Source organism: Enterobacter cloacae complex sp. ESBL7, from assembly GCF_041679625.1.
Taxonomy (GTDB): domain Bacteria; phylum Pseudomonadota; class Gammaproteobacteria; order Enterobacterales; family Enterobacteriaceae; genus Enterobacter; species Enterobacter asburiae_B.
In genome coordinates, this window is record NZ_JBGORN010000003.1 from 1 (window position 1) to 57671 (window position 57671).

Below are 57671 nucleotides of genomic sequence, written 5' to 3' on the forward strand. Positions count from 1 at the left end.
CATCCGACTTGACAGACCGCCTGCGTGCGCTTTACGCCCAGTAATTCCGATTAACGCTTGCACCCTCCGTATTACCGCGGCTGCTGGCACGGAGTTAGCCGGTGCTTCTTCTGCGGGTAACGTCAATCGACAAGGTTATTAACCTTATCGCCTTCCTCCCCGCTGAAAGTACTTTACAACCCGAAGGCCTTCTTCATACACGCGGCATGGCTGCATCAGGCTTGCGCCCATTGTGCAATATTCCCCACTGCTGCCTCCCGTAGGAGTCTGGACCGTGTCTCAGTTCCAGTGTGGCTGGTCATCCTCTCAGACCAGCTAGGGATCGTCGCCTAGGTGAGCCGTTACCCCACCTACTAGCTAATCCCATCTGGGCACATCTGATGGCAAGAGGCCCGAAGGTCCCCCTCTTTGGTCTTGCGACGTTATGCGGTATTAGCTACCGTTTCCAGTAGTTATCCCCCTCCATCAGGCAGTTTCCCAGACATTACTCACCCGTCCGCCGCTCGCCGGCAAAGTAGCAAGCTACTTTCCGCTGCCGCTCGACTTGCATGTGTTAGGCCTGCCGCCAGCGTTCAATCTGAGCCATGATCAAACTCTTCAATTTAAGTTTGATGCTCGTGAATTAAACTTCGTAATGAATTACGTATGTTCACTCAGAGACTTGGTATTCATTTATTGTCCGAAGACATTAAGAATCCATGTCACTTTGAGTGCCCACACAGATTGTCTGATAAATTGTTAAAGAGCAGTGCAACGCGGCTTTCGCTCACCGTTGCGAGGTGGCGTATATTACGCTTTCCTCTTTCAGAGTCAACCCGTTATTTCAGAATTTTTCTCTTCAACCGAACCTGCTGTTGTGTGAAGTGATTCACATCCGCCGTGTCGATGGAGGCGCATTATAGGGGGCCGCCGAGGAATGACAAGCGGAAAAATGCATTTTTATTTCAACCGCTCATCTTTTCGCCAAAAAGGCTATTTTTGGTGCTTTTTAATCTCTTTTGGCAGATCGGCCAGACTATTAATCACCCAATCCGCTGCATTTTCTGCTTCTGGCGTCACTGGCTTACCGGTGCGAACTAATATTTTGGTTCCAACACCCGCCGCTGCTGCTGCCTGCATATCTTCCAGTTTATCGCCCACCATATAAGAAGCAGACATATCAATGTGCAGGAACTCCTGTGCAGAGATGAACATCCCGGGATGCGGCTTACGGCAGTCACAAGTCTGGCGATACGCTTCTACCGTTCCCTGTGGGTGGTGCGGACAATAGTAGATGCCGTCGAGATCCACACCGCGGTCGGCCAACGACCAGTCCATCCATTCCGTCAGGGTCTCGAACTGCGCCTCGGTGAATTTACCGCGTGCAATACCGGACTGGTTCGTCACAACCACCAGCGCATAACCCATCTCTTTCAGCTGGCGCATGGCATCTATTACGCCCTCGATAAACTCGAACTCATCAATCTCATGAACATAACCGTGATCCACATTAATAGTGCCGTCACGATCGAGAAAAATTGCGGGTACTGATTTTGCCACCGGTTTGCTCCTGAAAAAGGCATGTTCGACTAGTATCTCATGAATCGCAGCGCAATAAAGTGCTCATCGTACAGAGTTGGATTGATTTAGACGTCTGGATGCCTTAACATCCGTTTTGTTTACGGTCATCACCCGTATCTGGCAGAAGAAAATGCCACGGCTAACTTACATACGATAAAAATAATCTAATGATTAAACTTTCCAATATCACCAAAGTGTTCCAGCAGGGGAACCGAACCATTCAGGCGCTGAACAACGTCAGCCTGCATGTTCCTGCTGGTCAAATTTATGGCGTCATTGGCGCATCGGGTGCAGGTAAAAGCACGCTGATTCGTTGTGTTAACCTGCTTGAGCGCCCAACCCAGGGCAGCGTAGAAGTTGGCGGCCAGGAACTTACCGCCCTCTCAGAGAAAGAACTCACCAAAGCGCGTCGTCAGATTGGCATGATCTTCCAGCACTTTAACCTGCTGGCTTCCCGCACCGTGTTCGGCAACGTTGCCCTGCCGCTTGAGCTTGATAACACGCCAAAAGAAGAAGTGAAGCGTCGCGTCACCGAACTGCTCGACCTCGTGGGTCTGGGCGACAAGCATGATAGCTACCCGGCAAATCTGTCCGGTGGGCAAAAGCAGCGTGTGGCCATTGCCCGCGCGCTGGCAAGTAATCCTAAGGTACTGCTGTGCGATGAAGCCACCAGCGCACTGGATCCGGCAACCACGCGTTCGATTCTGGAACTGCTGAAAGACATTAACCGTCGCCTGGGGCTGACGATCCTCCTTATTACGCATGAGATGGACGTGGTGAAACGCATCTGCGACTGCGTGGCGGTCATCAGCAACGGTGAACTGATCGAGCAGGACACGGTAAGTGAAGTGTTCTCGCATCCGAAGACGCCGCTGGCACAGCAGTTCATCCAGTCCACGCTGCATCTGGATATTCCGGAAGATTATCTGGAGCGTTTGAAAACCGAACCCGCAGCAGACAGCGTCCCGATGCTGCGCATGGAGTTCACCGGTCAGTCCGTTGACGCTCCCCTGCTTTCCGAAACCGCGCGTCGCTTTAACGTAAACAACAACATCATCAGCGCGCAGATGGATTACGCCGGTGGCGTGAAGTTCGGCATCATGCTGACAGAAATGCACGGCACACAAGAAGAAACCCAGGCCGCGATTGCCTGGCTGCAAGAACACCACGTAAAAGTAGAGGTACTGGGTTATGTCTGAGCCGATGATGTGGCTGCTGGTTCGCGGCGTTTGGGAAACGCTGGCAATGACCTTTGTCTCTGGCTTCTTTGGTTTTGTGATTGGCCTGCCGGTCGGCGTACTGCTGTATGTGACGCGTCCGGGTCAAATCATTGAGAACGCGAAACTGTACCGTACGCTCTCTGCGCTGGTGAACATCTTCCGTTCTATTCCCTTCATTATTCTGCTGGTGTGGATGATTCCGTTTACCCGCGTGATCGTCGGAACGTCTATCGGTCTGCAGGCGGCCATTGTTCCGCTGACCGTGGGGGCTGCGCCGTTTATCGCCCGTATGGTGGAAAACGCCCTGCTGGAGATCCCAACCGGTTTGATCGAAGCCTCACGCGCGATGGGCGCAACGCCGATGCAGATCGTCCGCAAAGTCCTGCTCCCGGAAGCACTGCCAGGCCTGGTGAACGCGGCAACCATCACGCTCATCACGCTGGTCGGTTATTCCGCAATGGGTGGCGCAGTTGGCGCTGGCGGTTTAGGCCAGATTGGTTACCAGTACGGCTATATTGGATATAACGCTACCGTGATGAATACCGTTCTGGTATTGCTGGTTGTTCTGGTTTATTTAATCCAGTTCTCCGGCGATCGCATCGTCCGGACCGTTACTCACAAATAACGTTACACACAACACAAACTCTACGAGTTAAGGATAAAACATGGCGTTTAAATTAAAGACCTTTGCAGCAGTAGGCGCGCTGATCGGCTCTCTGGCACTGGTGGGTTGCGGTCAGGACGAAAAAGATCCAAACCACATTAAAGTGGGCGTTATCGTGGGTGCAGAACAACAGGTTGCTGAAGTTGCTCAGAAAGTGGCGAAAGAGAAATATGGCCTGGACGTTGAGCTCGTGACCTTCAACGATTACGTTCTGCCGAACGAAGCGCTGAGCAAAGGCGATATCGACGCTAACGCCTTCCAGCATAAGCCATACCTGGATCAGCAGATCAAAGATCGTGGCTATAAACTGGTGGGTGTTGGTAACACCTTCGTTTATCCAATTGCCGGTTACTCTAAGAAAATTAAATCGCTGGACGAGCTGCAGCCGGGTTCTCAGGTTGCCGTGCCTAACGACCCAACCAACCTTGGCCGTTCCCTGCTGCTGCTGCAGAAAGTGGGCCTGATCAAACTGAAAGACGGTGTTGGCCTGCTGCCAACCGTTCTGGATGTCACCGAGAACCCGAAAAATCTGAAAATTGTTGAACTGGAAGCACCGCAGCTGCCACGTTCTTTGGACGATGCGCAGATTGCCCTGGCCGTGATCAACACCACTTATGCCAGCCAGATTGGCCTGACGCCGGCTAAAGACGGTATCTTCGTTGAAGATAAAGACTCCCCGTACGTTAACCTGATCGTGACTCGCGAAGACAACAAGGACGCGGAAAACGTGAAGAAATTCGTTCAGGCTTATCAGTCTGATGAAGTTTACCAGGAAGCCAACAAAGTGTTTAACGGCGGCGCTGTTAAAGGCTGGTAATCTCACCTCAGTGTAATATCATCAGGACGGGCTTATGCCCGTCTTGTCATTTGTGCAGTCAACTGATTCAATATCTGACGTTTTGATTATCCATTGAGGAACTATTATGCGTGCTTTACCGATCTGTCTTTTAGCACTCATGCTGAGCGGCTGTTCTATGCTAAGCAGATCTCCCGTTGAACCTGTTCAAAGCACGGCAACCCCGCCAAAAACCGAGCCTGCAAAACCGAAAGTGGTTCGCCCTGCGCCGGTTCGCATTATCACGAAAGCAGACGAACTCGTCGGTAAACCGTTCCGTGAACTGGGCGAAGTGAGCGGCGAATCCTGTCAGGCAACCAATCAGGACTCACCACCGAATGTTCCGACAGCGCGTAAACGTATGCAGATTAATGCCGCAAAAATGAAAGCCAACGCGGTTCTGCTGCACAGCTGCGAAGTCACCAGCGGCACGCCGGGCTGCTACCGTCAGGCGGTTTGCATCGGTTCAGCGCTGAACATCACGGCGAAATGAGTGCATTTCAGTTCGAGCAGATAGGCGTTATCCACTCTCCTTATAAAGAGAAGTTCGCCGTCCCCCGCCAGCCCGGTCTGGTCACCAGCGGAAGCGGTGAGCTTCACCTGATTGCGCCTTACAATCAGGCCGATGCGGTACGCGGGCTCGAGGCTTTCAGCCATTTATGGGTGGTGTTCGTGTTTCACCAGACGATGGAAGGCGGCTGGCGTCCGACCGTGCGCCCTCCTCGTCTCGGCGGAAATGCGAGAATGGGCGTGTTTGCGACTCGCTCGACCTTCCGCCCAAACCCGGTTGGGATGTCGCTGGTTGAACTGAAAGGCATACGCTGCCAGAAAGATCGGGTGATACTGGAGTTAGGTAGTCTGGACCTGGTAGACGGCACGCCGGTAATCGACATCAAACCCTATTTGCCCTTCGCCGAAGCGCTCCCGGACGCGCGTGCAAGTTATGCTCAGGACGCGCCGCAGGCGGACATGCCTGTTTATTTTACGCCTGAGATAACCGCGCAGCTCGGTCAGCTGGAGAAACGCTATCCTCGCTTACGGGATTTCATCACTGAAGTTCTGGCACAGGACCCGCGCCCGGCCTACCGTAAAGAAGAGGAAGAAGGAAAAACGTACGCCGTCTGGCTGCTCGATTTCAACGTTCGCTGGCGCGTCACCGGGGCAGGTTTTGAAGTGTTTGCCCTTGAACCCAGGTAATTTTGTTCTCCTCTCTTTTGGCATCTTTGCCACACTGGTAAACTAAACCACTTTTTTTGTGTCAGGCTGGTGTTTCAGCCTGTTCCAATCGTCGAAATGGAACCGTAACAACATGCGTACTAGCCAATATCTGCTCTCCACTCTGAAGGAGACGCCTGCCGACGCCGAAGTGATCAGCCATCAGCTGATGCTGCGCGCCGGGATGATCCGCAAGCTGGCCTCCGGGTTATATACCTGGCTGCCGACCGGCGTGCGCGTCCTGAAAAAAGTCGAAAACATCGTGCGTGAAGAGATGAACAACGCCGGTGCTATCGAGGTGTCCATGCCTGTGGTTCAGCCCGCTGACCTGTGGCAGGAGAGCGGCCGTTGGGAACAGTATGGTCCTGAACTGCTGCGCTTTGTCGATCGCGGCGAGCGTCCGTTCGTTCTCGGCCCAACGCATGAAGAAGTCATTACCGACCTGATTCGTAATGAGCTGAGCTCTTACAAACAGCTGCCGCTGAACTTCTTCCAGATCCAGACCAAGTTCCGTGACGAAGTTCGCCCACGTTTCGGCGTAATGCGCTCTCGCGAATTCCTGATGAAAGATGCTTACTCTTTCCATACCTCTCAGGAATCACTCCAAGAGACCTACGACGCAATGTACGCGGCGTACAGCAAAATCTTCTCCCGCATGGGTCTGGATTTCCGTGCTGTGCAGGCTGATACCGGCTCCATCGGCGGTAGCGCATCCCATGAGTTCCAGGTCCTGGCGCAGAGCGGTGAAGACGATGTGATCTTCTCTGACTCTTCAGACTACGCGGCGAACATCGAATTTGCAGAAGCGCTGGCGCCAAAAGAACCACGCGGCGCGGCAACGCAAGAGATGACGCTGGTTGATACGCCAAACGCGAAAACCATTGCCGAGCTGGTTGAGCAGTTCAATCTGCCTGTCGAAAAAACCGTGAAAACGCTGCTGGTGAAATCCACCGAAGGTAGCGCTTACCCGCTGGTTGCCCTGCTGGTGCGTGGCGATCACGAGCTGAACGAAGTGAAAGCCGAGAAGCTGCCGCAGGTAGCCAGCCCGCTGACCTTCGCAACGGAAGCGGAAATCCGCGCCGTGGTGAATGCGGGTCCAGGTTCACTGGGTCCAGTCAATCTGCCGGTGCCGGTTGTTATTGACCGCACGGTTGCGGCAATGAGCGACTTCTCCGCAGGTGCGAACATCGACGGTAAACATTACTTCGGCATCAACTGGGATCGCGACGTGGCGACGCCGGAAGTGGCTGACATCCGTAACGTGGTTGCAGGCGATCCAAGCCCGGACGGCCAGGGTACCCTGATGATTAAGCGCGGCATCGAAGTGGGTCATATCTTCCAGCTGGGTGATAAATACTCTCGCGCGCTGAACGCGGCCGTTCAGGGTGAAGATGGCCGTAACCAGATCCTGACCATGGGTTGCTACGGTATCGGGGTGACGCGCGTGGTGGCTGCGGCGATTGAGCAGAACTACGACGAACGCGGCATCGTCTGGCCGGACAATATTGCGCCGTTCCAGGTGGCCATTCTGCCAATGAACATGCACAAGTCTTACCGCGTGCAGGAGCTAGCCGAGAAGCTGTATGCCGAGCTGCGCGCTCAGGGTATCGAAGTGCTGATGGATGACCGTAAAGAGCGTCCAGGCGTGATGTTTGCCGATATGGAACTGATCGGTATCCCGCACACCGTCGTCATCGGCGACCGTAACCTCGACAGCGATGAGATTGAATACAAATACCGTCGCAGCGGCGAGAAACAGATGATCAAGACCGGCGACATTCTTGATTACCTGGTGAAAGCCATCAAAGGCTAAACAAAAAACCCCGCTCAGGCGGGGTTTTTTAATGGCTCAGCGTCGGCTTATTTACTGTTACAGTCTTTACCCGCAACAAACTTCGCGTCTTTATCTGCCACCAGCGTTTTCACCATCTCCCCGCTATCCGGGTTTGGCTCCAGCGTAAAGTGACCGTCAACCGTCAGCAATACCGGCTTGCTGTCATTGCCGCGTGCCACAGCGTAATCACGTTCAAGCTGCGCATTGTTTGCCACGCTGACCTTCCTGCCGGTTGCGCAGTCGGTAAAGATCGCCGCATCCGCCATATAGAAGTACATCCCCCGCATCGCCATCGGCGTGGCAGGCAGAGCCGCTTTTACCGGCGCCAGCGTGTAGTTAAGCTGGGATTCAATCGGGTTGCCTTCGCGGTCGAGCATCTCCATCCCCTCACCTTTGGCGCGGAAAAAGGTTTTCTCACCGGAGGTATCCGTCAGGACCAGCTTCTCTGCCGTACGCGCCCAGGTGCCATAAGTGGCAAAAGAAGAAGGCTCTTTAGCGCCCTGATAGCGCTGATTCATCACCCAGGTGCCATCTTTTTGCAGGAACAGAGACGTTTCAATGCCTTCGCAGTCCGCGCAAGGCAATACTCCGCGCCAGCTTTGCTGCATCGGTTTTAATTCTTCCGTTTGCGTGGGTTGTAAAACCTGCGTTTCGGAGCGGTTGTTACACCCAAAAAGCGCAAACAGCGTACTCACTGCCAGCGCTGACCATAATGCTTTTTTCACAATGAATTCCTTATGAAAAGTGTGTTCCCTTTCGTCACTCTGTCGGGCGACGAACTTTACCGCGTAGTGCTTTCACTGTGGATTTTTGGGCCTTCGAGGACAACCGACGCTCTTTCGATGCGCGGGTTGGCCGCGTTGCCCGGCGGCTTTTTTGTACTGCCGTTAGCTCTTTGATGACCGCCACCAGCCTGGCTACCGCCGCTTCCCGGTTGAGCTCCTGGCTGCGGTACTCCTGGGCTTTGATCACAATCACGCCATCGCTGGTGATCAGGTGATGGCTGGCGGCAAGCAGGCTTTCTTTATAATACTCTGGCAGGCTTGAGGCCCGAATGTCAAAACGCAAATGGATAGCCGTCGACGCCTTGTTGACGTGCTGCCCGCCTGCTCCCTGCGCACGAATGGCGGTGATCTCCAGCTCGCTGTCAGGGATGCTGACGTTTCGGGACAAGACGATCATGACGCGGGTTGCCACGCCGTTAAATGAATTTCCAGATTATTCTGAGAATCAGAGAGCCAGATGGCGCCATCCTGAATCGTCGCCTGCAAAACCATGGTCCGGCTGGCGAACTCGCTCAACTGCGCCAGCTGCTCATCATCCAGATACCAGACCGTGAGATTTTTAAACTGTCCGCACTTGCTCTTGTTTTGCTGCCACCAGATCTCCGCCGCGCGCTGATTATACGCGAATAAGGCCACTTCAGCGGACTGGGTGCAGGCCTTCTTAACTCTGCGCTCGTCAGGCAGGCCGAGTTCGATCCACAAATCGATACCCAGATGATCGTTGCGCAGCCAGGCTTCAGGCTCGTCTTCTGCGCTTAACCCACGGGAAAACTGCAGACGCTCGTCGGCATACTTAATCCACGCCAGCAGGCGCAGCATCATGCGCTCCTGGGTTTCGGAGGGGTGGCGTGCCAGCGTAAGCGACGCGTCGAGGAACTGGTTGCGATCCAGATCGGCCACATTGACCACTGCTTTATAAATTGTCGCTTTCAGCGCCATGAGAGAACTCCATTCGAATCAGGCGAACATTGTAGCGAAAACCGCGGCAAAAGGCTGTTACAGGGTGTTAAATACACCGCTATCAAGGCCCTGATATTGCTTAAATGAGTATGGTATAGTCACCTTGCTAAACCGAGTTTATCTTCGTAGGCTTAATGATATCTCACAGTAAGTCAGTGCGCTGGCGGGAGGGGATGTGAATAATTATTGTGAGTTAATTCGCAAACGGTATGCGGAAATCGCCAGCGGAGATCTGGGGTATGTCCCGGACGCGTTGGGCTGTGTATTGAAGGTGCTTAATGAAGTGGCCTCTGATGAGAGCCTTTCAGAGTCGGTCAGGGAAAAAGCAGCGTATGCTGCGGCGAATTTACTGGTGAGCGATTATGTCGATGAATGATACTTATCAACCCATCAATTGTGATGACTATGACAACCTCGAACTCGCCTGCCAGCATCATTTATTACTGACGCTGGAGCTAAAAGATGGCGAAGTGTTGAAGGCGAAAGCCAGCGATCTGGTTTCACGAAAGAATGTGGAATACCTGATAGTGGAAGACGCCGGTGCGACGCGTGAGCTGCGTCTGGACAAAATAGCCAGCTTCAGCCACCCGCAAATCGGCACCGTCGTGGTGAGCGAATCCTGATGACACTAACGGGCAGCCTGGCTGCCCGTTACGCTTTCTGCCACTCAAAACGGACACCCTCTTCTGACCACCCCTCTTCCGTGATGAAAACCCCTGCCGCAGCGATAAGCGTTTCTCCGTAGAAGAGTAGCGGCGTGGTGTCGCGCAGCCACGGCGGCACGTTACACTCCTGCCATATTTTCTTCAGCTTCCGTCCCCCGTTGCGCCCGACGATATGCAGCATGCCGCCAGCCTTAAAGCGCACGGTGACCGGTTCATCGGGCTTCGGCAGCCGCACATGACCAGACGACAGGAGAGAGACGCGTCCTGCCTCACAGGGCAATATCAGGGGCGCGTCAGGAGAAAGCCAGTCGAGCACCACATCGGTCAGCGAGGGCATGGATTTTATCCACCAGAGCTCCCCTTTATAGCGTCTCACCTCAAAACCGTTCAGGTGGACGCACGGGGAAGCATCATCCCGCGCCAGTGCGACTTCGTCCCAGATACGGCTCAGCATTGTCCGCGACGGCATCGCGGCGCGATGAAAGGCCAGCCAGCGCCGTAGCAGCGCGGCGCGACGTACCGGGCTCATCGCTTTCATCGGTGCGATCGCCAGCGCCCCGTCTGCAGAAATAAGCCCAGCCAGCTCGTCTCTCAACAGCTCATCCAGCAACGACTCCTGTTCGGCGCACAGCATGGCGCTTCTTGCCGTCGCGTCGGCGAAATGCGGCCAGCGCTCGCTGAGCAGCGGGAGAACGCGCAGACGCAGGAAGTTACGGTCGTAGCCGTCATCCTGGTTACTCTCATCTTCGATCCAGTTCAGCTGATGTTCTCGCGCCCAGGCTTCCAGCGAGGCACGCGTCTCGCCAAGCAGCGGACGCAGTAGCGTTGTGTCGGCAAATTCAGAACGCGCCGGCATGGCAGAAAGCCCCGCCGGCCCGCTGCCCCGCTTAAGAGCCAGCAGAAAGGTTTCACACTGGTCATCAAGATGCTGAGCCGTGACCAGCGCTTCTCCAGTACGTAATGCCCCGGCAAACGCGGCATAGCGGGCTTTCCGCGCCTGCGCCTCGATGCCCAGCCCTTCCTTCGCAAGCGTCACTCGCTCAACGATGAGCGGGATCGCCCAGGCCGCACACAAGGCTTCACAGTGCACCACCCACGCCTCTGCGTGAGGACTTAATCCGTGGTGAATATGCATCGCCCGAAGCTGGACGTCAGGTTCCCGATCGCGCCAAAGCTTAAGGCGATGCAGCAACACGGTAGAATCCAGGCCACCGCTAAACCCCACCAGCAGCTGGCGGTACGGTGAAACGGCTTGTGCGATAGCGGGTGAGGTCATAGGAGATTACACATAAAAAATGCCCGAACTGAGCGGGCATTATCACACAGGACAACCATTACTGCTGATAAAGCTCCAGCGGCAGGCCGTCCGGATCGTTGAAAAAAGTAAAGCGCTTGTCGGTGAACGGATCGACGCGTATCGCTTCGCACGTCACGCCGTGCGCTTCCAGATGTTTTACCGCGCTATCCAGGTCATCGACGCTGAAGGCAAGATGACGCAGGCCGCAGGCTTCCGGGCGGGAGGGACGCGCAGGCGGAAAAGGAAAAGAGAACAGCTCAATCACATATTGCCCGTTTAACGCCAGGTCGCCCTTCCAGGAGTCGCGCTCCTCGCGGTAGGCCTCGCTCATGAGCGTAAAGCCCAGGATGTCGCAGTAGAAGGCCTTACTTTTCGCGTAATCGGTCGCAATGATCGCAATATGATGAACAGCTTTTAAACCCAGCATAGCTTCTCCTTTTTATGATGCCTGAACGTTACAACCGAAAACCCGCGCCTGGCAAGCGGTCACCCTTATTTTAGGACTCGCACCCAGTAAACGCCGCTCTCGTCGCGCTTCGCACCGTGGATATCCGTCTCAAAACCGGGATAGTGGCGCCCGACAGAGCAGAGCATCAGCAGGAAATCGAGCACGGCCCGACTCTCTTCGGTAATCATCTCTCCCGGCATCAGGAGCGGAACGCCCGGCGGGTAAGGCAGGATCATGTTAGCCGATACGCGCCCGACCAGGTTTTCCAGCTCGACGGTTTCGACCTCCCCTTTCACCTGGCGCTGCCACGCCTTGTGCGGGGTAAACTTCATCTCCGGTAAGACATCGAACGCCTGAAGCATCAGACGCGGCAGATCGTGCTGACGGATCAACCTGTGGATCCCCTGGGCCAGATCCTGAATGCGCATATTTCGATAGAAGTCGGGATCCTCCGCGTAGAGATCCGGCAGCATGTTCTTCACCCGCAGGTTGAGATCGTAGGCGCGCTTAAACTCCATCAGGCCGCGCAGCAACCCCATCGCCCGGGTTTTGTCGATCCCGATGCTGAACAGGAACAGCAGGTTATAGGGACCGGTTTTCTCCACCACCACGCCACGTTCATCAAGGAATTTCGCGACCAGCGCGGCCGGAATACCTTCATCGCTCATCTTGCCCTGCTCATCCATGCCCGGCGTCAGGATCGTCACTTTTACCGGGTCGAGGAACATATGGTCGCTATCGGCATCCCGGAAGCCATGCCAGCCTTCGCCGGGCGAGACGGGCCAGCATTCTGCTTCATCAATCTCTTCCGGCTGCCAGATATCAAAGAACCAGCCGTCGGCTTCATCTTTCAGCCGCTGAACCTCTTTGCGGAAATGCAGCGCGCGTTCCACCGAACGATTGATGAGACGCTTACCGGGATTGCCGCGCAGCATCGCCGCGGCCGTTTCAATAGAGGCCACCAGCGGGTAGCTCGGCGAGGTGGTGGTGTGCATCATAAAGGCTTCGTTGAACGTGTCTTCGTCGTACTCGCCTTTGATGTGAATAAGCGAAGCCTGGGAAAACGCCGCCAGCATTTTATGCGTCGACTGCGTTTCGAAGAACACTTTCCCCGGCACGCGTTCACCGCTCATGCCGCTTTTGCCGGCGTAAATCGGATGGAAATTAGTGTATGGCACCCATGCGGAATCGAAGTGGATCGACGGCACGTCCAGCGTCTGTTTGATCCAGTTCGTGTTGTACAGCAAACCGTCGTAGGTGGAGTTGGTGATCACCGCATGGACAGGCCAGCTTGCGCCAGGAATTACCGCGACCTTACTTTCAATGGCTTCGTGGGTGAACTCCCGGCGCGGAATGCCGCCAAGAATACCGAGCGCGTTACGCGTGGGTGACAGCCAGAGCGGTACGACGTCGCTCATCATCAGCAGGTGCGCCAGCGATTTATGGCAGTTACGGTCAATCAGCAAGGTGCTGCCAGCAGGCGCAGCGTACATCCCGACGATTTTGTTCGAGGTCGAGGTGCCGTTGGTCACCATATAGCTCTGCTCGGCGCCAAAGGTGCGGGCGATATACTCTTCGGCTTCCAGATGCGGCCCGGTGTGATCCAGCAGGGAGCCCAGTTCGGTGACTGAAATCGACACGTCCGCTTTTAGGGTGTTGCCACCGAAGAAATCATAGAACAGGCAGCCCACCGGGCTTTTTTGATAGGCCGTCCCTGCCATATGCCCTGGCGTACAGAAGGTATATTTCCCCTCTTTCACGTAGGTGAAGAGCGCACGGGTAAAGGGGGGAGTGATGTTATCGAGATATTCATTCGTGTATTGCTGAATGCGGGTCGCAATATCTTCCGCGACGCCGAGAGAATATTCAAAGAACCACAGCGCCATACGCATATCATTGGCGCTGACGTCCATGGTTGAGTGGGTATTGATAAACGCGTACAGCGGGAGGTATTCGTTCAGCTTGTTGATGTCGCTGCACAGTTCGAGATCATATTCGTCCCAGTCGAAGATCACGCCGCAGATACGCGGGTTATGCTCGATGAACTTCAGCAGATCGGCGCTGTTGTGCGGCCAGATTAGCTGATACCCGCGCGACTGCAGGGATTGCTCCAGCTCCTTAATCGGCTCATCTTTATAAAAGACGCCGTGTGGCCCCATAATGGCAATGATATTCATGGGCTTCCTCCTTAAAAAACATTAGCTAAGCATAGTCCGGCTAAACCGCAGGTATAAAAAAAGCCGCAACATTGTGCGGCTTTTCAGATAATTGTGAAGCTTACGCGTAACCGTAGGTCATCAGACGCTGGTAACGGCGGTTGAGCAGATCGTCTTTGCTCAGCACGTCCAGATCCGCCAGGTCAGCCAGCAGCTGCGCTTTCAGAGAAGCCGCCATTACTTCCGGCTTACGATGCGCACCACCCAGCGGTTCCGGGATGATGGAATCGATCAGCTTCAGCTCTTTCAGGCGTGGCGCAATGATGCCCATTGCTTCTGCAGCCAGCGGCGCTTTGTCGGCGCTTTTCCACAGAATGGACGCACAGCCTTCCGGGGAGATAACGGAATAGGTGCTGTACTGCAGCATATTCACTTTATCGCCCACGCCAATCGCCAGCGCACCGCCGGAACCACCCTCACCGATGACGGTACAGATGACCGGCACCTTCAGACGAGACATCTCGCGCAGGTTGCGCGCGATAGCTTCAGACTGACCGCGCTCTTCCGCGCCCACGCCAGGGTATGCACCTGGGGTGTCGATGAAGGTGATGATTGGCATGTTGAAACGCTCAGCCATCTCCATCAGACGCAGGGCTTTACGGTAGCCTTCTGGTGCTGGCATACCGAAGTTACGACGGATTTTCTCTTTGGTTTCACGACCTTTCTGATGACCAATGATCATCACCGGGCGTCCGTCCAGACGCGCGATACCACCAACGATAGCTTTATCGTCAGCGTATGCGCGATCGCCTGCCAGTTCGTCAAATTCGTCAAACGCCAGGCGGACATAATCCAGGGTGTACGGACGCTGTGGATGGCGAGCCAGCTGGGCCACCTGCCATGCGCCGAGATCGGCAAAGATTTTGCGCGTCAGCTCTACGCTTTTCTCGCGCAGACGATGCACTTCTTCGTCGATGTTAATATCCAGTTTTTCATCCTGACGGCTTACCGCTGTCAGAGAATCGATTTTCGCTTCCAGCTCAGCAATCGGCTGTTCGAAATCAAGGAAATTCAGACTCATAGTATTCCTGTATTAGTCAAACTCCAGTTCCACCTGCTCCGAACCAATGAGGCCACGGAGATCGTTCAGTAAACGATCGCTCGGAGAGACACGCCACGTTGCACCAAAGCGCAACCGCGCACGTGCATCCGCCCTCTGATAGTAGAGATGTACTGGAATTGTCCCCGAGCGGTGGGGTTCCAGAGACTGACGGAGTCGGTTTAAAAGCTGGTCATCAATTTGCCTGTCCGTCAGCGAGATAGCAAGCCCGCGAGCATATTTTTCCCGGGCTTCGTCAATGTCCATCACTTCGCGGGCGGTCATTTTAAGCCCCCCACTGAAGTCATCAAAGCTGACCTGTCCGCTGACGATAAGTATGCGGTCTTTTTCCAGCAATTGCTGGTATTTATCCAGCGCGTCGGTGAACAACATCACCTCCAGACGCCCGGAACGGTCATCCAACGTACAGATGCCGATACGATTGCCGCGCTTGGTGACCATAACCCTTGCGGCAATCACGAGCCCCGCAGCCGTGGTGATTTTACCACGTTCTGTCGGATGCATGTCTTTAAGCCTGTGGCCGCCGACATAGCGCTCAATTTCTTTGATGTACTGGTTGATCGGGTGCCCCGTCAGGTACAAGCCTAACGTCTCACGCTCCCCATCCAGTACCACCTGTTCTGGCCACGGCTGGCAGTTGGAATAAGATTGCTCGATCTGCTCTGGCTCTTCCGCCAGCACCCCGAACATATCCGCCTGACCAATGGCTTCCGCTTTTGCGTGCTGATCCGCCGCTTTCAGGGCGTCGCCGAGGGAATTCATCAGCGCGGCGCGGTGCGGCCCCAGCCTGTCAAACGCGCCGGACATGATCAGTTTTTCCAGCACGCGACGGTTCAGTTTTTTGGTATCGGTACGGGCGCAAAGATCGAACAGCTCGCGGAAATACCCGCCATTGTTACGCGCTTCGATGATCGCCTCGATCGGACCTTCGCCCACGCCTTTGATCGCGCCGATCCCGTAAACGATCTCTCCGTCGTCGTTGACGTGGAAGTGGTAGAGCCCTGAGTTAATATCCGGCGGCAGGATCTTAAGGCCCATGCGCCAGCACTCGTCCACCAGGCCAACCACCTTCTCGGTGTTGTCCATATCGGCCGTCATTACCGCCGCCATAAATTCAGCAGGATAGTGTGCTTTCAGCCACAGCGTTTGATATGACACCAAAGCATAGGCGGCGGAGTGGGATTTGTTAAATCCGTACCCGGCGAATTTCTCCACCAGGTCGAAGATTTTCATCGCCAGCTCGCCGTCAACGCCGTTTTTCTTCGCCCCGTCTTCAAAGATGGAACGCTGCTTGGCCATCTCTTCCGGCTTTTTCTTACCCATCGCACGACGCAGCATGTCCGCGCCGCCGAGCGTATAGCCGGAAAGCACCTGAGCAATCTGCATGACCTGTTCCTGATACAGGATAATGCCGTAGGTTGGCTCCAGCACCGGCTTCAGGCTTTCATGCTGCCACTGAACGTCCGGGTAAGAAATCTCTTCGCGACCGTGCTTACGGTCGATAAAGTTATCTACCATCCCTGACTGCAGCGGGCCCGGACGGAACAGGGCGACCAGTGCGATCATATCTTCGAAGCAGTCGGGCTGCAGGCGTTTAATCAGATCTTTCATGCCGCGGGATTCAAGCTGGAAGACGGCCGTCGTCTCCGAGCGCTGCAGCATGTCGAAACTTTTCTTGTCATCCAGCGGGATGGCGGCAATGTCTATCGGCTCAAGGCCCTGCTTTTCCCGGCGCGGGTTGATCATCTTCAGCGCCCAGTCGATGATCGTCAGCGTACGCAGGCCGAGGAAGTCAAACTTCACCAGCCCGGCGTATTCTACGTCGTTCTTATCAAACTGAGTAACCGGGTGCTCACCCGCTTCATCGCAGTAGAGCGGCGCGAAGTCGGTAATTTTGGTCGGGGCGATAACCACGCCCCCCGCATGCTTGCCGGCGTTACGCGTGACGCCTTCCAGCTTGCGCGCCATGTCGATCAGCGCTTTCACTTCTTCGTCAGCTTCGTAGATTTCCGGCAGCTGAGGTTCGGCTTCAAACGCTTTTGCCAGCGTCATGCCCGGATCGGGCGGCACCAGCTTCGAAATACGATCGACAAACCCGTACGGGTGGCCCAGCACGCGGCCGACGTCACGGATAACCGCCTTCGCCGCCATCGTACCGAACGTAATAATCTGTGATACCGCATCACGGCCGTACATATCGGCGACGTGCTCGATCACCTGGTCACGTTTCTCCATGCAGAAGTCGACGTCAAAGTCGGGCATGGAGACACGTTCCGGGTTAAGGAAACGTTCGAACAGCAGGTCGAATTCCAGCGGATCGAGGTCGGTAATTTTAAGCGCATAGGCCACAAGCGATCCCGCACCGGAGCCACGTCCCGGTCCAACCGGTACGCCGTTATCCTTCGACCACTGGATAAACTCCATTACGATCAGGAAGTAGCCCGGGAAGCCCATCTGGTTGATGACCTGGAGTTCAATATCCAGGCGCTCATCGTACGGCGGCCGCTTCTGTTTGCGAACGGCCTCATCCGGGAACAGGAATTCCAGACGCTCTTCCAGACCTTCTTTTGATTTCACGACCAGGAAATCTTCCGTGGTCATGTCACCCGTCGGGAACTGCGGCAGGAAGTATTCGCCGAGGCGGACGGTAACGTTACAGCGCCTGGCGATCTCTACGCTGTTTTCCAGCGCTTCGGGGATATCGGAGAAGAGTTCACACATCTCCTCCTCGCTGCGCATGTACTGTTGAGCGGAGTAATTACGCGGCCGTTTCGGATCGTCGAGCGTGAAGCCATCGTGGATCGCCACGCGAATTTCGTGAGCGTCAAAATCTCCCGGCTCGAGGAAGCGTACATCGTTTGTCGCGACGACGGGCAGCCCGCGTTCTTCCGCAAGTGCGACCGCCGCATGCAGATAGCTCTCTTCGTCCTGACGACCGGTGCGGATCAACTCCAGATAATAACGATCCGGGAAATACTCTTCATAGAACGAGACGCACTGATCCACCAGCGCGCTATTGCCGCGCAGCAGGCATTTACCGACATCGCCCATACGGCCGCCAGAGATCAGCAGCAGCCCTTCGTTCAGCTCAGCCAGCCAGTCCCTGTCGATCCACGGGCCCAGCGCACCATATCCGCGCTGATAGGCTTTTGAGATAAGCAGAGTGAGGTTTTGATAGCCCGTGTTGTTCATCGCCAGCACGGAGATTTGCGTCATTTCATCGCCGACGAGATCGCTCTGGACATGAAAATCTGCGCCGACGATAGGCTTCATTCCCGCACCGTGCGCCGTTCCGTAGAACTTCACCAGGCCACACAGGTTGGTAAAATCGGTGATCGCCAGCGCGGGCATGCCAAGGGAGGCCGCCTTTTTTACCAGCGGCCCGGTCTTCGCCAGCCCATCGATCATGGAGTAGTCGCTATGCACCCGCAGGTGTACGAAACGTGGTTCAGCCATCTTCAGATTCCGCGTTACTTAATTGCTTGCGTATTGATTCAGGACACCCGTCCCAGCGCGCGTTTCACCGGGCCAAAACTGCGCCGGTGATGTTCGGTTGCGCCATGTTCAGCCAGCCTTTCCAGATGGAAAGGTGTGGGATAACCCTTATGCTGGGCGAAACCATACTGAGGATAAGTGAGGTCCAGCGCGGCCATTTCGGCGTCGCGCGTCACTTTGGCAATGATAGAAGCTGCGCTAATTTCTGCGACCCGACTATCGCCTTTGACGACCGCCATTGAAGGCATGGGCAATGCCGGACAGCGGTTGCCGTCAATCAGGACATATTCCGGGGAAATTTTCAGACCTGCTACCGCACGCTGCATCGCCAGCATCGTGGCATGCAAAATATTCAGCTCGTCTATTTCATGCGGTTCAGCGCGCCCCAGGCTCCAGGCCAGCGCCTTCTCCTGAATCTCACTGAACAGCGCCAGACGGCGTTTTTCAGACAATTTTTTTGAGTCGTTCAGCCCGATAATCGGGCGAGCCGGATCGAGGATCACCGCGGCAGTCACCACAGCCCCGACCAACGGGCCACGACCCACTTCGTCCACGCCCGCCACAAGGCGAGTGTGAGGATAAACAAATTCCATCATTTTGCTAACTCCAGCACCGCATCAGCCGCTTGCTCATCAGCATTACAGCGGATCAGTTGATGCAGTTCGCGGAAGGTATCGTGCATCTGGTGGCTGGTCTTGCCGTTCGCGAGCAGCGGCAGTAGTGCATCGGCAAGCGCCTGCGGCTGGCACTCATCCTGCAGCAGCTCTTTCACCAGCTCGCGCCCGGCAAGCAGGTTTGGCAGGGAGACATAATCCGTTTTAACCAGACGTTTTGCCAGCCAGAAAGTGAACGGCTTCATGCGATAACCGACCACCATCGGGCATTTCGCCAGCATGCATTCCAGCGCCGCCGTGCCGGAGGCCAGCAGCGCGGCATCGCTCGCATACATCACTTCCCGCCCTTTCCCGTCCAGAAGACGGACGTGAAGATCCGGGGCGACTTCCGCTTTGATGCGCTCAAACTGCTCACGGCGTTTCGCATTTACCAGCGGAACAACCACTTCAAGATCCGGATAGGTCTGGCGAAGAATTTGCGCAGTTTTGAGGAAATCGGCGCTCAGCATCTCAACTTCTGCACCACGGCTGCCCGGTAGCAATGCCAGACAGTGCACATCGTGCGGGATGCCCAGCGCGTCGCGCGCCGCGTTTTTATCCGGATCCAATGGCATCGCATCCGCCATGGTATGACCGATAAAACGGCACGGAACATTAAATCTGTCGTAAAACGCTTTTTCGAAAGGCAGGAAAGCCAGCACCAGGTTGGTGGACCGTCCGATTTTGAAAACGCGTTTCTGTCGCCACGCCCAGACGGACGGACTGACGTAGTGAATTGTTTTGATACCCTGCTTTTTCAGATTCCCTTCGAGGGTAATGTTGAAATCAGGCGCATCGATACCGACAAACACATCGGGTTTGAGTTCAGTAAAACGGCGGGTGAGATCGGCGCGGATGTGCAGCAAACGGCGTAGCCGTCCCAGCACCTCAACGATGCCCATCACGGCGAGTTCTTCCATTTCATACCAGGCTTCACAGCCTTCGGCCTGCATCAGCGGGCCAGCAACGCCGACAAAGCGAGCATTGGGTACACGCGCCTTAAGCGCGCGGATGAGACCGGCACCAAGAATATCGCCGGAGGTTTCTCCGGCGACCAGGGCTATCGTAAGCGGACGACTGTCGACCATTAACGAATCAGACCCCTTGTTGAACGGTCAAAGAATTCCATGAACGCGTTCACTTCCGGGTGCTTATTCGCCAGCTCGGCAATTTCCGGCTTCGCCTCTTCCAGCGTTTTACCGCTACGGTACAGCAGTTTGTACGCGTTGCGGATGGCAGTAATCGCTTCGCGACTAAAACCACGACGCTTGAGGCCTTCGATGTTCACGCCAAACGGCGTGGCATGGTTGCCCTGCGCAATCACATACGGTGGGACGTCCTGCGCCACACCGGAGCATCCGCCAACCATCACGTGCGTACCAATGATGCAGAACTGATGGACTGCGGTCATGCCGCCAATAATTGCGAAGTCATCAACCGATACGTGTCCTGCCAGCGTTGCGTTGTTGGCAAGAATACAGCGGTCACCCACGGTACAGTCGTGCGCGATGTGCGCATTAACCATAAACAGGTTATCGCTGCCCACCTTCGTCAACCCACCACCCTGTACTGTTCCACGATGAATAGTGACGCTTTCGCGAATACGGTTACGATCGCCAATTTCCAGACGCGTCGACTCACCAGCATATTTCAGATCCTGGTTAACTTCGCCGATGGAAGCGAACTGATAGATCTCGTTATTGCAGCCAATGGTCGTGTGACCATTCACGACAACATGAGATTTCAGTACTGTACCCTCACCAATTTCGACATGGGGTCCAACAATACAAAACGGGCCAATGTGGACGTTAGCGCCAATGATGGCACCGGTTTCCACAATAGCGGTAGGATGAATAAAGGCGGATTTATCAATCACGTATCAGGACTCCCGGCTACGAGCACACATCATCGTCGCTTCGCAAACAACTTTGCCGTCAACCAGCGCTACGCCTTTGAAGCGAGTCAGGCCACGACGCGTTTTTTCAAAAGTGACTTCCATGATCATCTGATCACCAGGCACGACAGGGCGCTTAAAGCGCGCTTCATCAATACCCGCGAAGTAATACAGCTCACCTGGCTCCAGTTTGCCAACGCTTTTAAACGCCAGAATACCGGTAGCCTGAGCCATCGCTTCCAGAATCAACACACCCGGGAAGATAGGCTTACCAGGGAAGTGTCCCTGGAAAAACGGCTCGTTCACGGAAACATTTTTCACTGCGCGCAGAAAACGACCTTCTTCAAAATCCAGCACACGGTCTACCAGCAGAAACGGGTAGCGGTGCGGCAGAAGTTCTAAAATCTCTTCAATATGCAGAGTATGAGTGTCAGTAGTCAAAATACTCTTCCTGTCAAAATGTACTGATAACAATAATAACACGGCCTGCCGGTTTATTAGAAAGCCGACAGGCCGGGAAAAATAGCGTTCAACGGATGACGCTTAATCTTGTTGATCGATCTTACGCTCAAGAGACTTGAGGCGCTTGCTCATATCATCAATGTTCATCACCAGAGCTGCTGTTTTACGCCATACCTTGTTGGGTTGTAGCGGAATACCTGAGGAATAGACGCCAGGTTCAGTGATAGGACGCATTACCATGCCCATTCCCGTCACAGTCACCTTGTCGCATATTTCCATATGGCCATTAATCACGCTCGCGCCGCCAATCATGCAATAACGGCCAATTTTCAGGCTGCCTGCCATGATGACGCCACCCGCAACCGCGGTATTGTCGCCAATCACAACGTTATGCGCAATCTGGCACTGGTTATCGATGATAACACCATTGCCAATGATCGTGTCGTCAAGCGCGCCACGGTCAATGGTGGTACAGGCGCCGATCTCTACGCGATCGCCAATAATAACGCGACCAAGCTGCGGGATCTTAACCCAGTTACCACGATCGTTAGCGTAACCAAAGCCATCAGAACCAATAACGGTGCTGGACTGGACGAGGCAATTTTCGCCAATTTCAACATCATGATAAACGGACACATTGGCCCATAAACGGGTCCCGGCGCCGATTTTCGTATTTTTCCCAACGAAGCAGCCCGGGCCAATGACGACGTTATCTCCCAGCACAACGCCGGATTCGATAACTGCATTCGCGCCAACGGCGACGTTGTTACCAAGCCTGGCCGTCGCATCAATCGCTGCACTGGCCGCAATGTTCTGGGCCGGCTGCGGCGTGGTATCAAGAATTTGAGCCATGCGTGCATACGTCAGGTAGGGGTTTTTCACTACCAGCGCGCTTACAGTGGCAAATGGAAGATCGTCCTGCGTCAGTACAACAGCTGACGCCTGGCATTGAGCCAGTTGCTCACGGTACTTAGGGCTTACCATGAAGGTAATCGTGCCAGCTTTAGCAGATTGCATGGACGCAACAGCGGTGATGACGATATCGCCATCACCGTGTAATTCTGCATCCAACTGCTGAGCTAAATCAGCCAGTCGAATTGAAGGCATTACTTATTTAACCTGTTTCAGAACATCAGCAGTGATGTCTTTAACATCTTTGCTGTTATAAGCAACGGCGTTCGCATCTACAACCAGATCGATACTCTGATCGGCAGCCACTGCTTTAACAGCAGTCTGAATGCGAGTTACCAGCTTGCCGCGTTCTTCGTTAGAACGACGCTGACGATCCTGCTCGAAAGCCTGCGCTTTCTGGGAGAACGTCTGGCGCTGAGCCATTACGTCTTTTTCCAGCTTGCTGCGGTCGCTTGCTTTCATGGTAGAACCATCACGCTGCAGACGCTGCATTTTGGACTGAAGATCGTTTTCCATACCCTGCAGTTCGCTTGCACGGCCTTTGAATTCGTTTTCCAGAGTCGCAGAAACACCCGTTTTCTGTGCAACCTGCTGGAACAAATTACCCATGTTGACGATTGCAATTTTGTCTGCTGCCTGAGCAGAAGTTGCCATCGCTAAACCGAGACCTGCAGCTAATAACCACTTTTTCACAATTAACTCCTTACCATCCCATTGGCACCAGAAGGTACCGTTCTTTGCGTGGCAAGGCGACCGTGTTACCGATCGCCAGTTGTCAGCGCTACACTGCCAACGCATTCCTTTGCAGCGGATTATTACCAGGTTTTACCAATGTTAAACTGGAATTGCTCCGCTTTGTCTCCATCATATTTCTTAAACGGCTGGGCGTAGGAGAAGACCAACGGCCCCAGCGGTGACATCCATTGTAATGCGATACCGGCAGACATGCGAATATTGCTCGGATCGCTGTAGTCAGGAATGCCTTCTGCGCGCATCTGGGCAGTATTCTGCCAGTTGGTATCCCACACGGTACCGGCATCCCAGAAGAAGGACGTACGGACCGAGTTCGCGTATTTATCACTGATAAACGGCGTTGGCGTGATGAACTCCAGGCTGGCAACGGCCATGGCGTTACCGCCCACCGCGTCATTGGAGCTACAGACTTCTGACGAGGAAGACTTATCACAGTTATCTTTGTCGTTTCCGCCGTAGTAAACCGCTTTCGGACCAATGTTATTGGACTGGAAACCACGAACGGTGCTGGATCCACCCGCATAGAAGTTTTCATAGAACGGCAGTTCTTTGCTACCCAGACCATCGCCATAGCCCCAACGGGTACGACCCAGAACCACCCACTTATGATCGTCATCGATCGGGAAGTAGGACGCGGTATCCAGCGTGACCTTATAAAACTCGTTATCGGAACCCGGCACGGTAACTTTACCGTTCAGGTTGACGCGAGAACCTTCCGTAGGGAAGTAACCACGGTCGAGACGGTTATAGGTCCAGCCGTAGTTAAAGGTGAAGTCATCCGCCGCGAAGCCATTGTCATTACCATTTTTACTGGTTGACTGGCCGATAGAGTCCAGATAACGCCACATCGCCACCTGCGGTTGCATGTTGGAGAGGTCGTTATGCACGTAACCCAAGCCCGCACGCAGGGTGTTGTATTCGTTAACCGGGAAGCCAAGCGTACCGTCGACACCGTAACTCTTGTTGGTGTAAGAAGACAGGTCCGCGTCATCTGCTTTAAAGTCGTTATAGAAGATACGACCGCCCAGGCTTACACCGTCAACGGTGAAGTATGGGTTAGTCACAGAGAACTCAGAGTAGGTCTGGTAGTCGTTTTTGGTGCCGTTAATACCGACAGAGTAACCTGTACCCAGCCAGTTATCCTGCTGCACGCCTACCTGGAAGCTGACGCCGCTTTCAGTACCGTAGCCCACACCGAAGTTGAAGCTACCGGTGTTGCGCTCTTTCACTTTATATACGACATCAACCTGATCCGGGCTGCCCGGTACGCGCTGGGTATCGGTATCCACCGTTTCAAAATAGCCCAGACGGTTCAGACGCTCTTTACCCTGATCAACGAGGTCGCTTCCCAACCATGCGCCTTCCATCTGACGCATTTCGCGACGCAGAACGGAATCTTTGGAGGTGTCGTTACCGACGAAGCGGATCTTACGCACGTAGAAACGGTTGCCCGCATCAACATTCACGTGCAGCTTAACGGTTTTATCCGCGTCATTGATTTCCGGCTGAGTCTGTACGCGCGGATAGGCATAACCGTAGCGGCCGAGCAGCTTCTTAATGCTGTCTTCCATTTTGGTTACCTTGGAACCGCTATACAGATCGCCCGGCTGAATTTTGGTCAGCGATTCGATTTCAGCAGAATGCCCCGCCAGGTTACCACTCACTTCAACACCAGAAAGCTTGTACTGCTCGCCTTCAGTGATGTTAACCGTAATGTAGATACCTTTCTTGTCCGGAGTCAGACTGACCTGAGTCGAGTCGATGTTGAAACGCGCATAGCCACGATCGAGATAGTAGCTGCGCAGGGTTTCGAGGTCGCCCGCCAGTTTCTGTTTCTGGTATTTGCGATCGCCCACCACGTTCCACCATGGCACTTCATCGCGCAGCTGGAAGGTGGAGATCAGTTCGTCGGTGCTGAACGCGTGGTTGCCGACAATGTTGATCTGCTGGATCTTAGCAGAAACACCTTCCTGGAAGACCAGCTTCAGGTCAACACGGTTACGCGGCAGCGGAGTGACAACCGCTTTCACGCTGGCGCTGTATTTACCGACGCTGTAGTAGAAGTCTTCCAGACCTTTTTCAATGTCTGAAAGGGTTGTGCGGTCCAGGGACTCACCCACACGAACACCAGATGCTTCAAGGTTCTGCTTGAGCATGTCATCTTTCACCGACTTGTTACCGGAGAAAGTGATACTGGCGATCGTCGGACGTTCTTTTACCTGTACCAGCAGCGTATCACCATCGCGCAGGACGCGGACGTCCTCAAAGTTGCCGGTGGCAAACAGAGCACGGATGGTGTTACTGATATCATCATCATTAACCGTATCGCCGGGGCGTACAGGCATACTGAGGAGGGCCGCACCAACGGCGACACGCTGGAGGCCTTCGAAATGAATGTCTTTCACTACGAACCCGTCAGCACCGTATACGGTGGCGCTGCTAAACAGCAGCGACGCTATGAGCAACTTTTTCATCGCCATCGTTATTATGCGTTCTTCCTAACACTCTCTTACAACCGAGAGAAATCATTGAAAAGTGCAAGCCCCATTAACAGCACCAGCAAAATCGAGCCAATGCGATAACTAAAGTCTTGAACTCGCTCGGATACCGGTCCGCCTTTTAGCTTTTCAATCGCCAAAAACAGCAGATGACCCCCGTCTAAAACGGGAAGCGGGAACAGGTTGATTATCCCAAGGTTCACGCTAATGAGCGCGAGGAACATGAGATAGTAAATCACCCCGAATTCCGCTGACATCCCAGCCCCCTGAGCAATCGAAATTGGCCCACTGAGGTTGTTCAGTTTCACATCACCGGTTATCAATTTCCCCAACATGTTGACCGTCAGCTTCATCAGTTGCCATGTTTTATCCGTGGCTTCAAGGATGGCGCTGAACGGCCCATACTGGCGTATTGTCTTGTACTCATCTGGCAGCGGGATCACTTTTGGCACAACGCCTGCGAACCCTTCTGCCTTTTTGCCGACCGACTTCGTATCCGGGATCAGCGTCAGCGAAAGCGGACTGCCCTGCCTTTCAACTTCCAGCGCGAGAGACGTTCCCGGATTATCGCGCACCAGAGTAACAAAGGTCATCCACTCTGTTAATGGTTGACCATCGACTTTAACGATCCTGTCGCCCGCTTGCAAACCCGCTTTGCTCGCCGCCGAATTTGCCTGTACTTCGGCTAATACCGGCTCAATCTGCGCGCCGCGTGGACGAATACCCAGCGCAGCGACGGGATCCTCTTTGTCTGGCTCGAAACGCCAGTGACGTAAATCGAGTACTTTGTCCTGACGCGTATCTGAACCAAACGGCGATACGCTGATGGTGGTCTGCGCATCACCAATTTTGGCTACCAGCTGCAGTCGCACGGCATCCCAATCAGGGGTTTCGATGCCATCAATCGCTTTAAGTTCCATCCCGGATGTAATTTGCGCACTCGCCGCGATGGAATTGGGGGCAATTTCACCCACCACCGGACGTACGCCAGGGACGCCGATGATAAACACCAGCCAGTAAGCGAAAATCGCAAAGATGAAGTTGGCTACCGGTCCGGCAGCAATGATGGCGGCGCGTTGTCCAACGGTTTTATTGTTGAATGCGCTGTGTCGCAGCTCAGGAGCGACAGGCTCGACGCGTTCGTCGAGCATTTTGACGTAGCCGCCCAGCGGGATAAGGGCGATGACAAATTCCGTACCGTGGCGGTCGGTGCGCGTCCAGAGTGATTTACCAAAACCGATGGAAAATCGCTCTACGCGCACGCCACAGCGGCGAGCAACCCAGAAATGGCCAAATTCATGCACGGTAATCAGTACACCCAGTGCAACAATGAACGCCGCCAGATTCCAGAGAATGCTCAGCATAAAACCTTCCGTTAAATCGTCCCGAATACCAGTAAAAGCAAACACGCAAACACTGGAACAGCCGCTGTCAGGCTATCAATGCGATCCAGTATACCGCCATGCCCTGGAATCAGGTGTCCGCTGTCCTTAATCCCTGCTTCACGCTTAAACATACTTTCGGTTAAATCACCGAGCACGGAGGCAAGCGCAGCAAAAATTGAGCACACCAGCAGTATTGACGGTGCCACTTCAAGATTCGCCCAGACGCCGTAGCCCCAGGAGATGATCGCTGCCGTAAACAGGCCGCCGATGAATCCTTGCCAGGTTTTGCCCGGAGAAACCTTCGGTGCCAGCTTATGTTTGCCAAACAGTTTACCAAACATATAGGCCCCGGAGTCAGCCCCCCAGACCAGAATCATCACATAAAGCAGCCAGATCGCACCGCTGTAGTGGTTTTCGTCGTAGTGCCAGGCTCGCAGCGCAACCATACCCCAGAAAAAAGGAATAATTGTGAGCAAGCCAAAAATCAGTCGCAGCACTTTTGAATTACGCCACAATGCCGCGGAACCCGGATAAAAAAGAACCAGCAACAGCGCGGCAACCCACCAGGCCAGCGATATCCACAAAGAACCGGCAACCAGGGGCTGATGAATATCATGGTGATATTCAGGCAACGTAAACAGCATTATGGCCAGGATAAAGCCACAAAGTACCGCAAGCCATACTCGCTGAGTACGCGAGGTAAAGCCGCTAAACTGTCCCCATTCCCACGCGGCGAGCATACACACCACCAGCGTGACAATAGCGAATCCCACCGGGGGCAGTAAAAACAGCGCCGCAATGACAATGGGTATTAATACAAAAGCGGAAATCAGGCGATACTTCAGCAAAAGCTACCCCCATCAGGCTTTGTCGCCACCAGGCTCGGTGCCGCCGAAACGACGCTCTCGATTGGCAAAGGCATGCAGCGCACCTTCAAAGTCTTGTTCATCAAAATCGGGCCAAAGAACATCCGTAAAGTAAAGTTCGGCATAGGCAATTTGCCATATCAAAAAGTTACTTATGCGATGTTCCCCCCCTGTCCTAATTACCAAATCCACAGGTGCCTGTTCATTCATGCAGATTTGCTTGCTCAGCGCCTCTTCATCAATTTGGTCGGGTCTCAACAGCCCTTCCTGAACCTGTTCGGCCAGATGCCGAACGCCCTGGATAATATCCCAGCGTCCGCCGTAATTCGCCGCAATATTCAGCGTCAAACCGGTATTATTTTCCGTCAGCGCTTCAGCTTTGCGGATCCGTTCCTGCAAACGTGAGTTAAAACGACTGGTATCGCCAATGATACGCAGGCGGACGTTGTGGCGGTGCAGGCTTTTTACTTCGCTGTCTAGCGCCCACACAAACAATTCCATCAACGCAGTCACTTCCTGCAGAGGTCGATTCCAGTTTTCACTGCTAAAAGCATAGAGCGTTAACGCATCAATGCCGTTGTTGGCGGCAAAAGAAACGGCGCGACGAACGGATTTCGCCCCCGCTTTATGCCCAAAGGCTCGTATCTTCCCTTGTCTTTTCGCCCAGCGGCCATTGCCATCCATAATGATTGCTACATGACGGCAGCCATGAGCTGGCAAATTTTCGCTTATTGGTTGATTCGCAGACAACATAACGCGTTTTTTGTCCCTGAAAAGGATTTAACGGTACTCAGGAATACTGAAGCCTATACATAAAAAAGCCGTGTCAAACCACGGCTCACCTGACCACATTAAGTCAAATACCTGCGATCAGGTGGCGCAGACTATATCACTGAAGCCCAACGCTAACAAATAGCACGACGACTAGTGCTTGCTTTATCACCAGCTTGCGAGACGTGTCACCCGTTGGCGTGCAATATTACGCGCAGCTGCATCCACCGCCAGCACCTCTTCCACGCTTTGTGGTTCGCGCAAATCCATCATGTCCAGTACCGATAAATTTAACGACGCGATATCGGTAAAACGAATTTGCTGATTCAGAAATGCCTCAACGGTAATTTCATTGGCTGCATTAAGTGCCGTCGTCGCCGCCTGCCCCTGGTCAAAGGCATTCATCGCAAGCTTCAGACAAGGATAGCGGTCGTAGTCTGGTTCACTGAACGTCAGGGAACTTAGCTTGCAGAAATCAAGCGGCTTCACGCCGGATTTCACTCGATTTGGCCACGCCATTGAATGGGCAATCGGCGTACGCATATCCGGCTCGCCCAGCTGTGCCAGCACGCTACCATCCTGATAACGCACCATCGAGTGAATCACCGATTGCGGGTGAATCAGTACTTCCATCTGTTTCGCTGACGCATTAAACAGCCAGCGTGCTTCAATGTATTCCAGACCTTTGTTCATCATGGTGGCAGAATCAACGGAGATTTTACGCCCCATCGACCAGTTCGGATGACGGCACGCCTGATCCGGTGTCATCGCACGCAGTTCAGACAGTGGCGTTTCACGGAATGGGCCACCAGACCCGGTAAGCAGAATAGACACTACGCCATTCTGCTCCAGGTCAGCGTACCCCAGGTTCTGTTGAAAAGGTTGCGGTAAACTCTGAAAAATCGCGTTGTGTTCGCTGTCGACCGGCAGAAGACGCGCGCCGCGCTGCTTCACCGCATCCATAAACAGGCGTCCACAGGTGACCAGCGACTCTTTATTGGCCAGCAAAACATCCTTACCGGCATCAATCGCAGCAAGCGTGGGCAGCAGCCCTGCCGCGCCGACAATGGCCGCCATCACCTGATCCACCTCATCCAGCGCCGCCATCTCGCAGGCCGCCTGCTGTCCACTCAGCACTTCGGTTCGGCTGCCCTTTTCACGCAGCTGTGCTTTCAGCAGACGCGCGCTCTCTTCGTCATCCATCACCGCATAGCGGGGCGCAAACTCCAGACACTGTTCGACCATTCGCTGCACATTCTTACCGGCCACCAGCGCTGTCACGGTGTAAAGTTCAGGATTATGGCGAACGACGTCGAGAGTGCTGCAACCGATAGAGCCGGTTGAGCCGAGGAGTGTTAAATGCTTCATGAGATGCCCGAAAAAAGTTAGACCAGATAAAAGCAAAACGCCGCCAGCAAGACCCGAAGTCCTTCTGAACGGCGTTTATCAGTGTACGACAGAAATCAGAACTGCATCAGTTCCGCTTCTTTTTCTGCCAGCGCCGCATCAATTTTCTTGATGGCCGCGTCGGTCATTTTCTGAATGTCGTCCTGAGAACGACGATCGTCATCTTCGCTGATCTCTTTTTCTTTCAGCAGTGCTTTCACTTTATCGTTCGCGTCGCGACGGACGTTACGCACGGATACACGACCCTGCTCAGCTTCGCCACGAACCACTTTGATAAGATCTTTACGACGTTCTTCCGTCAGCGGAGGCAGTGGAACGCGGATGTCTGCGCCCGCAGAGCTTGGGTTCAGTCCAAGGTCAGAGGCCATAATCGCTTTCTCAACGGCCGGGCTCATAGAGCGGTCGAAGACGTTGATTTTCAGCGTACGGGTATCTTCAACCGTCACGCTCGCCAGCTGGCGCAGAGGGGTTGGCGTACCGTAATATTCTACGATGATGCCATCCAGCAGGCTTGGGGAAGCACGGCCAGTACGGATTTTGCTGATTTGGTTTTTGAACGCTTCTACGCATTTGTCCATGCGTACTTCAGCATCTTTTCTGATGTCGTTAATCACGTTACGAATCCTTGAAAACTTGTCTCAGGCAGACTATCCGCCAGCACAGCGCTACAGGTGTGCTAAGTATAGTCGCGTTTAATTCATGACAACGCCAAAGGCGCGCCCGGGTAAGATACCACTACAAAATAAAGCGGAATCTTACCTGTATTTATCGTCAACGGAAATTATTCCGTGATCAAAGTGCCTTCTTTTTCGCCCATGACCACGCGACGCAGTGCGCCAGGCTTGTTCATGTTGAAGACACGGATCGGCAGTTTGTGGTCGCGAGCCAGCGTGAAGGCGGCAAGATCCATCACTTTCAGCTCTTTATCCAGCACTTCGCTGTAGCTCAGCTGATCGTACATGGTGGCAGAAGGATCTTTTGCCGGGTCGGCAGTAAACACGCCGTCTACTTTGGTCGCTTTCAGTACCACATCGGCTTCGATCTCGATACCGCGCAGGCAGGCAGCGGAATCGGTTGTAAAGAACGGGTTACCCGTACCGGCGGAGAGGATCACCACGCGGTTATTGCGCAGCAGGCTGATGGCTTCTGCCCAGCTGTAATTATCGCAAACGCCATTCAGCGGAATCGCGGACATCAGGCGGGCATTCACATAGGCGCGGTGCAGGGCATCACGCATCGCCAGGCCATTCATGACGGTTGCCAGCATACCCATGTGGTCGCCCACAACGCGGTTCATCCCCGCTTTCGCCAGACCAGCACCACGGAAAAGGTTGCCACCGCCAATGACCACGCCAACCTGGATACCCAGTTCGACCAGTTCTTTGATTTCCTGTGCCATGCGATCAAGGATGCTTGCGTCAATACCGAAGCCTTCTGATCCCTGCAGCGCTTCGCCACTCAGCTTAAGCAGAATGCGTTTGTACACGGGTTTTGCATTGGTAGCCATGTTTCTTTCCTGAGACTGTCAACGATTAAGATGGGGGTTAATTCTGGCGACATGATATGCCGCAAATCAGCACAGCGATACTGGAGCCTGTCTGATTTCCTGTGACGGGTGACAAAAAGAAGCCGCCCTCAGGCGGCTCCTTTTCAATCATTAAGACTGCTTGGACATTGCAGCAACTTCTGCTGCGAAGTCAGTCTCAACTTTCTCGATGCCTTCGCCCACTTCGAAGCGGATGAAGCCAGTTACGTCAGCGTTGTGCTCTTTCAGCAGCTGCGCAACAGACTTGCTTGGGTCCATTACGAATGGCTGGCCAGTCAGAGAAACTTCGCCGGTGAATTTCTTCATGCGGCCTTCAACCATTTTCTCTGCGATTTCTTTTGGCTTACCAGACTGCATCGCGATGTCCAGCTGAACCTGGTACTCTTTCTCTACCACTTCAGCAGACACGTCTTCTGGCTTAACGAATTCTGGTTTGCTTGCAGCAATGTGCATTGCCAGCTGTTTAACCAGCTCTTCGTCAGCGCCTTTAGCCGCAACCAGAACACCGATACGTGCACCGTGCTGGTAAGAGCCCAGAACGTCGCCTTCCAGAGAAGATACGCGACGGATGTTGATGTTCTCACCGATTTTAGCAACCAGCGCAACACGTTCTTCTTCGAACTGTGCTTTCAGAACTTCAACGTCAGTGATTTTACCCGCAACAGCTGCGTCCAGAACTTTGTTAGCAAATGCCTGGAAACCACCATCTTTAGCAACGAAGTCAGTCTGGCAGTTAACTTCCAGAATGATGCCGTAGTTGCCGTCGATCTTAGTGATGATCACGCCGTCAGCAGCAACGTTGCCTGCTTTTTTAGCTGCTTTGATCGCACCGGATTTACGCATGTTTTCGATTGCCAGCTCGATGTCGCCGTTCGCTTCAGTCAGCGCTTTTTTGCAATCCATCATGCCTGCGCCAGTACGCTCGCGCAGCTCTTTTACCAGGGATGCGGTAATTTCAGCCATTCTTAAATCCTCGGGAGATGTGAACTGCCCGGCCGGGGGCCAAACAGTGTAAATTGAAAAAAGGGGCCGGTAATGGGCCCCTATTCATACACGGTACTAATAAGGGGTAAAACCTTATTATTCAGCTTCTACGAAGCTTTCTTCCGCCTGAGAAGCCAGATCCTGGGAACGGCCTTCACGAACGGTAGCAGCTACAGCGCTCAGGTACAGGCTAACAGCACGGATTGCGTCGTCGTTACCCGGGATAACGAAGTCAACACCGTCCGGATCGGAGTTGGTATCAACGATAGCGAATACCGGGATACCCAGGTTGTTAGCTTCTTTGATTGCGATGTGCTCGTGGTCTGCATCGATTACGAACAGCGCGTCTGGCAGGCCGCCCATATCTTTGATACCGCCCAGGCTGTTTTCCAGCTTGTCCAGTTCACGAGTGCGCATCAGCGCTTCTTTCTTAGTCAGCTTGTCGAAAGTACCGTCCTGAGACTGGGTTTCCAGATCTTTCAGGCGTTTGATGGACTGACGAACAGTTTTCCAGTTGGTCAGCATGCCGCCCAACCAGCGATGGTTCACGAAGAACTGGTCGCAGCTGTTAGCAGCATCTTTCACAGCTTCGCTTGCAGCGCGCTTAGTACCAACGAACAGAATCTTACCTTTACGGGAAGAGATCTTGTTCAGCTCAGCCAGGGCTTCGTTGAACATTGGTACAGTTTTCTCAAGGTTGATGATGTGAACTTTGTTACGTGCGCCGAAGATGAAAGGCTTCATTTTCGGGTTCCAGTAACGGGTCTGGTGACCAAAGTGAACACCAGCCTTGAGCATGTCGCGCATGGAAACAGTTGCCATGTTTAAAACCTCTATATTGAAAGTTGGGGTTATGCCTCCACGTATCCCATATTACCGACCCCGAAGGGCACCCCGGAATATGTGCCGATACGTGTGTGTTGTTACACAAAGTGAGATTTGTCGCTTCCGTCCAGCCTGTGTATCTGAGATGGATCGGAAGTCCGGCGCGCTTTATACCACAAAACACGACCAGAAACCAACAGTTGTTGGCGGAGTGTGCTGTTAATGATTCTCAATTTGGCACGGAGCGTGCCTGACTGATACCATTGACGACACTTAGACTAGTATTGTCGAAAAAATCGACACCGATGGACAGATTACATGGCTATCTCTATTAAGACACCTGAAGAAATTGAAAAGATGCGCATCGCCGGTCGTCTGGCCGCGGAAGTGCTGGAAATGATCGAGCCGTTCGTGAAGCCGGGCGTCAGCACCGGTGAACTGGACCGTATCTGTAACGACTATATCGTGAACGAGCAGCACGCGGTTTCCGCCTGCCTCGGCTACCACGGTTTCCCGAAATCCGTCTGCATCTCTATTAATGAAGTGGTGTGTCACGGCATTCCGGATGACGAAAAACTGCTGAAAGATGGCGACATCGTCAACATCGACGTGACCGTCATTAAAGACGAATACCACGGTGACACCTCAAAAATGTTCATCGTTGGCAAGCCGACGATTCTTGGCGAGCGTCTGTGCAAAGTGACGCAAGAGAGCCTCTACCTGGCGCTGAAAATGGTTAAACCGGGTATTCGCCTGCGTACCCTCGGTGCGGCAATCCAGAAGTTTGTGGAAGCAGAAGGTTTCTCCGTGGTGCGCGAGTACTGCGGTCACGGCATTGGTCGCGTCTTCCATGAAGAACCGCAGGTCCTGCACTATGATGCAGATGACGGCGGCGTGGTGCTGCAAAAAGGCATGACCTTTACCATTGAGCCGATGGTCAACGCGGGTGACTATCGCATCCGTACCATGAAAGACGGCTGGACGGTGAAAACCAAAGACAGAAGCTTGTCTGCGCAGTACGAGCATACTATTGTGGTAACAGACAACGGCTGCGAAATTATGACGTTGCGCAAGGATGACACCATCCCGGCGATACTGACGCACGATGAATGATAAAAAGCCGGCAAATGCCGGCTTTTTTAATGGCTATAGCTTTTTCTTATGGGTGGCGCACGATGAGTAATCTTTTACCCGAACAGTATGCTAACACAGCACTTCCCACCCTCCCCGACCAGCCCGATAACCCGGGAGTCTGGCCGTCGCACGAGCTGACCTGCGCGCATATTAAAGCCCATATGGATGTTTTCCATCGCTGGCTGGGCAGCGCGTTTGACGCAGGCGTGTCGGCCGAGCAGCTCATTGAAGCGCGCACCGAATTTATCGACCAGCTGCTGCAGCGCCTGTGGATCGATTACGGGTTTGGGCAAATCAGTGATGTTGCGCTGGTTGCCGTCGGGGGCTATGGCCGCGGTGAGCTGCATCCGCTTTCCGATATCGATCTGCTGATCTTAAGCCGCAAAAAGCTGCCGGACGAACAGGCGCAAAAAATTGGCGAACTGCTGACGCTGCTCTGGGACGTAAAGCTGGAAGTCGGCCACAGCGTGCGTACCCTGGAAGAGTGTCTGCTGGAAGGGTTATCGGACCTGACCGTCGCCACCAACCTGATTGAAACCCGCCTGCTGATTGGTGACGTCGCTCTGTTCCTGGAGCTGCAAAAACACATCTTCAGCGACGGCTTCTGGCCGTCAGAAAAGTTCTTCGCCGCGAAGGTCGAGGAGCAAAATCAGCGCCACCAGCGCTACCACGGCACCAGCTATAATCTTGAACCCGATATTAAAAGCAGCCCCGGCGGCCTGCGCGACATCCACACCCTGCAGTGGGTCGCCCGCCGCCATTTTGGTGCCACCTCGATGGACGAAATGGTCGGCTTCGGCTTTTTAACCGAGGCCGAGCGTAACGAGCTTAACGAGTGCCTGCACCTGCTGTGGCGCATCCGGTTTGCCCTGCATCTGGAAGTCACCCGCTACGATAACCGCCTGCTGTTTGACCGCCAGCTCAGCGTGGCTCAGCGCCTGAATTATCAGGGCGAAGGCAACGAGCCGGTTGAGCACATGATGAAGGATTTCTTCCGCGTCACCCGCCGGGTGACCGAGCTGAACCAGATGCTGTTGCAGCTGTTCGACGAGGCCATTCTGGCTCTGACGGCGGACGAAAAACCGCGCCCGATTGATGACGAATTCCAGCTGCGCGGCACGCTTATCGACCTGCGCGACGAAACGCTGTTCATCCGCGAGCCGGAAGCGATTCTGCGAATGTTCTATACCATGGTGCGCAACAGCACCATCACCGGGATCTACTCCACCACTCTGCGCCATCTGCGCCATGCGCGCCGTCATCTGACGCAGCCGCTGTGCTATATCCCGGAAGCGCGTTCGCTGTTCCTGAGCATGCTCCGCCACCCGGGCGCCGTCAGCCGCGGCCTGCTGCCGATGCACCGCCACAGCGTGCTGTGGGCCTATATGCCGCAGTGGTCGCACATTGTCGGGCAAATGCAGTTCGATCTGTTCCACGCCTACACGGTGGATGAACACACGATCCGCGTGATGCTCAAGCTGGAAAGCTTTGCGAGAGAAGAGACGCGCTCCCGCCACCCGCTCTGCGTCGAACTGTGGCCGCGCCTGACCCATCCGGAACTGATCCTGATTGCCGCCCTGTTCCACGATATCGCCAAAGGTCGCGGCGGTGACCATTCGGTGCTGGGCGCGCAGGACGTGCTGAAATTTGCCGAACTGCACGGCCTAAACTCGCGTGAAACGCAGCTGGTGGCCTGGCTGGTGCGCCATCACCTGCTGATGTCGGTCACCGCGCAGCGTCGTGACATTCAAGATCCGGAAGTGATCAAGCAGTTCGCTGAAGAGGTTCAGACGGAAAACCGTCTGCGCTATCTGGTCTGCCTGACGGTGGCCGATATCTGCGCCACCAACGAGACCCTGTGGAACAGCTGGAAGCAGAGCCTGCTGCGCGAGCTGTACTTCGCCACCGAAAAACAGCTGCGTCGCGGGATGCAAAACACCCCGGACATGCGCGAGCGCGTGCGTCATCACCAGCTCCAGGCGCTGGCGCTGCTGCGGATGGATAATATTGATGAAGAGGCACTGCATCAGATTTGGGCCCGCTGCCGCGCCAACTATTTTGTCCGCCATAGCCCAAACCAGCTTGCGTGGCACGCGCGGCATCTGCTGAAGCACGATCTGTCCCAGCCGATGATCCTGCTGAGCCCGCAGGCTACCCGCGGCGGGACGGAGATTTTTATCTGGAGCCCGGACCGACCTTATCTGTTTGCTGCGGTCTGCGCCGAGCTGGACAGGCGTAACCTGAGCGTTCACGACGCGCAGATTTTCACCACCCGCGACGGCATGGCGATGGACACCTTTATCGTGCTTGAGCCGGACGGCAGCCCGCTCTCGTCGGACAGGCATGAAGGGATACGTTTTGGTCTGGAACAGGCGATTACCCAGCGCAGCTGGCAGCCCCCGCAGCCGCGTCGCCAGCCGGCGAAATTGCGCCACTTTACCGTCGATACCGAGGTCAATTTCCTGCCGACCCACACCGACCGTAAATCGTTCCTGGAGCTGATCGCGCTCGACCAGCCAGGGCTACTTGCCCGCGTCGGCCAGGTTTTTGCCGATCTGGGAATTTCGCTCCACGGGGCCCGAATTACAACGATTGGCGAGCGAGTAGAAGATTTATTTATAATCGCGACAGCGGACCGGCGTGCCCTTAATAATGACCTGCAGCTTGAAGTGCAACAACGGTTGACAGCAGCCCTCAATCCAAACGATAAAGGGTGATATGTTTTTTAGTGAAATGGAAAGAGTAAACAATGCAGCAGTTACAGAACGTTATTGAGTCCGCTTTTGAGCGTCGCGCCGAGATTACCCCGGCAAATGTGGATACCGTGACCCGTGAAGCGGTAAACCAGGTGATTTCCCTTCTGGATTCCGGCGCGCTGCGCGTGGCAGAAAAAATCGACGGTCAGTGGGTCACTCATCAATGGCTGAAGAAAGCCGTGCTGCTCTCTTTCCGTATCAACGATAACCAGGTTATCGACGGAGCAGAAAGCCGCTACTTCGATAAAGTGCCAATGAAATTCGCTGACTACGACGAAGCGCGTTTCCAGAAAGAAGGCTTCCGCGTGGTACCGCCTGCGGCGGTTCGTCAGGGTGCATTCATCGCACGCAACACCGTGCTGATGCCATCCTACGTGAACATCGGTGCCTACGTTGACGAAGGCACCATGGTTGACACATGGGCGACCGTCGGTTCCTGCGCGCAGATCGGTAAAAACGTTCACCTGTCCGGCGGCGTGGGCATCGGTGGTGTTCTGGAGCCACTGCAGGCTAACCCGACCATCATCGAAGACAACTGCTTCATCGGCGCGCGCTCTGAAGTGGTTGAAGGCGTGATCGTTGAAGAAGGTTCCGTGATCTCCATGGGCGTTTACATCGGTCAGAGCACCCGTATTTACGACCGTGAAACCGGCGAAGTTCACTACGGTCGCGTTCCGGCGGGCTCCGTGGTGGTTTCCGGCAACCTGCCGTCAAAAGATGGCAAATACAGCCTGTACTGTGCGGTTATCGTGAAGAAAGTGGATGCGAAAACGCGCGGTAAAGTGGGCATCAACGAATTGCTGCGCACCATCGATTAATCGGGTATAACAAAAAGCGGGGGCAACCCCGCTTTTTTTATATCTGAGGGTGGCGAAAATAGATTTTTTCGTTAATTATTCAAAGGTTATGTTGAGATCAAGGGTACCGCTATGTACGATAATCTGAAAAGTCTGGGCATTACCAATCCTGATGAAATTGATCGTTACAGCCTCCGTCAGGAAGCCAATAACGATATTCTGAAAATCTATTTTCACAAGGACAAAGGAGAGTTTTTCGCCAAAAGCGTGAAGTTTAAATATCCACGCCAGCGTAAGACCGTTGTAGCTGACGGTGTAGGACAGGGCTACAAAGAAGTACAGGAAATCAGCCCTAACCTGCGCTATGTGATCGATGAACTCGATCAGATCTGCCAGCGCGACCGCACCGAAGTCGATCTCAAGCGTAAGATCCTTGACGACCTGCGTCACCTTGAAAGCGTTGTTACAAATAAGATCAGCGAGATTGAAGCGGATCTTGAGAAATTAACGCGGAAATAAAAGCAAAACGGCAATCCTTGATTGCCGTTTTTCGTGTTTGCGCCCTCTCCCCGTGGGAGAGGGATGGGGTGAGGGCACCAGACCGCACTCAGTCATCTCTGTTCGTCCAGCTGAAGCGCCACATACAGCAGCAGCCTGTCGTCAAAGTTTCCCAGATCCAGCCCCGTCAGCTCTGAAATCCGGTTTAACCGATACTCAAGCGTATTGCGGTGAATAAACAGCGCCTTTGAGGTCGCCAGCGGCTGCACGTTATGGCGGAACCACGCCTGCAGCGTCCGGCGCAGCAGGCCGTTGTTGTCCATGGCTTTCAGACGCGCCAATGGCCGCGCCAGCTCATTGGCCTGCCAGCCCCCGCGCAGGCTGTCGAGCAGCACCGGCAGCATCAGATCCTGATAGAAATAGCTGCGGCTCTCCGGCATCCGCTGCTTGCCCACCATCATAGTGGTGCGCGCGGTACGCCAGGAGCGGGCGATACTGCCCGGCCCGGTAAAGTAGTTGCCCAGCGCAACGCGAAAACGCAGCTGGCCATTCTCCTCCATCCGGGAGATCAGCTGCTCCACGCGACGACGATGATCGTCGGCATCCCAGCGGCCGAACGCATTGAGCGCCGGTTTGAGGACCACCATTTCCGTCAGAGAAACGATCGCCACCAGGTTATCGCGCTCCGGCGTCGCCAGCGCATTTTGCAGCTGCTGCAGCTCGGCCATCGCGCTGTCCACGCCAAGCTGGCCGCTATCGACCTCAATGACCGCCACCACGCGCGGCTGGTTGAGATCGATCCCCAGACGCTGCGCCCATTCGCTGAGTGCCGGCGTATGCTCTTCCGCCTGAATAAGGTTCATCACCAGCTCTTCACGCAGGCGGCTGTCCTGAGCGAGCAGGTGCATCAGACGCGACTGCTCCAGCATCATCTCTGCCGTCATACAGACCAGCTCGCCGTATTTTCGCAGTGACTCGGGCTCGCCGGTGAGGCCGATTACCCCCACAATTTCGCCTTCAAGACGCAGCGGTAAATTGATGCCCTGACGTACGCCGTGCAGGTGTTTCGCTACCGCATCGTCGATATCCACGACCCGCCCCTGAGAAAGCACCAGCAGCGCACCTTCGTGCAATTCCCCAATACGCTCGCGATCGCCGCTGCCAATAATGCGCCCGCGGGCATCCATTACGTTGATATTGGTATCAATGATGCGCATGGTGCGCGCCACGATATCCTGCGCCATTTTGGTATCAAGATGCCAGCCAGCCATGTAACCCTCCCGTGAGCAGAGCTCAAGCATAGGGAAGTTCAGCGACGGCTGCATTGTGCGAATGCACAAAGAGAGAGGGAGAAGTATGGAGTTGTGGCAAGAATCACAAAAACGAGAAAGCCCCTGCGAACAGGGGCTTCAGAGGATTACTGCATCAGCAGATAAAGAGAGGTATCACCACGCTGGATATTCAGCGCCAGCACGGAAGGCTTGCTGTCGAGAATTTTGCGCAGTTCAGCGATGTTTTTCACCGGCTGCTGGTTAGCACCCATGATCACATCGCCTTTTTTCAGGCCGATACGGGCTGCCGGTGAATTCGCTTTCACGTTGTTCACCACCACGCCTTTGTCTGCGCCTTTATTGCTCATCTCGGCACCTTCAATACCGCTGAAGATGGTGCTGGAATCCACCTGATTCTGGCTGCTCTGCTGCAGCTCCAGGCTCACGTTAACCGGCTTACCGTCGCGCAGCAGGCCGAGGGTCACTTTACTGCCAATCGGCATCGAGCCCACTTCGGCACGCAGGGCGGCAAAGCTGCTGATCGGTTTACCGTTCAGGGAGGTGATCACATCCCCCGCTTTAATGCCCGCTTTCGCCGCAGAGGAATTTGGCATCACCTGGCTGACGAATGCCCCGCGCTGAGCGTCAACTTTCATCGCCTTAGCCAGTTCGGAGTTCAGCTCCGTACCGAGGATACCCAGCTCGCCGCGTTTCACCTGGCCATACTGCACCATCTGCGCGGTCAGGTTTTTCACCATGTTACTCGGGATAGCAAAACCGATGCCGATGTTGCCGCCGTCCGGTGCCAGGATAGCGGTGTTGATACCGATCAGCTCACCGTTCAGGTTCACCAGCGCACCGCCGGAGTTACCGCGGTTGATCGCCGCATCCGTCTGGATGAAGTTTTCATAGTTCTCAGCATTGAGGCCGCTACGGCCCAGCGCAGAGACTATACCGGATGTCACGGTTTCACCCAGACCGAACGGGTTACCGATCGCCACGGTATAGTCGCCCACGCGCAGCGCATCGGAGTCGGCAATTTTAATGGCCGTCAGGTTTTTCGGATCCTGAATCTGGATCAGCGCGATGTCGGAGCGCGGGTCTTTACCCACCACTTTGGCATCGAACTTGCGGCCATCGCTCAGCTGAACCTTAATGCTGTTCGCGTTATCGACAACGTGGTTGTTAGTGACGACGTAGCCTTTCGCCGCATCAATAATTACCCCCGAGCCAAGCGCCATGAATTTCTGCTGCTGGCCGCCGCCCTGGCTGTCATCCCCGGCACCGCCGCCCTGACAGAACGGAGAGCTCTGGAATGGCGAACCGTCCTGGCAGAACGGCGAGTTGTCGCCGAAGAACTGCTGGAAGTTACGCGGCATACGCGGCGTATTGACGGTCGTGCTGCCCTCAACGTTAATACTCACCACCGATGGCATCACTTTTTCGAGCATCGGTGCCAGGCTTGGCATCTGCTGCGCGGTTGCTGCCGACGACGCGGTCTCGGCTGCAGTAGCAGTCAGAGGAGACAGCGCTAAACCTAAACTCAGAGCCAGTGCACTCATTGCTAATGTGGTTTTTTTCATGTTTCTCAATCTCGATTTACAGGTAACGCAAAATTGCTGTGTAACTCAGATTCATTTTATACCGCTTAGTTCCGGCGATAAGTTTATGGAAAAGGTAAAAATTTATTGGCCGTCTTTACAAAACTCCGGAATTATTCCACCGCCATCAGCTTGCGGTATTCATCCCAGGCATACAAATCCGTCATGCCGCTGATATAGTCCTGGATAAGACGGCAGCGATAATAATATTCCATCACCGGCCATTGGGGAGAGTTGCGTTCCAGCTTACCAATCGCTTCGACATACGCCAGACGATGCCGGGTAGAAAGTTTCTGATAAAGCCGCGATTCGATGGGTATTCTGCGCACGCGCTCGTGTTCCACCAGTTCGCTGAATTCATCGGCCGACAGCTGAAGCAACGGGGAATAAATTTCCAGTAACCCACTGATTACCCGATAGCCCTGCAGCTCTAGCTGCTCGACATCCGGATGGCTGAATACATGCCGCATCGCCACATGTTTATAAAGCTCAAGGAGTTGACTGAAACTACTGTCATCTTCCAGCAGCGCGTGGTTGAATTCCCCACTGAAAATGAGCGGCAAATTATCAATAAAACGCGACGCCGCATACGGCACCAGCTTATTTAATGTATTGACCCGCAAATACATAAAGAACTGGTCTTCCGTACTGCGGCTTAATGTATTTGAGCGCGATTTTTCCCAGGCATTTTCGACAACCTGCGCAAACAGCGAGCCTTTTTCATGGGTACCCCAGGCCGTATAAAGATGCTGATAAAGTTCCTCGACGCTGAAGATTCTTTTCTCCACGGCATCTTCCAGATCGGCCACGCAATAGGAAATATCATCGGCGGCTTCCATAATCCACGTCAATGGAAAGCGGCCGTTTGGCGTCAATGAAAGTTCTTTACGTAACCGTTCAATATAGGCCTCTTCGGAAAGGTAATAGCCCGGTTTTTTCATTAAATAGCTGTGGGACGCGGGCGTATCCCCCATCCACCACGCGGGACGCGTGTATTTCAGAATGCAGCCGACCTGTGCCCAGGTCAGGTTCATGCGCATCAGGGAATGAACCAGCCGGATCCCCTGTGCGTTGCCCTCGAAGTGACACAAATCCTGGCGCACTTTGCGACGCAGATCGTTCAGCCCCTCTTCACCTTCACGCAGGCGTAAATCGCGTACGATGCAGCGATCATCGCTGAGGGGCTGGCTTACCGCATCCGAAGGATAAAGCCGCTGCTTAAACCAGTCATTGATAGCCGCCTCACCAAAGTGGCCGAAAGGCGGGTTGCCGATGTCATGCATCAGGCAGGCCATCTCAACGATGCTCTCGAAGGGCCCCGTCAGCTCGTCCAGACCATAGGCTTCCAGTAAACGCTGCTCTTTGAGACGGCTCAAAATCTCTTTGGCAATGTAGCGCCCGACCTGCTGCACTTCCATCGAGTGGGTTAAGCGCGTGCGCACCGCGGCGTTACGCTCCAGCGGGAACACCTGAGTTTTTTGCTGCAGACGGCGGATGGCAGGCGAGTTAACGATCCGCCCGCGATCGCTCTCGAATATACGCAGAATCTCATGTTCGCTCTTGTCGCCCTGCGGCGAACGGAAACGTCGGTGCCAGTTTATTTTGGTGCGAAAATCGATTGGTGACATGTGCTCCCCCGCGTGAGAATGCGTTTCCCCTTAACCGCATGATAGACTATGCATCTTAACAAGGCACATCGCGAGTAAATCTATGAAAATCGGCATTATTGGTGCAATGGAAGAAGAAGTTACGCTGCTGCGTGACAAAATTGAGAACCGTCAGACCCTCTCTCTGGGAGGTTGTGAGATCTATACCGGCCAGCTGAACGGTGTTGACGTGGCTCTGCTGAAATCAGGCATCGGTAAAGTGGCTGCTGCGCTGGGTGCAACCCTGCTGCTTGAGCGCTGCAAGCCGGACGTAATCGTGAATACCGGCTCTGCGGGCGGCCTGGCGCCGACGCTGAAAGTGGGCGATATCGTTGTTTCCGACGAAGCGCGTTACCACGATGCCGACGTCACCGCGTTCGGTTACGAGTACGGCCAGCTACCGGGCTGCCCTGCTGGTTTTAAAGCTGACGACAAACTGATTGCGGCGGCAGAGACCTGCATCGCAGAACTCAACCTCAACGCGTTGCGCGGTCTGATTGTCAGCGGTGATGCCTTTATCAACGGCTCCGTTGGGCTGGCGAAAATCCGTCATAACTTCCCTCAGGCGGTTGCCGTTGAGATGGAAGCGACCGCGATCGCTCACGTTTGCCATAACTTCAGCGTACCGTTCGTGGTGGTTCGCGCCATCTCTGACGTGGCAGACCAGCAGTCCCACATCAGCTTCGACGAGTTCCTGACCGTTGCGGCAAAACAGTCCACCGTGATGGTGGAGCGCCTGGTGCAGAATCTGGCACGTGGCTAAACATACCGTCAGGGCGCTGGCCGCCCTGCTTCTTCTCGCACCGCTGTGGCTCTATGCGTTACCGCGCGTGATTACCCTCTCTCCCGCAAATACGGAACTGGCGTTTGCCGCCGGGATCACGCCCGTTGGCGTGAGTAGCTATTCGGATTACCCACCGCAAGCCGCGGGTATTGAACAGGTGGCAACCTGGCAGGGGATGAACCTTGAGCGCATCGTGGCGCTTAAACCGGATCTCGTGCTGGCCTGGCGCGGCGGCAACGCCGAGCGGCAGGTCAACCAGCTCACCTCGCTTGGCATAAAGGTCATGTGGATTGATGCCGTCAGCATTGAGCAGGTCGCTCAGGCGCTACGCGCCCTGGCACCCTTCAGCCCTACGCCCAAAAAAGCCGAGGCTGCGGCGAAACAGATGCTGAGCGACTATGCCGCGCTGAAATCCCGATACGATACCCCTGTTAAAAAGCGCATCTTCCTGCAGTTTGGCAGCCAGCCGCTGTTCACCACCGGAAAAGGGTCGATTCAGAACCAGGTGCTGGAAGTCTGCGGCGGTGAAAATATCTTTGCTGCCAGCCGGGTACCGTGGCCTCAGGTGAGCCGCGAACAGGTGCTGGCGCGCCAGCCTCAGGCCATCGTTGTGGTCGGAAATGCGAGCGAGATTCCTAAAATTGAACAATTCTGGCAAAAGCAGCTAAAAATTCCGGTGATCCCGCTCAACAGCGACTGGTTTGAACGCGCCAGCCCGCGTATTATCCTCGCCGCAAAACAGCTCTGTGCCGCGCTGGCAGAGAGTCACTAACATAAGACCCTTTTCGAGGATTTAACGATGCTCGTTTATTGGCTGGATATTCTTGGCACAGCCGTTTTTGCTATCTCCGGCGTTCTGCTCGCCGGAAAACTACGCATGGATCCGTTTGGCGTGCTGGTGCTGGGCGTCGTGACCGCCGTCGGCGGTGGGACTATCCGCGATATGGCGCTGGCGAATGGGCCGGTGTTTTGGGTGAAAGATCCTACCGATCTGGTGGTCGCGATGGTCACCTGCCTGTTGACCATTGTGCTGGTTCGCCAGCCCCGCCGCTTACCCAAGTGGATATTGCCGGTACTGGATGCCGTGGGTCTGGCCGTGTTTGTCGGTATTGGCGTCAATAAGGCGTTTAATGCCGGTACCGGTCCGATGGTGGCAATCTGCATGGGCGTATTAACCGGCGTGGGCGGTGGGATCATTCGCGACATTCTGGCGCGTGAAGTGCCGATGATCCTGCGTACTGAAATTTACGCAACGGCCTGCATTGTGGGCGGGATTGTTCACGCGACCGCGTACTACACTTTTGCCCTCCCGCTGGAAAATGCCGCGATGCTGGGGATGGTCGTGACGCTGGTGATACGCTTAGCGGCGATACGCTGGCACCTGAAGCTGCCGACGTTTGCGCTGGATGATAATGGCAGGTAAAAGCAAAACGGTAACCGCAAGGTTACCGTTTTTAGTCTTTTCTCCCTCTCCCTGTGGGAGAGGGCCGGGGTGAGGGCATCAGCCCGCACTCTCTTAGATGCTGAACGAAGATCCACACCCACAGGTGCTTGTCGCATTCGGGTTAGTGACCACAAAGCGCGAACCTTCCAGACCCTCGGTGTAATCCACCGAACCACCCACCAGATATTGCAGGCTCATCGGGTCAACCACCAGCGCGACGCCCTGTTTCTCGATAGTCATATCGCCATCGTTAACCTGATCGTCAAAGGTAAAACCATACTGGAAGCCGCTGCAGCCGCCACCGGTAATATAAACGCGCAGTTTCAGATCCGGATTGTCTTCGTCGGCAATCAGGACTTTCACTTTGTTGGCTGCTGCTTCGGTAAATTCGAGCGGTACAGCTACTACGTCATCACTCATCTTATGCTCCCATGAATACTGCTATTGGGTAAAATTCACCCAATTCTTTGTCTCATTATCTAATACCCTGGTAATTCATTCAAGTATTCTGCGTGGCGGCCCGTTCAGCCTCTTGTTTCGCCAGGGTACGCGCGAGGATGGTGGAGTATAGCGGTTTTCCACCCAGGAACTGGGCTAATAGTGTCGCGCCGAGGCAGGTGATGATCATTGGCAAAATGAGCTGGTAATTGTCCGTCATCTCCAGCACCAGCACGATCCCGGTCAAGGGCGCGCGCAGAGACGCGGCCAGCAGCGCCCCCATTCCGGCCACCGCAAAGGTCCCGGCTTCAAGGTGATAGGCGGGAAAGCCCACTTCAGCCGCCATACCAAACGCGGTCCCGAGCAGCGTACCCAGCGCCAGCATCGGGGCAAAAATCCCCCCGGGCGCGCCGGAAGAGAAGCACAGTACCGTCGTGATAACCCGTGAGATAAACATAAACAGCAGCAGACCCACGCTGAAATTCCCCGCCGCCGCAATGGGAATCAGCCCGAACCCGCCGCCTGCGGCATTCGGCTCGATAAACCCGAGTACGCCGCACATTCCACCCAGCAAACCACCCATCAGCACCCATTTCGTGGTGTTACCGCCGTGAATGCGCTGGAACATATCCTGAGCGCGCAGGATAAAGGTGTTAAACAGCGGTCCCACCACGCCGAAAATCATGCCGAGGATCAGGTAAAGCCACAGGGTGTTGACCGGCGCGTTGGTCAGTTTCCCCACCTCAATGACCGCTCCCTCGCCATTAAAGATGCGAAACACGATGCTCGACATAATGACGCCGGTAAATACCGCTTTAATCGAGATCAGGTTGTAGCGGAACTGCGCGCGCATCTCTTCGATAATGAACAAAATGCCTGCCAGCGGCGCGTTAAACGCGGCGGAAAGCCCCGCCGCCGCGCCGGTTGCCAGCAGCGTATGGCGCGCTTCGGCGCTTCGCATCCGAAACAGATCGCCCACCATGCGGCCGACGTTCCCCCCCAGCTGTACCGTGGGTCCTTCCCGTCCAAGCACCATTCCCGCGCCCAGAGTCCCCATGCCGCCGATGAACTTAACCGGAATCACCCGCCACCAGCGCACCGGACGCAGCTCCTCGAGCGCGCCCTCAATTTCCGGGATGCCCGATCCCCCCGCTTCCGGCGCGAATTTACGCACCAGAAAATACCCCACCATGGCAAACAGCGCGGACAGCCCGAATGCCCACACCCAGACCAGCCATTCGCTGTCGGCGAAACCGGCCACGGTGCCCACTCGCCAGTTGAGTACGGCATTAACCGCTTTTTCAAACGCTACGCCAACCAGGCCCGCGAGAGTGCCCACCACGGCAGCGGCCAGCAGGATCGCCAGCGGCGTTTTATCGCGATTGAGCAGCCGCCGAATGCTGATTCGGTGCTGGGCGCGCGTAAACTGTTGTTCTTCAAAAGACGGAGAATCTGATTTCATGTCCTGTTCTTATTTGTCACACAAAAAGCCGCGAGGATTTTACCAGAGACGGCCCTACCGTCTCCTGAAAATTACTTAACAAATCTTAAAGCATTGCCCGGCTAAAAATTTCATAACCTTCCCCGAATCACATAGAATAGTGGGCTTAACCATATTATTCGAACCAGGAACGACGCCATGAGCAAGTCTGAAAACCTCTACAGTGCAGCCCGCGAGCTTATTCCGGGTGGCGTGAACTCACCTGTGCGCGCCTTCACCGGCGTGGGCGGTACGCCGCTGTTTATCGAACGTGCTGACGGCGCGTATCTGTATGATGTCGATGGCAAAGCCTATATCGATTATGTGGGTTCCTGGGGACCGATGGTGCTGGGGCACAACCACCCGGCCATTCGTAACGCGGTAATTGAAGCCGCCCAGCGCGGCCTGAGCTTCGGTGCGCCAACCGAAATGGAAGTGAAAATGGCGGAACTGGTGACCGAACTGGTGCCTACCATGGACATGGTGCGTATGGTGAACTCCGGTACCGAAGCCACCATGAGCGCCATCCGCCTGGCGCGCGGTTTTACCGGTCGCGATAAAATCATCAAGTTTGAAGGCTGTTACCACGGTCACGCCGACTGTCTGCTGGTGAAGGCCGGTTCCGGCGCGCTGACGCTCGGCCAGCCGAACTCGCCTGGCGTACCGGCAGATTTCGCGAAGCACACCCTGACCTGCACCTACAACGATCTTGCTACCGTTCGCGCGGCGTTCGAGCAGTATCCGCAGGAGATCGCCTGCATCATCGTTGAGCCGGTTGCCGGCAACATGAACTGTATCCCACCGCAGCCTGACTTCCTGCCGGGCCTGCGCGCCCTGTGCGACGAGTTCGGCGCGCTGCTGATCATCGATGAAGTCATGACCGGCTTCCGCGTGGCGCTGGCGGGGGCACAGTCTTACTACGACGTCGTGCCGGACCTGACCTGCCTCGGCAAAATCATCGGCGGCGGCATGCCGGTCGGCGCATTCGGTGGTCGTAAGGACGTGATGGAAGCCCTGGCGCCAACCGGCCCGGTTTACCAGGCGGGCACGCTTTCCGGTAACCCTATCGCCATGGCGGCGGGCTTTGCCTGCCTGACCGAAGTGGCACAGCCGGGTATTCACGAAACCCTGACCGACCTGACCTCGCAGCTGGCAAACGGTCTGCTGGAAGCGGCAGAAGAAGCGGGTATTCCGCTGGTGGTTAACCACGTGGGCGGCATGTTCGGGATTTTCTTCACCGATGCGAAAACCGTGACCTGCTATCAGGACGTGGTGAAGTGCGACGTTGAACGCTTCAAGCGCTTCTTCCACCTGATGCTGGACGAAGGCGTGTACCTGGCGCCGTCCGCGTTCGAAGCGGGCTTTATGTCCGTGGCGCACAGCGAAGATGATATCAACAACACCATCGACGCGGCGCGCAAGGTGTTTGCGAAGCTGTAAGATGTGCGGCTTGATGCCCTCACCCCAACCCTCTCCCACGAGGAGAGGGAGCAAACACTAAAACGGCAATCAAAGGATTGCCGTTTACTTTTATTACCGACTCTGCTTTCTCAACAGATAAATAAAGTACGGCGCACCGATAAAGGTCGACAGCAGACCCGCCGGGATCTGATACGGGAACAGCACCATTCTTCCGCACCAGTCCGCGAACACCAGCATCACCCCGCCCGTCAGGGCCGACATGACGATATGCGGCATCGTCCGCCGGAATCCCATCATTCTGGCAATGTGCGGCGCCATTAATCCGACAAAACTCAGCGGTCCAATCGTCAGGGTTGCCACAGCCGTCAGGCACGCCGCCAGCAGCAGCAGGGCCACGCGCGCTGGCGTCAGCGCCATTCCCACCGCACGCGCGGTTTCGCCGCCGAGCGGCAGAATGGTCATCCAGCGGCGGCACAGCGGCACCATCGCCAGCAGCACGAGCATCGCGATCCCGGACCAGACCACCTGGCTGCCGGTGGCGTTGTAGGTTGAGCCGGAAATCCAGGTCAGGATCTTCGCCATACGCGGATCGCCGCTGGCCTGCAGCATCATCAGCAGCATGGTAAATGCGGTGCTGAGCGCCATCCCGGCCAGCAGCATGCGGTGCGGCGAAAATCCGCCGCGACCGGCGGCAATCAGGATAATCATCAGTGTGACTGCCGCGCCGATACTGCCGGCAGGCATCAGCCAGCCAAACGCATTCCCCGGCACAAAGAACAGCATCAGCACCACGCCAAAGGCGGCGCCAGAGCTGATCCCGAGCACTTCAGGGCTTGCCATCGGGTTGCCGGTCAGACGCTGAATAATGCACCCCGCCACCGCCAGCATCACCCCTGCGATCAGCGCGGAGAAGATACGCGGCCAGCGCCACTGCACCAGTTCATTGAGTAAATCACCCGTTGCCCAGTGCCAGCCCATGGCATCGCGTCCGAATGAGAGCGCCGCGAACGAGGCGATAATCAGCACCGCCAGACCGGCAAGGCTAAACCACAGCACCGACTGACGTTCAGCGTAGACTTTATCGCCGGCGTCCATCGCCGGTGCGCTCATGCTGCGCAGGCGCGGCAGCAGCCACAGCAGCAGCGGCGCCCCGATAAGCGCGGTCACAGAGCCGGTGGAGACTTCCCTCCAGACCTGCGCCAGCCAGAGAATAAGCTGATCGGAAAGCCAGAGGATCAGCGCTCCAATCAGCGGCGCCAGCATCAGACGCGCCAGCAGGCGACGCGCCCCGAGCATTTTCGCCAGCAGCGGCGCAAACAGGCCGATAAACCCGATGATGCCGACCGCGTTGACCAGCAGGGCACTCAATACAATCGCCAGCGTCAGCGCCGCCAGACGAGCCAGCGACAGCGCCAGCCCCAGGTTACGCGCCACGCCATCATCCAGCCCCATGAGCGTCAGAGGGCGCAGGAGCAGCAGCGTCAGCACGACGCCGCCAGCCAGCTGCGGCCAGAGGTGCTCTACAACGCTCCAGTCGGTCTGGGTGAGCGTGCCGGTACTCCACAGGAACATGCTTTGCAGCCGATCGTGATGGAACAGCACCAGCAGCTGGTTAATCGCCCCGCAGTACAGGCTCACCACCAGCCCTGCCAGAATAAGCGTCACAGGAGAAAGGCGCTTGCCCCAGGCCACGCCAAAGACCAGCGCGCCCACCACGCACGCCCCCGCGAGTGCCGCAAACTGCGAGGTTAACGCTCCCGGCAGCGCCCACAGCGTGGTGATGGTGATCCCAAGCTGCGCGCCGGTCGCGACGCCGAGCGTGGTTGGCTCTGCCAGCGGATTACGCAACACCTGCTGGAACAATACGCCCACCAGCCCTAAGCCGGCCCCAACCAAAAGGGAGATCGCCAGACGCGGCAGCAGGCTGTAGTGGAACAGCATCTGCTGAATATTGTCGATATCCGGCGAGGCCAGAGCGGCCCCCCACTGCTCGCGAGGTAAGGCCGCAGAGAGGTTGAACCCGGTTAATACCAGCGCAACCAGAAAAAGCAGGGATAACAGCAGCGCCGGGAAGCGGGCGATACGCGTACTCATGCTTTACCTCCCAGGGCGTTATCCAGCACGCGGGCAAAATGCATGGCCGACAGCGTCGCGCCGTAGAACCAGACCGCCGGGGCGCGCTGGAAGCGCCTCTCGCGCACAAACGGCATCGCCTGCCAGAGCGGGGTCGCCATCAGGGTTTGCATGTCGCGTTCGTTACCGTGGTCGAAACAGAGCACGTCCACATCGCGAAACGCCGCCAGACGATCGATACCCACGGCGGTACTGCCCCAGAAGGTCATCTCCCCTTCCCAGGCGTTGCGAATGCCGAAGCTGTCCAGCACCTCCTGGAACAGACAGTTTTTACCGAAGACCAGCATATGGCGGGCGTCCAGCAGCGTCACCATCAGCAGCGGACGATCGCCCCGGTGAGCAAAGCGCGGCTTCAGGGAGTCGATCAGGGCATCAAATTCGTCGAGATGCTTTTTGGCCTCCGCTTCGCGGTTGAGGAAATGCGCCATCTCGTTAATCGAGTTTTTCGCCACGGCCAGCGGTTTTTTACCGTCACTGAAAGCAAATCCACGTCCCGGCGCAATGCGCGCCATTGTCTCCTCTGACGGGCCGTAGCCCGCTGACCAGAACAGGAACGAGGGTTTCATCTGGGTGAGCAGCTCAAGGTTTGGCTCCGTACGCAGGCCGACGTCGATTACCGAGTCCGGCAGCTTCGGCTCGTTCACCCAGAGGTTATAGTTAGGAATGTCCGCCACGCCATAGGGCGTGACGCCGAGCGCCATCATCAGTTCGACCGGCAGCCACTCCAGAGCCACAATACGATGCGGATCGACGGCGGCGGCACGCGCCGTATTCATTTTTAACAGCAGCGGCGAGAGCGCCATCGCCGTCAGCAGGCGACGGCGGCTAATGCGTGTGTTATTCAGCATCAGTAGACAAAGCTCACCGGTGCAGCCCCGGCCGGGTGAGGCAGAATACCCATCGGAATACCGTAAATATGTTCCAGCGTTTCGCTGCGCATCAGCTCTGCCGGTGTCCCCTGGGCAATCATCTCGCCCCCGCGCAGCGCGACGAGGTAGTCACAATAGCGCGCGGCCATGTTGATATCGTGCAGAACCGCGATGACCGTCAGGCCACGCTGCTGGCTCAGGCGATGCACCAGCGCCAGGACGTCGACCTGATGGGCGATATCCAGCGCAGAGGTCGGTTCATCCAGCAGCAGGCAGCGGCTGTCCTGCGCCACCAGCATCGCGATCCACGCGCGCTGACGTTCGCCGCCGGACAGGCTATCCACCAGACGGTGCGCCAGCGGTTTTAGCCCGACCAGCGCAATCGCCTCTTCCACCTTCTCTCTGTCGGCGACGCCGAAGCGCCCAAGCGCACCGTGCCACGGATAACGCCCAATCGCCACCAGCTCACGCACCGTCATCCCTTCCGCCTGCGGCAGCTGCTGCGGCAGATAGGCCACTTTGCGGGCAAAGGCTTTACTGCTCCAGCTCTCCAGCGGTTGGTCATCCAGCAGAATATCGCCTTCTGAAGGCGGCTGATGGCGCCCCAGCATTTTGAGCAGCGTGGATTTACCGGAACCGTTGTGACCAATCAGGCCCGTCACTTTACCGGCAGGGAACGTCAGAGAGAGCGGATGCAGCAGCGTGCGCCCGGGTACGCGAAAGGAGAGATGGTTGAGCGTAAAGGTGGTGTCGGGTTGCGTTTGAATATCCTGCATATCAGCCAACTTAAATAAAAAGGGCACGGCGAACCGTGCCCGAAGAGAGATTAGAAGCGGAAGGTCGCGGTGGCAACAACCTGACGTTCAGCACCCCAGAAGCAGCCGTAGGTATTGAAGCAGCTGGCAACGTACTCACGATCGAACAGGTTGTTCACGTGCAGCGCCACGTTTGAGCCCGCCATGCCAACGCGTGCCAGATCGTATCTGACCAGCGCATCGACAACGGTATAGCTGCCCACCTTGAAGGAGTTCGCCGGATCGCCATAGCTTGAGCCCGTGTAACGCACGCCGGTACCCAGCGTCAGACCCGACAGCGCACCGTCAAACAGGGTGTAATCACCCCACAACGATGCCATGTGTTTTGGCACCTGAGCAGGCGTGTTGCCTTTGTAGGTGGTGTCCGTGGTGTATTCCGCATCGGTGTAGGTATAAGAACCCACCAGGTTGACGCTTGCAGACAGGGCCGCTTTCGCTTCCAGTTCTACGCCACGCGCGCGGATTTCACCGCCCTGAACCGAGAAGAAGGAGCCCGCCGGGTCCGCCATCAGGTTGTTGGTTTTGGTCAGCTGGTACAACGCACCGGTGACGACGATCGGACGATCGTTCGGCACGTATTTCACGCCCGCTTCGTACTGTTTGCCTTTAGACGGCGAGAACAGCTTGCCCTGGGCATCGGTCTGCGAAGCCGGTTCAAACGATTCGCTGTAGCTAAAGTACGGAGTTACGCCGTTATCAAACAGATAGTTAACGCCACCGCGCCAGGTGAACTGGGTATCATCACGTTTGGAGGTGGTGTTCGTCACGCGGTTGTAGGATTCCTGATCGGCCCAGTCATAACGGCCGCCCAGGGTTACCAGCACTTTATCCCACTGCGCCTGATCCTGAACGTACAGCCCCGTCTGTTTCTGACGGTTGAGGATCTGATATGGGCCGGAGGTCGCGGGATCTTTTGAGCCGAAATCAAAATCGCTGTTCACCGGGTTGTAGAGATCCAGCAGCGGAACAGAGTCGTCGTAACCGAACCAGGAGTTGATGTCATTCCGCATGCGCATAAAGTCAACGCCGGTCAGCAGGACGTGGTCCACCTCGCCGGTTGAGAATTTGCTCTGCAGCTGGGTATCAACGGTAAAGTTCTGCAGCTTTTCGTTATCGACAACGTATTTACGCGCCAGATAATGGCCTTTGTCCGATGGCGCTAACGCGGCACACTGTTTGTTGCCGCTGTTTGCCAGATCGGTACAGACGCCATAACCGTATACGCTGTTTTGCGAGGTTTTGTTCTCGGCAAAGCGCAGGTTCTGACGCACGGTAAAGGTATCGTTGAACTCGTGGTCGAAGCTGTATCCCACCATTTTCTGGTTACGGGAATAGGTATTGTTCTTCGCGCCTTCGTTGAAGTTCGTCGGCAGACGATCGCCGTTCGGCAGCGGCTCAACCGTTCCCTCTTTTGGCAACCAGCCGTAGTAGCCCGTTTCAGGCTCGTTCTGGAAGTAGGAGAGGAACGTGAAGGTGGTTTTATCATCCGGACGCCAGGAGAACGATGGCGCGATGGCGTAACGCTGCTCTTCCGCACGCTCCTGCTGAGCGTTATTAGAACGCGCAACGCCCGTTAAGCGATAAGAGTAAACGCCGTCGTCGTCGATCGCATCGCTAAAGTCAAACCCGGTCTGGAACAGGCTATCCGTGCCGACTTTGAACTGGATCTCTTTCAGCGGCTCGGTTGTTGGGCGCTTACTGACCATGTTCAGCAAACCGCCCGGGCTGCTTTTGCCGTACAGAACGGAAACCGGACCGCGCATGATCTCGGCGCGCTCCAGCATATAAGGATCAATCACCGCGTCGTTATAGAAGTTCCCCTGCATTTTCATGCCGTCGAGGTAGTTATTCTGCGTCTGACCATCGGCCGCGAAGCCGCGGATGATCAAATAGTCATAGGTGTTAGACGCGCCGCGCGTGCCTACCGCAACGCCCGGCGTGTAGCTCAGGGCTTCTTTCACCGAGCGCGGCTGATGCAGCGCCATCTCTTCGGCAGTGACTACCGAAATAGACTGCGGAACCTTTTGAATAGGGGTATCCGTTTTGGTTCCGGTCGCGGATTGCCGTGCGGCGATGGTCGCAGCAGGCCCCCAGGCACTTTCCTGTGCCGCAGGTGCTGCGGTAACCGTAATGGTTTCTTCTTTTTTCGGGGTTTCGGCCGCGTGAGCATAAGCAGACATGCCGGCAACCGCTGTGGCGACGACGACCGCGAGCTTACGCAGCGACGTGTTCATTGGCTGAGCAGTATTGGAAAGCGCCATGTTGAATCTCTGATGTGAAAGTGAATGATAACGTAAACGAGAATTATTATTATGAGCGCCAGAATAATATGCGAAACGCTGGTTGCATAGCAAGCAGTAAGCGGCCCTATGAGAATTAAGGGTTTAAGAAATCATCAAGAGAAAACGAAGGGTTAATCAGAGTTAAAGCGAGGGTTAACGAAATGAGGTTTACGGGTAAAAAAGCCCCCTTCCAGGGAAGAGGGCTTTAAAAGCTTAGTTACCGCCGAACATGTCTTTAATCCAGCCCGCGACACCGTCGCTGTCTTTCTTCTCATTCTGCTGCTGCGGCTGTTGCTGCTGCGGCTGCTGTGGCTGAGAAGACTGGTCGAACGGGTTACCCGTTGGCTGTTCTGGCTGGCTTTGCTGGCACAGCGAGTCCGGGTTTGCGGTCCAGACAGGCAGCGTACGCATTCCGCCGCCGCAGACGAAGTTACCGGAGCTGTCTACGCCCATATCGACGATATCTTCCGGCGCAACCAGATTCAGCGGCACAGGAGACTGATTCGCCAGATAGCGCTGGTAAATCGACATCGCCCCGCTCGCGCCGTACAGCTTGGTCGGCTGGTTGTTGTCGCGGCCTACCCAGGTGATCACCACTTCACGGCCATCAATACCGGCGAACCAGGTATCGACGTTGTTGTTGGTGGTCCCGGTTTTGCCCGCAAGATGCAGACCCGGATACTTCGCGCCCAGCTGACGGCCGGTACCGCGCTGCACGACCTGCTGCATCGTCCACAGCGTCATATAGGCGGCCTGAGCGGGAACGGCACGCTCCGCCTGCGGGAAGCTCTGATACAGCACGGAACCATCTTCGGCAATCACTGAGCGCAGGGCAGACAGCGGCGCGCGGTTGCCCCCGCTGGCAATGGTCTGGAACGCCTGCGCCACTTCGATCGGCGTCAGGTTAAGCGCACCGAGGATCATCGCCGGCACCGGATGCAGCTGATCTTTCGCCACGCCCAGTTTTTGCCAGGTATCGACAATCGCCGGCAGTCCCAGCGACATGCCCAGGTTCACCGTTGGCACGTTCATGGAACGGGTCAACGCATCCACCAGCATGACCTGGCCGCTGAACTGTTTATCATCGTTCTGCGGTGACCAGACCTGGCCGTTAGGCTGGCGCAGGGAGATCGGCGCATCCGCAATCCAGGTGTTCAGGCGATACTGATTTGGCTGGCTCAGGGCTGTGAGGTAGGTTGCCGGTTTTGCCAGAGAGCCGATTGAGCGACGCGCCTGCATGGCGCGGTTGTAGCCCGCAAACTGCGGCTCGGCACCGCCCACCATCGCGCGCACTTCGCCAGTGTTACGGTCAACCACCACCATCGCGGTTTCCAGATCGGAGAGCTTACGCTGTTTCTTCAGTGCCGGAATGCCTTCCACAGCCGCTTTTTCGGCCGCATCCTGCGCCACGGAGTCAAAGGTAGTGAAGATCTTCACGCCGGAGAGATCTTTGACCTTATCACCGAGCTTGCTTTGCAGCTCCTGACGCACCAGCTGCATAAACGCAGGCTGAGGCGAAATCACGCCGCCGCGCGGCTGAACGCCGAGCGGACGCGCGCTCAGCATGTCGTACAGCTCCTGGTCAATCACCTGCTGCTGTTGCAGCAGACGCAGAACGAGGTTACGACGCTCCAGCGCCAGTTTCGGGTTACGCCACGGGTTATAAATGGACGCCCCTTTCACCATGCCCACCAGCAGCGCCTGCTGGTCCAGGCTCAGCTCTTCCACCGGGCGGCCAAAGTAGTACAGACTCGCCAGCGGGAAGCCGCGGATTTCGTTATCGCCGCTCTGACCAAGGTACACCTCGTTCATGTACAGCTCAAGGATACGATCCTTGCTGTAGCGCGCATCCATCAGCACGGCCATGTAGGCTTCGTTCGCTTTACGCCAGTAAGAGCGTTCGCTGGAGAGGAACAGGTTTTTCACCAGCTGCTGGGTCAGCGTACTCGCTCCCTGCACGGTGCGACCGGCAGTCAGGTTAGCCAGTACCGCACGGCCAATCGAGTAGAGGCTGATGCCATCGTGCTCGTAGAAGTGACGGTCTTCGGTTGCCAGCAGGGTATCTACCAGCAGATCCGGGAAGCCGTTACGCGCCACGAACAGGCGCTGCTCGCCGTTTGCTGACGAAAGCATGGTGATCAGACGCGGATCGAGACGGAAGAAACCGAACTGACGGTTGTTATCCATGTTCTCGATGGTGTCCAGACGATCGCCGTCAAAGGTCAGACGCGCGCGCACCTGCCCCTCTTTGCTGTCCGGGAAATCAAACGGACGACGGATCATCTCAATGCTGTTGGACTGCACGGTAAATTCGCCAGGCCGCGTCATTTTTGACACCTGACGATACTGGGTGGCTTCCAGCAGTTTGACCATCTCGTTCTTGGTGATGGACATATCTGGCTCAAGGTTCACCATACGGCCATACACTGCCGCAGGGAGCTGCCAGACTTTACCGTCGATACGGCTACGGATCTTCTGATCCAGATACACGCCGTAAATCGCCATCAGGACGACAAAAACAATAAACAGCTTCAGCAGCAGCCAGAACCAGCCGCGTTTGCCCCGAGGCTTACGCCCTTTGCCTTTTCCATTACGCGGCATCGGTTCTTCATCCTCATAATCGTCTTCATAGTCATCGTCATAGTCCTCATCTCTGAGGCGACGACGGCTTACCTTTTCTTTCGCCGGACGCGTTGGTTTTCCCTTACGTCCTATTGGCTCGCGGTCATTCCCCGCCATGCTTTTTCTCCGCAACTTTCAGGCGCAAAGGCCAGATTTTCTTTTCTTTCACAGGCCTGTGAAAGAAGAAATCTCTCAAAATAAACAGCAAGACTTTCCTGTCAGGAAAGTCTTTAGTGTTTTCTCCCTCTCCCCGTGGGAGAGGGCCGAGGTGAGGGCATCAGGCCGCACTCCCTCTTTCACCTAACCTACGAATATTTCTTCGTTCGCCGCGTCGGCGCCGTATTCGCCGGATCGTCCGGCCAGACATGTTTGGGATATCGCCCCTTCATCTCTTTCTGCACTTCACGGTAGCTTCCCGCCCAGAACGCCCCCAGATCTCGGGTGATTTGTAATGGACGATGCGCAGGCG

The 57671-nt window shown here is 55.4% G+C and carries 51 protein-coding genes and 1 rRNA gene (1 of these 52 running past the window's edge); 16 read left to right on the forward strand and 36 right to left on the reverse strand.

Annotated elements, in window-relative coordinates; genetic code table 11:
• Window positions 1–604, reverse strand: a 16S ribosomal RNA gene (locus ACERY3_RS13335); the annotation flags it as partial.
• A 368-nt stretch (window positions 605–972) separates the two neighbouring features.
• On the reverse strand, window positions 973–1539 hold the full coding sequence (gene gmhB / locus ACERY3_RS13340; protein ID WP_029741186.1) for a D-glycero-beta-D-manno-heptose 1,7-bisphosphate 7-phosphatase: 567 nt from the start codon (window positions 1537–1539) through the stop codon (window positions 973–975).
• 188 nt (window positions 1540–1727) lie between these two features.
• On the opposite strand from gmhB, the gene metN reads away from it, so the two are divergent.
• From metN to proS, 6 genes are all read left to right on the forward strand, one after another.
• Entirely contained in the window at window positions 1728–2759 is a 1032-nt protein-coding gene (gene metN / locus ACERY3_RS13345) for a methionine ABC transporter ATP-binding protein MetN (protein WP_023310475.1), read from the forward strand.
• On the forward strand, window positions 2752–3405 hold the full coding sequence (locus ACERY3_RS13350) for a methionine ABC transporter permease MetI (protein ID WP_014168730.1): 654 nt from the start codon (window positions 2752–2754) through the stop codon (window positions 3403–3405). Before metN ends, ACERY3_RS13350 begins: the two co-directional genes overlap by 8 nt.
• A gap of 40 nt (window positions 3406–3445) precedes the next feature.
• Complete coding sequence (gene metQ, locus ACERY3_RS13355; RefSeq protein ID WP_014168729.1) at window positions 3446–4261, forward strand: methionine ABC transporter substrate-binding lipoprotein MetQ; 816 nt, start codon at window positions 3446–3448, stop codon at window positions 4259–4261.
• A gap of 106 nt (window positions 4262–4367) precedes the next feature.
• Complete coding sequence (gene rcsF / locus ACERY3_RS13360; protein WP_058840569.1) at window positions 4368–4772, forward strand: Rcs stress response system protein RcsF; 405 nt, start codon at window positions 4368–4370, stop codon at window positions 4770–4772.
• Complete coding sequence (gene tsaA / locus ACERY3_RS13365) at window positions 4769–5476, forward strand: tRNA (N6-threonylcarbamoyladenosine(37)-N6)-methyltransferase TrmO (RefSeq protein WP_023310474.1); 708 nt, start codon at window positions 4769–4771, stop codon at window positions 5474–5476. Before rcsF ends, tsaA begins: the two co-directional genes overlap by 4 nt.
• A gap of 112 nt (window positions 5477–5588) precedes the next feature.
• Window positions 5589–7307 carry a proline--tRNA ligase gene (gene proS / locus ACERY3_RS13370; protein WP_033144681.1) on the forward strand — a complete coding sequence of 573 codons (1719 nt, stop codon included), beginning with the start codon at window positions 5589–5591 and terminating at the stop codon, window positions 7305–7307.
• A gap of 47 nt (window positions 7308–7354) precedes the next feature.
• Here the strand turns inward: proS and nlpE are convergent, their stop codons facing one another.
• Genes nlpE through ACERY3_RS13385 form a run of 3 tightly spaced genes read right to left on the reverse strand, consistent with a single transcriptional unit; the run spans window position 7355 to window position 9052 of the window.
• Window positions 7355–8053 carry an envelope stress response activation lipoprotein NlpE gene (gene nlpE / locus ACERY3_RS13375; protein WP_039260572.1) on the reverse strand — a complete coding sequence of 233 codons (699 nt, stop codon included), beginning with the start codon at window positions 8051–8053 and terminating at the stop codon, window positions 7355–7357.
• A 34-nt stretch (window positions 8054–8087) separates the two neighbouring features.
• On the reverse strand, window positions 8088–8510 hold the full coding sequence (arfB, locus tag ACERY3_RS13380; protein ID WP_048978981.1) for an alternative ribosome rescue aminoacyl-tRNA hydrolase ArfB: 423 nt from the start codon (window positions 8508–8510) through the stop codon (window positions 8088–8090).
• The gene (locus ACERY3_RS13385; RefSeq protein WP_039260576.1) at window positions 8507–9052 is read right to left on the reverse strand and encodes a YaeQ family protein; all 546 of its coding nucleotides are present in this window, start codon (window positions 9050–9052) and stop codon (window positions 8507–8509) included. Before ACERY3_RS13385 ends, arfB begins: the two co-directional genes overlap by 4 nt.
• A gap of 196 nt (window positions 9053–9248) precedes the next feature.
• On the opposite strand from ACERY3_RS13385, the gene ACERY3_RS13390 reads away from it, so the two are divergent.
• Window positions 9249–9449, forward strand: a complete 201-nt coding sequence (locus tag ACERY3_RS13390) for a YaeP family protein (protein ID WP_008501889.1) — start codon at window positions 9249–9251, stop codon at window positions 9447–9449.
• Window positions 9436–9696, forward strand: coding sequence for a Rho-binding antiterminator (gene rof, locus ACERY3_RS13395; RefSeq protein WP_008501890.1), 261 nt, complete (start codon window positions 9436–9438; stop codon window positions 9694–9696). The genes ACERY3_RS13390 and rof overlap by 14 nt, the downstream gene beginning before the upstream one ends.
• 28 nt (window positions 9697–9724) lie before the next feature.
• Here rof and tilS read toward each other — a convergent pair whose 3' ends face one another.
• The 20 genes from tilS to rpsB form a co-directional block, all read right to left on the reverse strand.
• Window positions 9725–11014: a tRNA lysidine(34) synthetase TilS gene (gene tilS / locus ACERY3_RS13400; RefSeq protein WP_058840567.1), complete on the reverse strand. Its 1290-nt coding sequence runs from the start codon at window positions 11012–11014 to the stop codon at window positions 9725–9727.
• 58 nt (window positions 11015–11072) lie between these two features.
• Window positions 11073–11462 (reverse strand): VOC family protein, encoded by a 390-nt coding sequence (locus ACERY3_RS13405; RefSeq protein ID WP_023334583.1) that lies wholly within the window; start codon window positions 11460–11462, stop codon window positions 11073–11075.
• Window positions 11463–11527: 65 nt separating this feature from the next.
• The gene (locus tag ACERY3_RS13410; RefSeq protein ID WP_058840566.1) at window positions 11528–13660 is read right to left on the reverse strand and encodes a lysine decarboxylase LdcC; all 2133 of its coding nucleotides are present in this window, start codon (window positions 13658–13660) and stop codon (window positions 11528–11530) included.
• A 100-nt stretch (window positions 13661–13760) separates the two neighbouring features.
• A complete protein-coding gene (gene accA / locus ACERY3_RS13415; RefSeq protein WP_023310466.1) occupies window positions 13761–14720 on the reverse strand; it encodes an acetyl-CoA carboxylase carboxyl transferase subunit alpha in 960 nt (319 codons plus the stop codon).
• Between the two features lie 12 nt (window positions 14721–14732).
• The gene (gene dnaE / locus ACERY3_RS13420; RefSeq protein WP_058840565.1) at window positions 14733–18215 is read right to left on the reverse strand and encodes a DNA polymerase III subunit alpha; all 3483 of its coding nucleotides are present in this window, start codon (window positions 18213–18215) and stop codon (window positions 14733–14735) included.
• Window positions 18216–18253: 38 nt separating this feature from the next.
• On the reverse strand, window positions 18254–18850 hold the full coding sequence (rnhB, locus tag ACERY3_RS13425; protein ID WP_024907528.1) for a ribonuclease HII: 597 nt from the start codon (window positions 18848–18850) through the stop codon (window positions 18254–18256).
• Window positions 18847–19995 (reverse strand): lipid-A-disaccharide synthase, encoded by a 1149-nt coding sequence (gene lpxB / locus ACERY3_RS13430; protein ID WP_058840564.1) that lies wholly within the window; start codon window positions 19993–19995, stop codon window positions 18847–18849. The genes rnhB and lpxB overlap by 4 nt, the downstream gene beginning before the upstream one ends.
• Window positions 19995–20783, reverse strand: coding sequence for an acyl-ACP--UDP-N-acetylglucosamine O-acyltransferase (gene lpxA, locus ACERY3_RS13435; protein ID WP_058840563.1), 789 nt, complete (start codon window positions 20781–20783; stop codon window positions 19995–19997). The genes lpxB and lpxA overlap by 1 nt, the downstream gene beginning before the upstream one ends.
• A 3-nt stretch (window positions 20784–20786) precedes the next feature.
• On the reverse strand, window positions 20787–21242 hold the full coding sequence (gene fabZ / locus ACERY3_RS13440; protein WP_010426706.1) for a 3-hydroxyacyl-ACP dehydratase FabZ: 456 nt from the start codon (window positions 21240–21242) through the stop codon (window positions 20787–20789).
• A gap of 102 nt (window positions 21243–21344) precedes the next feature.
• Window positions 21345–22370, reverse strand: a complete 1026-nt coding sequence (gene lpxD / locus ACERY3_RS13445; protein ID WP_032644136.1) for a UDP-3-O-(3-hydroxymyristoyl)glucosamine N-acyltransferase — start codon at window positions 22368–22370, stop codon at window positions 21345–21347.
• A 3-nt stretch (window positions 22371–22373) separates the two neighbouring features.
• Window positions 22374–22868 (reverse strand): molecular chaperone Skp, encoded by a 495-nt coding sequence (skp, locus tag ACERY3_RS13450; RefSeq protein WP_032644135.1) that lies wholly within the window; start codon window positions 22866–22868, stop codon window positions 22374–22376.
• Between the two features lie 122 nt (window positions 22869–22990).
• Window positions 22991–25408 (reverse strand): outer membrane protein assembly factor BamA, encoded by a 2418-nt coding sequence (gene bamA / locus ACERY3_RS13455; protein ID WP_033144673.1) that lies wholly within the window; start codon window positions 25406–25408, stop codon window positions 22991–22993.
• 29 nt (window positions 25409–25437) lie between these two features.
• Entirely contained in the window at window positions 25438–26790 is a 1353-nt protein-coding gene (gene rseP, locus ACERY3_RS13460; RefSeq protein WP_033144672.1) for a sigma E protease regulator RseP, read from the reverse strand.
• 11 nt (window positions 26791–26801) lie between these two features.
• Window positions 26802–27659, reverse strand: coding sequence for a phosphatidate cytidylyltransferase (cdsA, locus tag ACERY3_RS13465; protein ID WP_023310457.1), 858 nt, complete (start codon window positions 27657–27659; stop codon window positions 26802–26804).
• A 12-nt stretch (window positions 27660–27671) separates the two neighbouring features.
• On the reverse strand, window positions 27672–28430 hold the full coding sequence (gene ispU / locus ACERY3_RS13470; protein ID WP_024907522.1) for a (2E,6E)-farnesyl-diphosphate-specific ditrans,polycis-undecaprenyl-diphosphate synthase: 759 nt from the start codon (window positions 28428–28430) through the stop codon (window positions 27672–27674).
• Window positions 28431–28616: 186 nt separating this feature from the next.
• Window positions 28617–29816, reverse strand: coding sequence for a 1-deoxy-D-xylulose-5-phosphate reductoisomerase (ispC, locus tag ACERY3_RS13475; RefSeq protein ID WP_058840561.1), 1200 nt, complete (start codon window positions 29814–29816; stop codon window positions 28617–28619).
• A gap of 95 nt (window positions 29817–29911) precedes the next feature.
• Window positions 29912–30469, reverse strand: a complete 558-nt coding sequence (gene frr, locus ACERY3_RS13480) for a ribosome recycling factor (RefSeq protein WP_003856180.1) — start codon at window positions 30467–30469, stop codon at window positions 29912–29914.
• A 167-nt stretch (window positions 30470–30636) separates the two neighbouring features.
• The gene (gene pyrH / locus ACERY3_RS13485) at window positions 30637–31362 is read right to left on the reverse strand and encodes a UMP kinase (RefSeq protein ID WP_008501910.1); all 726 of its coding nucleotides are present in this window, start codon (window positions 31360–31362) and stop codon (window positions 30637–30639) included.
• 150 nt (window positions 31363–31512) lie between these two features.
• Complete coding sequence (gene tsf / locus ACERY3_RS13490; RefSeq protein WP_014882627.1) at window positions 31513–32364, reverse strand: translation elongation factor Ts; 852 nt, start codon at window positions 32362–32364, stop codon at window positions 31513–31515.
• 117 nt (window positions 32365–32481) lie between these two features.
• Complete coding sequence (rpsB, locus tag ACERY3_RS13495; protein ID WP_003856207.1) at window positions 32482–33207, reverse strand: 30S ribosomal protein S2; 726 nt, start codon at window positions 33205–33207, stop codon at window positions 32482–32484.
• Window positions 33208–33528: 321 nt separating this feature from the next.
• Here rpsB and map point away from each other — a divergent pair, with 321 nt between their 5' ends.
• From map to ACERY3_RS13515, 4 genes are all read left to right on the forward strand, one after another.
• The gene (gene map / locus ACERY3_RS13500) at window positions 33529–34323 is read left to right on the forward strand and encodes a type I methionyl aminopeptidase (protein WP_033144670.1); all 795 of its coding nucleotides are present in this window, start codon (window positions 33529–33531) and stop codon (window positions 34321–34323) included.
• 62 nt (window positions 34324–34385) lie between these two features.
• On the forward strand, window positions 34386–37061 hold the full coding sequence (gene glnD / locus ACERY3_RS13505; protein WP_039260604.1) for a bifunctional uridylyltransferase/uridylyl-removing protein GlnD: 2676 nt from the start codon (window positions 34386–34388) through the stop codon (window positions 37059–37061).
• A gap of 32 nt (window positions 37062–37093) precedes the next feature.
• Window positions 37094–37918, forward strand: a complete 825-nt coding sequence (gene dapD / locus ACERY3_RS13510) for a 2,3,4,5-tetrahydropyridine-2,6-dicarboxylate N-succinyltransferase (RefSeq protein WP_008501915.1) — start codon at window positions 37094–37096, stop codon at window positions 37916–37918.
• 111 nt (window positions 37919–38029) lie between these two features.
• Window positions 38030–38416, forward strand: coding sequence for a DUF3461 family protein (locus tag ACERY3_RS13515; protein ID WP_014168696.1), 387 nt, complete (start codon window positions 38030–38032; stop codon window positions 38414–38416).
• A gap of 92 nt (window positions 38417–38508) precedes the next feature.
• Here ACERY3_RS13515 and cdaR read toward each other — a convergent pair whose 3' ends face one another.
• From cdaR to dgt, 3 genes are all read right to left on the reverse strand, one after another.
• Entirely contained in the window at window positions 38509–39666 is a 1158-nt protein-coding gene (cdaR, locus tag ACERY3_RS13520) for a DNA-binding transcriptional regulator CdaR (RefSeq protein WP_023310452.1), read from the reverse strand.
• A gap of 146 nt (window positions 39667–39812) precedes the next feature.
• Window positions 39813–41249, reverse strand: a complete 1437-nt coding sequence (gene degP, locus ACERY3_RS13525) for a serine endoprotease DegP (protein ID WP_024907518.1) — start codon at window positions 41247–41249, stop codon at window positions 39813–39815.
• A 131-nt stretch (window positions 41250–41380) separates the two neighbouring features.
• A complete protein-coding gene (dgt, locus tag ACERY3_RS13530) occupies window positions 41381–42895 on the reverse strand; it encodes a dGTPase (RefSeq protein WP_373225840.1) in 1515 nt (504 codons plus the stop codon).
• Between the two features lie 82 nt (window positions 42896–42977).
• On the opposite strand from dgt, the gene mtnN reads away from it, so the two are divergent.
• From mtnN to ACERY3_RS13545, 3 genes are read left to right on the forward strand one after another with little or no spacing between them, the layout of a single operon-like run.
• The gene (gene mtnN, locus ACERY3_RS13535; protein WP_373225841.1) at window positions 42978–43676 is read left to right on the forward strand and encodes a 5'-methylthioadenosine/S-adenosylhomocysteine nucleosidase; all 699 of its coding nucleotides are present in this window, start codon (window positions 42978–42980) and stop codon (window positions 43674–43676) included.
• Window positions 43669–44469: a vitamin B12 ABC transporter substrate-binding protein BtuF gene (gene btuF, locus ACERY3_RS13540; protein ID WP_331394664.1), complete on the forward strand. Its 801-nt coding sequence runs from the start codon at window positions 43669–43671 to the stop codon at window positions 44467–44469. Before mtnN ends, btuF begins: the two co-directional genes overlap by 8 nt.
• 27 nt (window positions 44470–44496) lie before the next feature.
• Entirely contained in the window at window positions 44497–45120 is a 624-nt protein-coding gene (locus ACERY3_RS13545) for a TRIC cation channel family protein (protein ID WP_023310447.1), read from the forward strand.
• A 93-nt stretch (window positions 45121–45213) separates the two neighbouring features.
• Here ACERY3_RS13545 and erpA read toward each other — a convergent pair whose 3' ends face one another.
• Together erpA and clcA are read right to left on the reverse strand one after the other, a co-directional pair.
• The gene (gene erpA / locus ACERY3_RS13550) at window positions 45214–45561 is read right to left on the reverse strand and encodes an iron-sulfur cluster insertion protein ErpA (protein ID WP_023310446.1); all 348 of its coding nucleotides are present in this window, start codon (window positions 45559–45561) and stop codon (window positions 45214–45216) included.
• Between the two features lie 79 nt (window positions 45562–45640).
• The gene (gene clcA, locus ACERY3_RS13555) at window positions 45641–47041 is read right to left on the reverse strand and encodes a H(+)/Cl(-) exchange transporter ClcA (protein ID WP_039260615.1); all 1401 of its coding nucleotides are present in this window, start codon (window positions 47039–47041) and stop codon (window positions 45641–45643) included.
• Window positions 47042–47218: 177 nt separating this feature from the next.
• Here clcA and hemL point away from each other — a divergent pair, with 177 nt between their 5' ends.
• Window positions 47219–48499, forward strand: coding sequence for a glutamate-1-semialdehyde 2,1-aminomutase (hemL, locus tag ACERY3_RS13560; protein WP_096150673.1), 1281 nt, complete (start codon window positions 47219–47221; stop codon window positions 48497–48499).
• Window positions 48500–48592: 93 nt separating this feature from the next.
• Here the strand turns inward: hemL and fhuB are convergent, their stop codons facing one another.
• From fhuB to hrpB, 6 genes are all read right to left on the reverse strand, one after another.
• Window positions 48593–50575, reverse strand: a complete 1983-nt coding sequence (gene fhuB, locus ACERY3_RS13565) for a Fe(3+)-hydroxamate ABC transporter permease FhuB (protein ID WP_373225843.1) — start codon at window positions 50573–50575, stop codon at window positions 48593–48595.
• Window positions 50572–51462 (reverse strand): Fe(3+)-hydroxamate ABC transporter substrate-binding protein FhuD, encoded by an 891-nt coding sequence (gene fhuD / locus ACERY3_RS13570; RefSeq protein ID WP_039260618.1) that lies wholly within the window; start codon window positions 51460–51462, stop codon window positions 50572–50574. The genes fhuB and fhuD overlap by 4 nt, the downstream gene beginning before the upstream one ends.
• Window positions 51462–52259, reverse strand: coding sequence for a Fe3+-hydroxamate ABC transporter ATP-binding protein FhuC (gene fhuC / locus ACERY3_RS13575; RefSeq protein ID WP_033144663.1), 798 nt, complete (start codon window positions 52257–52259; stop codon window positions 51462–51464). Before fhuC ends, fhuD begins: the two co-directional genes overlap by 1 nt.
• A gap of 50 nt (window positions 52260–52309) precedes the next feature.
• Window positions 52310–54559 carry a ferrichrome porin FhuA gene (gene fhuA, locus ACERY3_RS13580; RefSeq protein WP_319876596.1) on the reverse strand — a complete coding sequence of 750 codons (2250 nt, stop codon included), beginning with the start codon at window positions 54557–54559 and terminating at the stop codon, window positions 52310–52312.
• A 234-nt stretch (window positions 54560–54793) separates the two neighbouring features.
• Window positions 54794–57319, reverse strand: coding sequence for a bifunctional glycosyl transferase/transpeptidase (gene mrcB, locus ACERY3_RS13585; protein WP_033144661.1), 2526 nt, complete (start codon window positions 57317–57319; stop codon window positions 54794–54796).
• Window positions 57320–57507: 188 nt separating this feature from the next.
• Window positions 57508–57671 carry the final stretch of an ATP-dependent helicase HrpB gene (gene hrpB / locus ACERY3_RS13590; RefSeq protein WP_373225844.1) on the reverse strand. Its footprint extends 2254 nt past the window's final position, so the window shows 164 of its 2418 coding nt (coding positions 2255–2418); its start codon lies beyond the right edge, outside the window — the gene reads right to left on this strand; it ends in the stop codon at window positions 57508–57510.

Bases quoted from the DNA above. Each gene is read 5' to 3' on its own strand.
- mrcB (WP_033144661.1), bottom strand. From the start codon at position 57,319: ATGGCGGGGAATGACCGCGAGCCAATAGGACGTAAGGGAAAACCAACG.
- hemL (WP_096150673.1), top strand. From the start codon at position 47,219: ATGAGCAAGTCTGAAAACCTCTACAGTGCAGCCCGCGAGCTTATTCCG.
- fhuD (WP_039260618.1), bottom strand. From the start codon at position 51,462: ATGCTGAATAACACACGCATTAGCCGCCGTCGCCTGCTGACGGCGATG.
- metQ (WP_014168729.1), top strand. From the start codon at position 3,446: ATGGCGTTTAAATTAAAGACCTTTGCAGCAGTAGGCGCGCTGATCGGC.
- ACERY3_RS13545 (WP_023310447.1), top strand. From the start codon at position 44,497: ATGCTCGTTTATTGGCTGGATATTCTTGGCACAGCCGTTTTTGCTATC.
- degP (WP_024907518.1), bottom strand. From the start codon at position 41,249: ATGAAAAAAACCACATTAGCAATGAGTGCACTGGCTCTGAGTTTAGGT.
- dnaE (WP_058840565.1), bottom strand. From the start codon at position 18,215: ATGGCTGAACCACGTTTCGTACACCTGCGGGTGCATAGCGACTACTCC.
- map (WP_033144670.1), top strand. From the start codon at position 33,529: ATGGCTATCTCTATTAAGACACCTGAAGAAATTGAAAAGATGCGCATC.
- rseP (WP_033144672.1), bottom strand. From the start codon at position 26,790: ATGCTGAGCATTCTCTGGAATCTGGCGGCGTTCATTGTTGCACTGGGT.
- lpxB (WP_058840564.1), bottom strand. From the start codon at position 19,995: ATGGTCGACAGTCGTCCGCTTACGATAGCCCTGGTCGCCGGAGAAACC.
- fhuC (WP_033144663.1), bottom strand. From the start codon at position 52,259: ATGCAGGATATTCAAACGCAACCCGACACCACCTTTACGCTCAACCAT.
- lpxD (WP_032644136.1), bottom strand. From the start codon at position 22,370: ATGCCTTCAATTCGACTGGCTGATTTAGCTCAGCAGTTGGATGCAGAA.
- ispC (WP_058840561.1), bottom strand. From the start codon at position 29,816: ATGAAGCATTTAACACTCCTCGGCTCAACCGGCTCTATCGGTTGCAGC.
- pyrH (WP_008501910.1), bottom strand. From the start codon at position 31,362: ATGGCTACCAATGCAAAACCCGTGTACAAACGCATTCTGCTTAAGCTG.
- ACERY3_RS13405 (WP_023334583.1), bottom strand. From the start codon at position 11,462: ATGCTGGGTTTAAAAGCTGTTCATCATATTGCGATCATTGCGACCGAT.
- fhuA (WP_319876596.1), bottom strand. From the start codon at position 54,559: ATGGCGCTTTCCAATACTGCTCAGCCAATGAACACGTCGCTGCGTAAG.
- ispU (WP_024907522.1), bottom strand. From the start codon at position 28,430: ATGTTGTCTGCGAATCAACCAATAAGCGAAAATTTGCCAGCTCATGGC.
- mtnN (WP_373225841.1), top strand. From the start codon at position 42,978: ATGAAAATCGGCATTATTGGTGCAATGGAAGAAGAAGTTACGCTGCTG.
- erpA (WP_023310446.1), bottom strand. From the start codon at position 45,561: ATGAGTGATGACGTAGTAGCTGTACCGCTCGAATTTACCGAAGCAGCA.
- bamA (WP_033144673.1), bottom strand. From the start codon at position 25,408: ATGGCGATGAAAAAGTTGCTCATAGCGTCGCTGCTGTTTAGCAGCGCC.
- ACERY3_RS13385 (WP_039260576.1), bottom strand. From the start codon at position 9,052: ATGGCGCTGAAAGCGACAATTTATAAAGCAGTGGTCAATGTGGCCGAT.
- dgt (WP_373225840.1), bottom strand. From the start codon at position 42,895: ATGTCACCAATCGATTTTCGCACCAAAATAAACTGGCACCGACGTTTC.
- ACERY3_RS13350 (WP_014168730.1), top strand. From the start codon at position 2,752: ATGTCTGAGCCGATGATGTGGCTGCTGGTTCGCGGCGTTTGGGAAACG.
- rpsB (WP_003856207.1), bottom strand. From the start codon at position 33,207: ATGGCAACTGTTTCCATGCGCGACATGCTCAAGGCTGGTGTTCACTTT.
- rcsF (WP_058840569.1), top strand. From the start codon at position 4,368: ATGCGTGCTTTACCGATCTGTCTTTTAGCACTCATGCTGAGCGGCTGT.
- glnD (WP_039260604.1), top strand. From the start codon at position 34,386: ATGAGTAATCTTTTACCCGAACAGTATGCTAACACAGCACTTCCCACC.
- proS (WP_033144681.1), top strand. From the start codon at position 5,589: ATGCGTACTAGCCAATATCTGCTCTCCACTCTGAAGGAGACGCCTGCC.
- metN (WP_023310475.1), top strand. From the start codon at position 1,728: ATGATTAAACTTTCCAATATCACCAAAGTGTTCCAGCAGGGGAACCGA.
- rnhB (WP_024907528.1), bottom strand. From the start codon at position 18,850: ATGATGGAATTTGTTTATCCTCACACTCGCCTTGTGGCGGGCGTGGAC.
- ACERY3_RS13515 (WP_014168696.1), top strand. From the start codon at position 38,030: ATGTACGATAATCTGAAAAGTCTGGGCATTACCAATCCTGATGAAATT.
- clcA (WP_039260615.1), bottom strand. From the start codon at position 47,041: ATGAAATCAGATTCTCCGTCTTTTGAAGAACAACAGTTTACGCGCGCC.
- tilS (WP_058840567.1), bottom strand. From the start codon at position 11,014: ATGACCTCACCCGCTATCGCACAAGCCGTTTCACCGTACCGCCAGCTG.
- cdaR (WP_023310452.1), bottom strand. From the start codon at position 39,666: ATGGCTGGCTGGCATCTTGATACCAAAATGGCGCAGGATATCGTGGCG.
- tsf (WP_014882627.1), bottom strand. From the start codon at position 32,364: ATGGCTGAAATTACCGCATCCCTGGTAAAAGAGCTGCGCGAGCGTACT.
- rof (WP_008501890.1), top strand. From the start codon at position 9,436: ATGTCGATGAATGATACTTATCAACCCATCAATTGTGATGACTATGAC.
- dapD (WP_008501915.1), top strand. From the start codon at position 37,094: ATGCAGCAGTTACAGAACGTTATTGAGTCCGCTTTTGAGCGTCGCGCC.
- accA (WP_023310466.1), bottom strand. From the start codon at position 14,720: ATGAGTCTGAATTTCCTTGATTTCGAACAGCCGATTGCTGAGCTGGAA.
- arfB (WP_048978981.1), bottom strand. From the start codon at position 8,510: ATGATCGTCTTGTCCCGAAACGTCAGCATCCCTGACAGCGAGCTGGAG.
- fhuB (WP_373225843.1), bottom strand. From the start codon at position 50,575: ATGAGTACGCGTATCGCCCGCTTCCCGGCGCTGCTGTTATCCCTGCTT.
- tsaA (WP_023310474.1), top strand. From the start codon at position 4,769: ATGAGTGCATTTCAGTTCGAGCAGATAGGCGTTATCCACTCTCCTTAT.
- ACERY3_RS13410 (WP_058840566.1), bottom strand. From the start codon at position 13,660: ATGAATATCATTGCCATTATGGGGCCACACGGCGTCTTTTATAAAGAT.